General features: G+C 67.6%; 49 protein-coding genes and 1 pseudogene (1 of these 50 running past the window's edge). 19 read left to right on the plus strand and 31 right to left on the minus strand.

Features of this window, described 5'->3' with window-relative positions; translation table 11 throughout:
- Positions 1-156: 156 nt before the first annotated feature.
- The 7 genes from miaB to lnt all read left to right on the plus strand — a co-directional run bounded on the left by miaB (position 157) and on the right by lnt (position 7331).
- Positions 157-1530, plus strand: a complete 1374-nt coding sequence (miaB, locus tag DIE04_RS09475; protein ID WP_124521061.1) for a tRNA (N6-isopentenyl adenosine(37)-C2)-methylthiotransferase MiaB — start codon at positions 157-159, stop codon at positions 1528-1530.
- Positions 1531-1563: 33 nt separating this feature from the next.
- Positions 1564-2610, plus strand: a complete 1047-nt coding sequence (locus DIE04_RS09480) for a PhoH family protein (RefSeq protein ID WP_124488629.1) — start codon at positions 1564-1566, stop codon at positions 2608-2610.
- Between the two features lie 152 nt (positions 2611-2762).
- The gene (gene ybeY, locus DIE04_RS09485) at positions 2763-3548 is read left to right on the plus strand and encodes an rRNA maturation RNase YbeY (RefSeq protein WP_124521059.1); all 786 of its coding nucleotides are present in this window, start codon (positions 2763-2765) and stop codon (positions 3546-3548) included.
- A 14-nt stretch (positions 3549-3562) separates the two neighbouring features.
- Positions 3563-4195 (plus strand): gamma-glutamylcyclotransferase, encoded by a 633-nt coding sequence (locus DIE04_RS09490; protein WP_124488627.1) that lies wholly within the window; start codon positions 3563-3565, stop codon positions 4193-4195.
- 67 nt (positions 4196-4262) lie between these two features.
- Complete coding sequence (locus tag DIE04_RS29720; protein WP_185500336.1) at positions 4263-4412, plus strand: hypothetical protein; 150 nt, start codon at positions 4263-4265, stop codon at positions 4410-4412.
- A 287-nt stretch (positions 4413-4699) separates the two neighbouring features.
- Entirely contained in the window at positions 4700-5587 is an 888-nt protein-coding gene (locus tag DIE04_RS09495) for an HlyC/CorC family transporter (protein WP_044846806.1), read from the plus strand.
- Between the two features lie 52 nt (positions 5588-5639).
- Entirely contained in the window at positions 5640-7331 is a 1692-nt protein-coding gene (gene lnt / locus DIE04_RS09500; RefSeq protein ID WP_124521058.1) for an apolipoprotein N-acyltransferase, read from the plus strand.
- Between the two features lie 165 nt (positions 7332-7496).
- Here lnt and DIE04_RS09505 read toward each other — a convergent pair whose 3' ends face one another.
- Positions 7497-9134 (minus strand): tetratricopeptide repeat protein, encoded by a 1638-nt coding sequence (locus DIE04_RS09505; protein ID WP_124521057.1) that lies wholly within the window; start codon positions 9132-9134, stop codon positions 7497-7499.
- Positions 9135-9478: 344 nt separating this feature from the next.
- Between DIE04_RS09505 and glyQ the strand changes: the two genes are divergently transcribed.
- The 5 genes from glyQ to DIE04_RS09530 are packed head-to-tail and all read left to right on the plus strand — an operon-like array spanning position 9479 to position 14942.
- Positions 9479-10483 carry a glycine--tRNA ligase subunit alpha gene (glyQ, locus tag DIE04_RS09510; RefSeq protein ID WP_080294533.1) on the plus strand — a complete coding sequence of 335 codons (1005 nt, stop codon included), beginning with the start codon at positions 9479-9481 and terminating at the stop codon, positions 10481-10483.
- A 22-nt stretch (positions 10484-10505) separates the two neighbouring features.
- Positions 10506-12605, plus strand: coding sequence for a glycine--tRNA ligase subunit beta (glyS, locus tag DIE04_RS09515; RefSeq protein ID WP_124521056.1), 2100 nt, complete (start codon positions 10506-10508; stop codon positions 12603-12605).
- A gap of 10 nt (positions 12606-12615) precedes the next feature.
- Positions 12616-13179 carry a D-glycero-beta-D-manno-heptose 1,7-bisphosphate 7-phosphatase gene (gene gmhB, locus DIE04_RS09520; protein WP_124488623.1) on the plus strand — a complete coding sequence of 188 codons (564 nt, stop codon included), beginning with the start codon at positions 12616-12618 and terminating at the stop codon, positions 13177-13179.
- 43 nt (positions 13180-13222) lie between these two features.
- On the plus strand, positions 13223-13987 hold the full coding sequence (locus DIE04_RS09525) for a 1-acyl-sn-glycerol-3-phosphate acyltransferase (RefSeq protein ID WP_044846811.1): 765 nt from the start codon (positions 13223-13225) through the stop codon (positions 13985-13987).
- A 46-nt stretch (positions 13988-14033) separates the two neighbouring features.
- On the plus strand, positions 14034-14942 hold the full coding sequence (locus tag DIE04_RS09530; RefSeq protein ID WP_124488622.1) for a M48 family metallopeptidase: 909 nt from the start codon (positions 14034-14036) through the stop codon (positions 14940-14942).
- A 100-nt stretch (positions 14943-15042) separates the two neighbouring features.
- Here DIE04_RS09530 and gloA read toward each other — a convergent pair whose 3' ends face one another.
- Complete coding sequence (gloA, locus tag DIE04_RS09535; protein ID WP_044846812.1) at positions 15043-15432, minus strand: lactoylglutathione lyase; 390 nt, start codon at positions 15430-15432, stop codon at positions 15043-15045.
- Positions 15433-15816: 384 nt separating this feature from the next.
- On the opposite strand from gloA, the gene DIE04_RS09540 reads away from it, so the two are divergent.
- A complete protein-coding gene (locus tag DIE04_RS09540) occupies positions 15817-16752 on the plus strand; it encodes a DMT family transporter (protein ID WP_124521055.1) in 936 nt (311 codons plus the stop codon).
- A 116-nt stretch (positions 16753-16868) separates the two neighbouring features.
- Here the strand turns inward: DIE04_RS09540 and rsmA are convergent, their stop codons facing one another.
- The 4 genes from rsmA to DIE04_RS09560 are packed head-to-tail and all read right to left on the minus strand — an operon-like array spanning position 16869 to position 22520.
- Complete coding sequence (gene rsmA / locus DIE04_RS09545; protein ID WP_124521054.1) at positions 16869-17699, minus strand: 16S rRNA (adenine(1518)-N(6)/adenine(1519)-N(6))-dimethyltransferase RsmA; 831 nt, start codon at positions 17697-17699, stop codon at positions 16869-16871.
- 49 nt (positions 17700-17748) lie between these two features.
- Positions 17749-18738: a 4-hydroxythreonine-4-phosphate dehydrogenase PdxA gene (gene pdxA / locus DIE04_RS09550; protein WP_124521053.1), complete on the minus strand. Its 990-nt coding sequence runs from the start codon at positions 18736-18738 to the stop codon at positions 17749-17751.
- Positions 18739-18749: 11 nt separating this feature from the next.
- Positions 18750-20108, minus strand: coding sequence for a peptidylprolyl isomerase (locus DIE04_RS09555; protein WP_124488618.1), 1359 nt, complete (start codon positions 20106-20108; stop codon positions 18750-18752).
- 51 nt (positions 20109-20159) lie between these two features.
- The gene (locus DIE04_RS09560) at positions 20160-22520 is read right to left on the minus strand and encodes an LPS-assembly protein LptD (protein WP_124521052.1); all 2361 of its coding nucleotides are present in this window, start codon (positions 22518-22520) and stop codon (positions 20160-20162) included.
- 223 nt (positions 22521-22743) lie between these two features.
- Here DIE04_RS09560 and DIE04_RS09565 point away from each other — a divergent pair, with 223 nt between their 5' ends.
- Together DIE04_RS09565 and murU are read left to right on the plus strand one after the other, a co-directional pair.
- A complete protein-coding gene (locus DIE04_RS09565; protein WP_124521051.1) occupies positions 22744-23793 on the plus strand; it encodes an aminoglycoside phosphotransferase family protein in 1050 nt (349 codons plus the stop codon).
- Between the two features lie 31 nt (positions 23794-23824).
- Positions 23825-24547 (plus strand): N-acetylmuramate alpha-1-phosphate uridylyltransferase MurU, encoded by a 723-nt coding sequence (murU, locus tag DIE04_RS09570; protein WP_124488615.1) that lies wholly within the window; start codon positions 23825-23827, stop codon positions 24545-24547.
- Positions 24548-24595: 48 nt separating this feature from the next.
- Here the strand turns inward: murU and DIE04_RS09575 are convergent, their stop codons facing one another.
- On the minus strand, positions 24596-26467 hold the full coding sequence (locus DIE04_RS09575) for an ABC transporter ATP-binding protein/permease (RefSeq protein WP_124521050.1): 1872 nt from the start codon (positions 26465-26467) through the stop codon (positions 24596-24598).
- Between the two features lie 175 nt (positions 26468-26642).
- Between DIE04_RS09575 and DIE04_RS09585 the strand changes: the two genes are divergently transcribed.
- Entirely contained in the window at positions 26643-27038 is a 396-nt protein-coding gene (locus tag DIE04_RS09585; protein WP_027789162.1) for an acyl-CoA thioesterase, read from the plus strand.
- A gap of 40 nt (positions 27039-27078) precedes the next feature.
- On the opposite strand, the gene DIE04_RS09590 is transcribed toward DIE04_RS09585, so the two are convergent.
- Entirely contained in the window at positions 27079-27561 is a 483-nt protein-coding gene (locus DIE04_RS09590) for a nitrate reductase associated protein (RefSeq protein ID WP_044846821.1), read from the minus strand.
- Positions 27562-27675: 114 nt separating this feature from the next.
- Here DIE04_RS09590 and fdhD point away from each other — a divergent pair, with 114 nt between their 5' ends.
- Positions 27676-28506: a formate dehydrogenase accessory sulfurtransferase FdhD gene (fdhD, locus tag DIE04_RS09595; protein WP_124521049.1), complete on the plus strand. Its 831-nt coding sequence runs from the start codon at positions 27676-27678 to the stop codon at positions 28504-28506.
- Here fdhD and DIE04_RS09600 read toward each other — a convergent pair.
- The 23 genes from DIE04_RS09600 to DIE04_RS09710 form a co-directional block, all read right to left on the minus strand.
- Complete coding sequence (locus tag DIE04_RS09600) at positions 28491-29666, minus strand: fatty acid desaturase (protein ID WP_124521103.1); 1176 nt, start codon at positions 29664-29666, stop codon at positions 28491-28493. The two genes, fdhD and DIE04_RS09600, sit on opposite strands and share 16 nt — an antisense overlap.
- Positions 29667-29762: 96 nt before the next feature.
- Positions 29763-30095 (minus strand): cytochrome o ubiquinol oxidase subunit IV, encoded by a 333-nt coding sequence (gene cyoD, locus DIE04_RS09605; protein ID WP_124521048.1) that lies wholly within the window; start codon positions 30093-30095, stop codon positions 29763-29765.
- Complete coding sequence (cyoC, locus tag DIE04_RS09610) at positions 30096-30707, minus strand: cytochrome o ubiquinol oxidase subunit III (RefSeq protein ID WP_124521047.1); 612 nt, start codon at positions 30705-30707, stop codon at positions 30096-30098.
- Complete coding sequence (gene cyoB, locus DIE04_RS09615; protein ID WP_124488610.1) at positions 30707-32719, minus strand: cytochrome o ubiquinol oxidase subunit I; 2013 nt, start codon at positions 32717-32719, stop codon at positions 30707-30709. The genes cyoC and cyoB overlap by 1 nt, the downstream gene beginning before the upstream one ends.
- A 3-nt stretch (positions 32720-32722) precedes the next feature.
- The gene (gene cyoA / locus DIE04_RS09620; protein ID WP_044846826.1) at positions 32723-33613 is read right to left on the minus strand and encodes a ubiquinol oxidase subunit II; all 891 of its coding nucleotides are present in this window, start codon (positions 33611-33613) and stop codon (positions 32723-32725) included.
- Between the two features lie 622 nt (positions 33614-34235).
- Positions 34236-35003 carry an enoyl-CoA hydratase gene (locus tag DIE04_RS09625; RefSeq protein ID WP_044846827.1) on the minus strand — a complete coding sequence of 256 codons (768 nt, stop codon included), beginning with the start codon at positions 35001-35003 and terminating at the stop codon, positions 34236-34238.
- Between the two features lie 90 nt (positions 35004-35093).
- Positions 35094-36293, minus strand: a complete 1200-nt coding sequence (locus tag DIE04_RS09630) for an acetyl-CoA C-acyltransferase (RefSeq protein WP_044846828.1) — start codon at positions 36291-36293, stop codon at positions 35094-35096.
- Positions 36294-36318: 25 nt separating this feature from the next.
- A complete protein-coding gene (locus tag DIE04_RS09635) occupies positions 36319-38754 on the minus strand; it encodes a 3-hydroxyacyl-CoA dehydrogenase/enoyl-CoA hydratase family protein (RefSeq protein ID WP_124521044.1) in 2436 nt (811 codons plus the stop codon).
- Positions 38755-38867: 113 nt separating this feature from the next.
- Entirely contained in the window at positions 38868-40655 is a 1788-nt protein-coding gene (locus tag DIE04_RS09640; RefSeq protein WP_044846830.1) for an acyl-CoA dehydrogenase C-terminal domain-containing protein, read from the minus strand.
- Between the two features lie 57 nt (positions 40656-40712).
- On the minus strand, positions 40713-41312 hold the full coding sequence (locus DIE04_RS09645) for a TetR/AcrR family transcriptional regulator (RefSeq protein ID WP_006751498.1): 600 nt from the start codon (positions 41310-41312) through the stop codon (positions 40713-40715).
- A gap of 200 nt (positions 41313-41512) precedes the next feature.
- Entirely contained in the window at positions 41513-42787 is a 1275-nt protein-coding gene (gene clsB / locus DIE04_RS09650; protein WP_044846831.1) for a cardiolipin synthase ClsB, read from the minus strand.
- Positions 42784-43278, minus strand: coding sequence for a dihydroneopterin triphosphate diphosphatase (gene nudB, locus DIE04_RS09655; RefSeq protein ID WP_044846843.1), 495 nt, complete (start codon positions 43276-43278; stop codon positions 42784-42786). The genes clsB and nudB overlap by 4 nt, the downstream gene beginning before the upstream one ends.
- A gap of 155 nt (positions 43279-43433) precedes the next feature.
- Entirely contained in the window at positions 43434-45236 is a 1803-nt protein-coding gene (gene aspS, locus DIE04_RS09660) for an aspartate--tRNA ligase (RefSeq protein WP_044846832.1), read from the minus strand.
- 67 nt (positions 45237-45303) lie between these two features.
- Positions 45304-45954, minus strand: coding sequence for a DUF502 domain-containing protein (locus tag DIE04_RS09665; protein WP_027785397.1), 651 nt, complete (start codon positions 45952-45954; stop codon positions 45304-45306).
- Positions 45955-46015: 61 nt separating this feature from the next.
- Positions 46016-46360: an FmdB family zinc ribbon protein gene (locus tag DIE04_RS09670; RefSeq protein ID WP_124488605.1), complete on the minus strand. Its 345-nt coding sequence runs from the start codon at positions 46358-46360 to the stop codon at positions 46016-46018.
- 95 nt (positions 46361-46455) lie between these two features.
- Positions 46456-47082 carry an SAM-dependent methyltransferase gene (locus tag DIE04_RS09675; protein ID WP_124521042.1) on the minus strand — a complete coding sequence of 209 codons (627 nt, stop codon included), beginning with the start codon at positions 47080-47082 and terminating at the stop codon, positions 46456-46458.
- Between the two features lie 17 nt (positions 47083-47099).
- Positions 47100-48677, minus strand: coding sequence for a ubiquinone biosynthesis regulatory protein kinase UbiB (gene ubiB / locus DIE04_RS09680; protein WP_044846835.1), 1578 nt, complete (start codon positions 48675-48677; stop codon positions 47100-47102).
- A gap of 12 nt (positions 48678-48689) precedes the next feature.
- On the minus strand, positions 48690-49316 hold the full coding sequence (locus DIE04_RS09685) for an SCP2 domain-containing protein (RefSeq protein ID WP_044846836.1): 627 nt from the start codon (positions 49314-49316) through the stop codon (positions 48690-48692).
- A 163-nt stretch (positions 49317-49479) separates the two neighbouring features.
- Positions 49480-50514: a Tim44 domain-containing protein gene (locus DIE04_RS09690; protein ID WP_124521040.1), complete on the minus strand. Its 1035-nt coding sequence runs from the start codon at positions 50512-50514 to the stop codon at positions 49480-49482.
- Between the two features lie 41 nt (positions 50515-50555).
- Complete coding sequence (gene ubiE / locus DIE04_RS09695; protein ID WP_044846838.1) at positions 50556-51287, minus strand: bifunctional demethylmenaquinone methyltransferase/2-methoxy-6-polyprenyl-1,4-benzoquinol methylase UbiE; 732 nt, start codon at positions 51285-51287, stop codon at positions 50556-50558.
- 52 nt (positions 51288-51339) lie between these two features.
- Positions 51340-51753: a gamma-butyrobetaine hydroxylase-like domain-containing protein gene (locus tag DIE04_RS09700; RefSeq protein WP_124488601.1), complete on the minus strand. Its 414-nt coding sequence runs from the start codon at positions 51751-51753 to the stop codon at positions 51340-51342.
- The gene (locus DIE04_RS09705; protein ID WP_044846840.1) at positions 51750-52193 is read right to left on the minus strand and encodes an HIT family protein; all 444 of its coding nucleotides are present in this window, start codon (positions 52191-52193) and stop codon (positions 51750-51752) included. The genes DIE04_RS09700 and DIE04_RS09705 overlap by 4 nt, the downstream gene beginning before the upstream one ends.
- Before the next feature lie 85 nt (positions 52194-52278).
- Complete coding sequence (locus tag DIE04_RS09710) at positions 52279-56304, minus strand: DUF3683 domain-containing protein (protein ID WP_124521038.1); 4026 nt, start codon at positions 56302-56304, stop codon at positions 52279-52281.
- Between DIE04_RS09710 and DIE04_RS30370 the strand changes: the two are divergent.
- Positions 56290-56739, plus strand: a pseudogene (locus tag DIE04_RS30370) (hypothetical protein). The gene DIE04_RS09710 and the pseudogene DIE04_RS30370 overlap by 15 nt on opposite strands.
- Before the next feature lie 140 nt (positions 56740-56879).
- A protein-coding gene (gene ilvA / locus DIE04_RS09720) for a threonine ammonia-lyase, biosynthetic (RefSeq protein ID WP_044848605.1) crosses the window boundary here: on the plus strand, positions 56880-57410 show its start. 993 nt of this gene lie beyond the right edge of the window; 531 of the gene's 1524 nt are visible here — the first part of the coding sequence; it begins with the start codon at positions 56880-56882; its stop codon lies beyond the right edge, outside the window.

Here is a 57410-nt window from a genome sequence, read left to right on the forward strand (position 1 = left end):
TTCACGCGTTCACGCGTTGCGCGAGAGGCTCGCCCGACGCGCGCTGCGCGCCCCGGTCCGCCACGCGGCACCGGCACGCGCCGCTGCATCGCAGCAGCCGTCCCGATTCACCCTTGACGACGCCCCCAGGTCAACCACTGCGAACGGCGAATCCCCATGACCAAGAAAGTTTACGTAAAGACCTTCGGCTGCCAGATGAACGAGTACGACTCGGACAAGATGGTGGACGTGCTCAATGCGGCCGAAGGCCTCGAAAAGACCGATACCCCGGAAGACGCGGACATCATCCTGTTCAACACGTGCTCGGTGCGTGAGAAGGCGCAGGAAAAGGTGTTCTCCGATCTCGGCCGCGTGCGCGAGCTGAAGGAAGCGAAGCCGGGCCTGCTGATCGGCGTCGGCGGCTGCGTCGCCAGCCAGGAAGGCGCGTCGATCGTGTCGCGCGCGCCGTACGTCGACCTCGTGTTCGGCCCGCAAACCCTGCACCGCCTGCCGCAGATGATCGACGCGCGCCGTGCGAGCGGCCGCGCGCAGGTCGACATCACGTTCCCCGAGATCGAGAAGTTCGACCACCTGCCGCCCGCGCGCGTCGAGGGGCCGAGCGCGTTCGTGTCGATCATGGAAGGCTGCTCGAAGTACTGCAGCTACTGCGTCGTGCCGTACACGCGCGGCGATGAAGTGTCGCGCCCGCTCGACGACGTGCTGACCGAAGTGGCCGGCCTCGCCGACCAGGGCGTGCGCGAAGTCACGCTGCTCGGCCAGAACGTGAACGCCTACCGCGGCGCGCTGGCGGCCGGCTCGTCCGAAATCGCCGATTTCGCGACGCTGATCGAATACGTCGCCGACATCCCCGGCATCGAACGGATCCGCTACACGACGTCTCATCCGAAGGAATTCACGCAGCGCCTGATCGACACCTACGCGAAGGTGCCGAAGCTCGTGAGCCACCTGCACCTGCCGGTCCAGCACGGCTCCGACCGCATCCTGATGGCGATGAAGCGCGGCTACACGGTGCTCGAATACAAGTCGGTGATCCGCAAGCTGCGCGCGATCCGCCCGGACCTGTCGCTGTCGACCGACATGATCGTCGGCTTCCCCGGCGAGACCGAAGAGGATTTCGACAAGATGATGGCGCTCGTGCACGAGATGAGCTACGACACCAGCTTCTCGTTCATCTACAGCCCGCGCCCCGGCACGCCGGCCGCGAACCTGCACGACGACACGCCGCGCGAGGTCAAGCTCAAACGCCTGCAACATCTGCAGGCGACCATCGAGGAAAACGTCGCGCGCATCAGCCAGTCGATGGTCGGGAAGGTCGAGCGGATCCTCGTCGAGGGCCCGTCGCGCAAGGACCCGAACGAACTGTCGGGCCGCACCGAGAACAACCGGGTCGTGAATTTCCCGGCGCCGCTCGCGTCGCACCCGCGCCTGATCGGCCAGATGATCGACGTGAAGATCAACCATGCGTACCCGCACTCGCTGCGCGGCGAGCTGCTGCTCGTGAGCGACGACGCGAGCGCGGCCACCCACTGACCGACTGACGTTCCACAGGAGCCCGACGCTACTTTGAAGACCGTCCAAGCACTGGAATTCACCGCGCCGCGCGACGACAACGCGCGCCTCGCCAACCTCTGCGGCCCGCTCGACGAGAACCTGCGGCAGATCGAACAGGCGCTCGACGTCACGCTCGCGCGGCGCGGCCACCGGATCACGATCCGCGGCCGCGGCGCGAAGCTCGCGCTCGCGGCGCTCGAGAACTTCTACAACCGCGCGCGCGATCCGCTGTCGGTCGACGATATCCAGCTCGCGCTGGTCGAAGTGCGCCACACGTCCGGCAACGGCCGCCAGGACACGCTCGACGTGCGCTTTCGCGGCGATCCGGACCATCCGTTCGACGAGCCCGTCGCGCAGCTCGACGCGGAAATGCCGGACGAAGAACCCGCGCCGAAGCTCTACACGCGGCGCGCCGACCTGCGCGGCCGCACGCCCGCGCAGCGCGAATACCTGAAGCAGATCCTGCAGCACGACGTGACGTTCGGCATCGGGCCGGCCGGCACCGGCAAGACCTACCTCGCGGTCGCGTGCGCGGTCGATGCGCTCGAGCGCGACCAGGTCAAGCGGATCGTGCTGACGCGCCCGGCCGTCGAGGCCGGCGAGCGGCTCGGCTTCCTGCCGGGCGATCTCGCGCAGAAGGTCGACCCGTACCTGCGGCCGCTGTACGACGCGCTGTACGACCTGCTCGGCTTCGACAAGACCGCGAAGATGTTCGAGCGCCAGATGATCGAGATCGCGCCGCTCGCCTACATGCGCGGCCGCACGCTGAACCACGCGTTCATCATCCTCGACGAGGCGCAGAACACGACGCCCGAGCAGATGAAGATGTTCCTCACGCGGATCGGTTTCGGCTCGAAGGCCGTCGTCACCGGCGACACGAGCCAGGTCGACCTGCCGCGCGGGCACAAGAGCGGCCTCGTCGAGGCGCAGCAGGTGCTCGGCGGCGTGCGCGGCATCGCGCTCACGCGCTTCACGAGCGCCGACGTCGTGCGCCATCCGCTCGTCGCGCGCATCGTCGAGGCGTACGACGACTTCCACGCGCAGCACAAGGACGCGTAGGAAGCCGGCTGCGCCAGCGCGCCGCACCGGCCGACGGCCCGGCCCGCCCGACGGCGCGCCGGGCATTTTTTCGCCCGCGCGCGGCCGGTTCGAATTCGGGAGCGATCGGCCGTTTGGTGTATCCTCAACGCGTTCCAATCGCCGCACCCGTCATGAAATCTTCCCGTTCTCGCAAGTCCGGGCGCGACCAGTCCGCCGCGCCCGATTCCCCGCGTCTTTCGCTGTTCGATGCGAAGGGCAAGGCCCGGACCGTCAACGCGCAAGGGCTTCGAATCGACTTCCCGGACGGCCGCAGCCTGATGTTCGACCTGTCGGGCAGCTCGGGCGAGGCAGCCGTCGCGATCGTCGCGCAGCACAACGATCCGGCGATGCGCGCGAAGCTCGCGCTGCAGCCCGAGCACTACGACAGCGTGACGCTGCACGTGGGTGCCGAACCCGCGCCGCGCGACGAGGAAATCGCGGAAATGGCGGACGAGCTGCGCGAGCTGGAGCTCGACCTGTCCGTGCAGTACGGTGACGAGATCACCGCCGACATCCGCAAGACGCTGCCGAAACGCAAGCTGATCGCCGAATGGCTCGAGCCGGCGCTGTTCGCGAACGCGCAGCTCACCGTGCGCTTCGTCGGCAACGAAGAAGGCCAAACGCTGAACGCCGGCTACCGCCACAAGGACTACCCGACCAACGTGCTGACCTTCGCGTACGACCCGGCGCCCGACGGCACCGTGATCGGCGACCTCGTGCTGTGCTGCCCGGTCGTCGAGAAGGAAGCGCACGAACAGGGCAAGCCGCTCATCGCCCATTACGCGCACCTGCTGGTGCACGGCGCGCTGCACGCGCAGGGCTACGATCACGAGACGAGCGACGAGGACGCCGCCGAAATGGAAGCGCTTGAAGTCGACATCCTCGCGAAGCTGGGCTTCCCGAACCCGTACCAGTAAAAGCCGTCCGCACCATGCACCACGCCGCGATGCTGCCGCCCGCCTACCCGCCGTCGATCGGCGAGGGACGGCTGCTGACGGAAGACGAACTCGCGGCGTCGCTCGCGCACACGATGCGCGACTGGGACGGCCGGCAGGATCTCTGGCTGTTCGGCTATGGCTCGCTGATCTGGAACCCCGGGCTGCCGACCATCGCCGCCGTGCGCGGCAAGGTGCACGGCTACCATCGCGGGCTCTACCTGTGGTCGCGCGTGAACCGCGGCACGCCCGAACGTCCGGGCCTCGTGCTCGCGCTCGATCGCGGCGGCTCGTGCTCGGGCATCGCGTTCCGGCTCGCGGGCCCGACTGCGCAGCCGCATCTCGAGACGTTGTGGAAACGCGAAATGCCGATGGGGTCGTACCGGCCCGCGTGGCTGCCGTGCACGCTCGAGACCGGCGAACGCGTGAACGCGCTGGCATTCGTGATGCGCCGCGACGTGCCCACCTACACCGGCAAGCTGACCGACCCCGTCGTGAAGGAAGTGTTCAGCTGCGCGGCCGGCCGCTACGGCACGACGCTCGACTACGTGAGCCGCACCGTGGACGCGCTGCGCGCGAGCGGCATCCCCGACCGCGCGCTGGAAGGGCTGCTCGCGCGATGCCGGTGATGCCCGACCGGCCGGCTTGCGCCACACCGGCCGCCGCCCCCGTGCGTTCGAAGGAGAATCCGCGCCGATGAACCCGTCACGCAGATCGCGCGTCATGCTGGCCGCGCTGCTCGTCGCCACGAGCGTCGCACTGTCCGGCTGCGGCATGTTCGGTTGCGGCGGCGCCGCGACCAACGGCGCGGCCGCCGGCGGCTGTTCCGCCGGCATGCGCTTCTGAGGGTCCGAGCGCCCGCCCGGCGCGCCCTGCACGCGACGAAATGCCGCCGACGCCGACCGGCCGGCCGGTCGCCTCCGCTTTTTTTGCCGCCGTGCCCCGCCGCCCCTTTCTGAGATAGGATGGATACACAGGACGGCGTCGCGCCCGGCGCGGCCGTTCCCGAGCGGGGCTCGCGCGCGCCGCCTGCCCCTGGCCGGACGGCCGGTGTGACACGGCCGCGCCATGCCCTTGGTGTATCCTTGCCTACTCCGTGACCGCGCGCCCCGGCATGACCCGGGCGCACCACCATGAACGATTCGTATCCCAGTCGTAAGCTCACCGACAAACCGCAAGAAAAGCGCTCGCTGCTCGAGCGCCTGACCGACTTCATCTCGCCCGAGCCGGAATCCCGGTCCGAGCTGCTGGAAATCCTCCAGGACGCCCACGAACGCAACCTGATCGACGCCGATTCGCTGTCGATGATCGAAGGCGTGTTCCAGGTGTCCGACCTGTGCGCGCGCGACATCATGGTGCCGCGCGCGCAGATGGACGCGATCAACATCGCCGACAAGCCTGAAGACTTCATCCCGTTCGTCCTCGAGAAGGCGCACTCGCGCTACCCCGTGTACGAGGAGAACCGCGACAACGTGATCGGCGTGCTGCTCGCGAAGGACCTGCTGCGCTTCTACGCCGAAGAGGAATTCGACGTGCGCGGGATGCTGCGCCCCGCCGTGTTCATTCCCGAATCGAAGCGCCTGAACGTGCTGCTGCACGACTTCCGCGTGAACCGCAACCACCTCGCGATCGTCGTCGACGAATACGGCGGCGTCGCGGGCCTGATCACGATCGAGGACGTGCTCGAACAGATCGTCGGCGACATCGAGGACGAATACGACTTCGACGAGGAAGCCGGCAACATCATCTCGGGGCCCGACGGCCGCTTCCGCGTGCGCGCGCTCACCGAGATCGAACAGTTCAACGAGGCGTTCGGCACCGACTTCCCCGACGACGAGGTCGACACGATCGGCGGGCTGATCACCCATCATTTCGGCCGCGTGCCGCACCGCGGCGAGAAGCTGCAGCTCGGCAACCTCGTGTTCGAGATCCAGCGCGGCGATGCGCGCCAGGTCCACGTGCTGCTGGTGCGCCGCAACCCCCTCGCGAGCCGCCGCGCCGAAACCTCGCACGAGGACTGACCGTCTCGCGCCGGTCGCGTCTCCTTCAACCGCTCGCCCTCTTTTGCTTCACATGGACGATCCGATCCCGTCCCGCCCGGCTGGCGGTCTTCTCGCGCCGGCGCCCGGCCGCACGCTGCCGCGCTGGCACTATCCGGCCGCGCTGCTCGCCGGCGCGGCCAATACGCTCAGCTTCGCACCGACCCCGCACGGCGGCTGGCTGCAACTCGTCGTATTCGTCTGGTTTTTCGCGCAGCTGACGCGCACGTCGAGCTGGCGCGGCGCCGCGCTCACCGGCGGCGCGTTCGGCTTCGGCAACTTCATCAGCGGCATCTGGTGGCTCTACATCAGCATGCACGTGTACGGCGAGATGGCCGCACCGCTCGCGGGCGGCGCGCTGGTGCTGTTCTCGCTCTACCTGTCGCTGTACCCGGCGTTCTCGGCGGGGCTCTGGTCGTTCTGCGCAGGCCATGCATGGCATCGCCGCGAACCCGATCCGCGGCCGTTCTCGCCGACCTGGCACGGCGCGTTTGCGTTCGCGAGCGCCTGGGCGCTCGGCGAATGGCTGCGCGGCACCGTATTCACCGGCTTCCCGTGGCTCGCGAGCGGCTATCCGCAGGTCGACGGTCCGTTCGCGGGCTTCGCGCCGGTCGTCGGCGTGTACGGCATCGCCTGGGTGCTCGCGCTGTTCGCCGCGCTGGTCGTGCAGGCGCTCGTCGCCGCGCGCCGGGCGCCCGCATCCGAAAACAGCGCCGCCGGCAACGCGCGCGTGCGCATCGCCGCGCCGGCCGGCATCGCCGTCGCGCTCGTCGCGGCCGGCATCGCGCTGTCGCAGGCCGCGTGGACCGTGCCCGCGAACGCGCCGCTCACGGTGCGGCTGCTGCAGGGCAACGTGAAGCAGGACATCAAGTTCGAGCAGGAAGGCATCGACGCGGCGATCAAGATGTACACGCAGATGATCGTCGAGAAACCGGCCGACCTGATCGTCACGCCGGAGACCGCGATCGCGGTGATGATCCAGGAGCTGCCCGAACCGTTCGCCGTCGCGATCCGCAAGTTCAGCGACACGACCGGCTCGGCCGTGCTGTTCGGCGCGGTCGGCGCATCGGTCACGCCGGACGGCCACTACGTCGACTACACGAACAGCCTGTACGGCGTGACGCCGCACTCGCGCGACATCTATCACTACGACAAGCACCATCTCGTGCCCTTCGGCGAGTTCATCCCGTGGGGCTTCCGGTGGTTCGTCGACCTGATGAAGATGCCGCTCGGCGACTTCGCGCGCGGCGCGCCGGTGCAGAAGCCGTTCCTCGTGCACAACCAGCCGGTGATGGCCGACATCTGCTACGAGGACTTGTTCGGCGAGGAAATCGCCGCGACGATCCGCGACAATCCGCAGCCGCCCGGCGTGCTCGTCAACGTGACGAACCTCGCGTGGTTCGGCGACACGATCGCACTCGACCAGCACCTGCAGATCGCGCGGATGCGCGCGCTCGAAACGGGCCGGCCGATGCTGCGCTCGACCAATACCGGGATGACCGCCGCGATCGACGCGCGCGGCCGCGTGCTCGGCCAGCTCAAGCCGTTTACGATCGGCTCGCTCGATGTGCGGATCGAAGGCACGAGCGGCTTCACGCCGTACGTGACGAGCGGCAACAACATCGTGCTCGCGGTGTCGCTGGTGCTGCTCGCGTTCGGCTTCACGTTCGGGCCGGGCCTGCGTCGCCGCAACGGCGCGAAGGCCGGCGGAGACCGGAACGCCTGACGCATCGGGCGGCCGGCGCGCGCGGCGCGGCGCGGCCGCCGCCGTCGATGCGGCATGCGGACCGCCCCGCCCGCCGACGTTCGGCGCACGAGGCCGAGTCCGCACGACACCCCGGCAAGCCGCGCGCAGGAAGCAACGACGCGCGACGTCGCGCCGGCCAGCCGTTCAGGCCGGCCGCTGCGCGGCCGCGGCCAGGCCGCGCAGATCCCGCCCGAGCGCTTCCAGCACCGGCGCCCATGCGCCGAACGTCGGCTGCCGGTACAGCGTCGCGGTCGGATACCACGGGCTGTCGGTGCGTTCGAGCAGCCAGGGCCAGTGCGGATTCACGTCGAGCAGCACCCAGGTGCGTGCGCCGAGCGCGCCCGACAGGTGCGCGACCGATGTGCACACCGTGATCACCAGATCCAGCGCGCCGATGAACGCGGCCGTATCGTCGAAACTCTCGAGTTCGGCGGTGAAGTCCTCGATCGCGAAACCGGCCGCGCGCGCCGCGGCGACATCCGCGTCCGCGCCCGGCTGCAGCGAGTAAAACGCGACGCCGTCGACACCGCGCAACGCATCGGCATAACGCTCGAGCCCGACGCGCCGCAACGGATTGCGCTGGTGCCCCGCGCTGCCCGTCCATACGAGCCCGACCTTCAGCTGGCCGTCGCCCGCGAGCCGCGCTCGCCATGCGTCGCGCGCGCGCGGATCGGCATGCAGGTACGGCACCGCCGCGCCGAGCGTCGACGTCTCCATCCCGAGCATCAACGGCAGGCCGATCAGCGGCACTTCGTAGTCGAACGCCGGCAGCGCGTCGACGCCGCCGCCCGCGCTGAACGCATCCGCGTGCGCGCCGAGGCTGCGCCGCATCAGCGTGCCCACCTGCGGAAACGTGTTCCACGCGAGCCGGCCGCCCTCGCGGTGCACGCGCTCGGCGAGCGGCGCGACGAAGCGCGCGAACTGCAGCACGTCGCCGAGCCCCTGCTCGCCCCAGACGAGCAGCGTCTTGCCCGCGAGCGGCTCGCCCTGCCAGCGCGGGCCGGGCAGCACCGGCCGGCGGCCGCGCAGCTCGCCGGCGCCGTCCCAGCGCGCCTCGTGGCCGCGCCAGCCGGCCGCGTAGTTGCCGCGCACGAGCTGGATGATCGCGAGGTTGAAACGGAACGACGCGTCATCGGGCGCCAGCTCGCACGCGCGCGCCGCATGGCGCTCGGCGTCGTCCCAGCGTTGCGCCTCCTTCATCGCCATCGCGATGTTGTTCTGCGCGAGCGCATTGTCGGGCGCGATCTCCGCGAGCCGCGCCGCGCACGCGAGCGCGCCGTCGAGGTCCTGCGTCGCGAGCCGCGCGACGACCAGGTTGGTCCACACCTGCACGTCGTGCGGGTCGGCCGCCACGGCCGCGTCGAGCAGCGCGATTTCTTCGTTGCGGTCGCCGCCCGACAGCCGCAGCGCGATCGCCAGGTTGTTGCGCAGCGACGGCCAGCCCGGATCGAGCGCATAGGCGGCGCGGTACGACGCGACGGCGTCGGCGTGACGGCCGAGCATCTGCAGCGCATAGCCATGATTGAAACTCGCGCCGGCGCCCGGATGCACGCGCAGCGCGCATTCGGCCAGCGCGAGCGCGTCGGCGCCACGCTGCCGTGCGACGAGCGCCGCGGTAAGCTGCGCGAGCGCGGCCATGTCGACGGCGTGCAGATGGCCGGCGGCGGCGAGCCAGAGCGCATGCGCGTCGCGCTCGCCGCGCGCGTGCGCGTCGGCGGCCTGCCCGAGCAGCGCAAGCAGCGGCGGCATCAGCGGAATGAGGAGGTCGTTCGAATCGTCCATGCGGTCCGGAGTGGGCAATCGGTCGCGCGGCAGGCGTCGCGCGCGCCGCAATACGCGCATCTTAACGCCCGCGCAAAGCGGCGCGGCAGGCGGAGCGAGCAGCGCATCGCGACACCGCGCGCGAGCGCACCGCGCGCATCGACGACCCACGCACAGGCCGCGCACGGCTCGCCCGAAACACCGCCGACGCCCCCTTCGTCCGCGTTCCGGCCGCATCCGGCCGCCGATCCGGTAAAATTGCACGTTTCAGCACACTAACAAGCCGCGCCGCCGCGCGAGCCGACCCTCCGGGCCCCGCCCGGAGCGCCGCCCGCAACGGAGCGCCAGCGCCACGAAGGCTCTTCATGCTTACGTTTCAGCAAATCATCCTGACGCTGCAGTCCTACTGGGACAAGCAGGGTTGCGCCCTGCTCCAGCCCATCGACATGGAAGTCGGCGCGGGCACGTCGCACGTCCACACGTTCCTGCGCGCGGTCGGCCCGGAGCCATGGCGCGCCGCCTACGTGCAGCCGTCGCGCCGCCCGAAGGACGGCCGCTACGGCGAGAACCCGAACCGCCTGCAGCATTACTACCAGTACCAGGTCGTGCTCAAGCCGGCGCCGGAAAACATCCTCGATCTCTACCTCGGCTCGCTGGAAGCGCTCGGCTTCGACCTGAAGCAGAACGACGTGCGCTTCGTGGAAGACGACTGGGAGAACCCGACGCTCGGCGCGTGGGGCCTCGGCTGGGAAGTGTGGCTGAACGGCATGGAAGTCACGCAGTTCACGTATTTCCAGCAGGTCGGCGGCCTCGACTGCAAGCCGGTGCTCGGCGAGATCACGTACGGCCTCGAGCGCCTCGCGATGTACCTGCAGAAGGTCGAGAACGTGTACGACCTCGTGTGGACCGAATGGGAAGAGCAAGGCCCGAACGGCCCCGAGCTGCGCCGCCTGTCGTACGGCGACGTCTACCACCAGAACGAGGTCGAGCAGTCGACCTACAACTTCGAGCACGCGAACGTCGACCTGCTGTTCACGTTCTTCAACAGCTACGAAGCGGAAGCGAAGAAGATGATCGACGCGCAGCTCGCGCTGCCCGCGTACGAGCTCGTGCTGAAGGCCGGCCACACGTTCAACCTGCTCGACGCGCGCGGCGCGATCTCGGTCACGGAACGCGCGGCGTACATCGGCCGCATCCGCGCGCTGTCGCGTCTCGTCGCGCAGGCTTACTACGACTCGCGCGAGAAGCTCGGCTTCCCGATGCTCGGCAACCCGCCGGGCGTGCCGGGCCTCACCACCGACGCCCAGGACGCCGCCCAGCCGGCATGGGCGCCGCCGCTCAAGGTCGAACGCAAGATCGATCAGGACTGACGAGACGAGATTCAATCCACACATGACGCACAATCATCCCGCCCCCCTGCTCGTCGAACTGCTGACCGAAGAGCTGCCGCCGAAGGCCCTCGCACGCCTCGGCGACGCATTCGCCGAAGGCCTCGCGCAACGCCTCGCGGCGCGCGACCTCATCGAAGGCGAACTCGTGTTCGAACGCTACGCCACGCCGCGCCGCCTCGCGGTCGTCGTGCAGAACGTGCGCGCCGTCGCGCCTGAAAAGCAGGTCCGCGAAAAGGTCCTGCCGGTGTCCGTCGCGCTCGACGCGGAAGGCCGGCCGACCGCCCCGCTCGCGAAGAAGCTCGCGGCGCTCGGCCATCCGAACCTGTCGATCGCCGATCTCGAGCGCGCGCAGGACGGCAAGGCCGAAGCGTTCTTCGTCAACTACTCGGCGGCCGGCGCGACACTCGCCGACGGGCTGCAGGCCGCGCTCGACGAAACGCTCGAGAAGCTGCCGATCCCGAAGGTCATGACCTACCAGCGCCCGGACGGCTCCGACGTGAAGTTCGTGCGTCCGGTGCACCGCCTGACCGTGCTGCACGACGACCGCATCGTGCCCGTCACCGCGTTCGGCGTCGATGCCGGCGACACCACGCTCGGCCACCGCTTCCTGTCCGACGGCCTCGTCGCGATCCAGCATGCGCGCGCGTATGCCGACACGCTGCGCGACAAGGGCCGCGTGATCGCGCACTTCGCCGATCGCCGCGAAACGATCCGCACGCAGCTGAACGAGCACGCGAACGGCGACACGGTCGTGATGCCCGAGTCGCTGCTCGACGAAGTGACGTCGCTGGTCGAATGGCCGGTCGTCTATCCGTGCCGCTTCGAGGACGAATTCCTGCAGGTTCCGCAGGAATGCCTGATCCTCACGATGCAGACGAACCAGAAGTACTTCGCGCTCACCGACGTCGCCGGCAAGCTGCGCTCGCGCTTCCTGATCGTGTCGAACATCGAGACGAAGACGCCGGGCGAGATCATCGAAGGCAACGAGCGCGTCGTGCGCCCGCGCCTCGCCGACGCGAAGTTCTTCTTCGAGCAGGACAAGAAGAAGCCGCTCGCGGACCGCGTGCCGCTGCTCGCGAACGTCGTCTATCACAACAAGCTCGGCTCGGCGCTCGCACGCGTCGAGCGCCTCGAGGCGCTCGCCGGCGAGATCGCGCCCGCGATCGGTGCCGACGCCGCGCACGCGAAGCGCGCCGCGCGCCTCGCGAAGGCCGACCTGCTGACCGACATGGTCGGCGAGTTCCCGGAACTGCAGGGCACGATGGGCACGTACTACGCGCGCCACGACGGTGAGCCCGACGACGTCGCGCTCGCCTGCGCCGAGCATTACCAGCCGCGCTTCTCCGGCGACGCGCTGCCGACCACGCCGGTGTCCACCGCCGTCGCGCTGGCCGACAAGCTCGAGACGATCGTCGGCATCTGGGGCATCGGCCTCGCGCCGACCGGCGAGAAGGATCCGTTCGCGCTGCGCCGTCACGCGCTCGGCGTGCTGCGCCTGCTGCTCGAGAAACAGCTGCCGCTCGATCTCGTGTCGCTGCTGCGCACGGCCCATGCGCGCTTCGAAGGCGTGCCGGGCGTCGCCGAATCGACCGACGCGATCTTCGCGTTCTTCATCGACCGCCTGCGCGGCCTGTTGCGCGAGCGCGGCTACACGGCCGGCGAAGTCGACGCGGTGCTGAGCCTGAACCCGACGCGTGTCGACGATCTCGTCGCGCGCCTCGACGCGGTGCGCGAATTCACGCGCCTCGCGGAAGCCGAAGCGCTCGCGGCCGCGAACAAGCGGATCTCGAACATCCTGAAGAAGTCGGAAGGCGGCGCGAACGGCACGGTGCAGCCGACGCTGCTCGTCGAGGCCGCCGAGAAGGCGCTGCACGAGCAGCTCGCAGCCGTGACGCCGCACGTGCAGTCGCAGCTCGAGGCGCGTGCGTACACGGGCGCGCTGTCGGCGCTCGCCGCGCTGCGCGCGCCGGTCGACACGTTCTTCAACGACGTGATGGTCAACGCCGAGGATCCCGCGCTGCGCGCGAACCGTCTCGCGCTGCTGTCGGCGCTGCATCAGCAGATGAACTGCGTCGCCGACATCTCGAAGCTCGCCGCGTAAAGGCCGAACGATGCCGACCAGCCCCAACCGCAAGCTCGTCGTCCTCGATCGGGACGGCGTGATCAACGTCGATTCGGACGCGTTCATCAAGACGCCCGACGAGTGGATCGCGCTGCCCGGCAGCCTCGAGGCGATCGCACGACTCAACCACGCCGGCTATCGCGTGGTCGTCGCGACCAACCAGTCCGGCATCGGTCGCGGGCTGTTCGACATGGCCACGCTCAACGCGATGCATCTGAAGATGCATCGCGCGGCGGCCGCGGTCGGCGCGCGCATCGACGCGGTGTTCTTCTGCCCGCATACGTCGGAAGACCACTGCGACTGCCGCAAGCCGAAACCCGGCATGATGCAGATGATCGCCGAGCGCTTCGAGATCGATCCCGGTCACACGCCGGCCGTCGGCGATTCGCTGCGCGACCTGCAGGCCGGCGTCGCGGTCGGCTTCCGGCCGCACCTCGTGCTGACCGGCAAGGGCAAGAAGACGCTCGCCGCGGGCAACCTGCCGGACGGCACGCAGGTCCATGACGACCTGCGCGCGTTCGCACTCGACTTCCTTTCACACGAACACGAGTGATGCGGCCGCCGCGCGCATCCTCCCTACTGTCAGACCCACGCCGATGCGCTTCGTCCGCTCCCTGCTGCTGCTGATCTATTTCATCCTGTACACGGTGCCGTACGCCACCGCGTGCTTCATCGCCTTTCCGTTCATGCGCCCCGACGCGCGCTACTGGATGGCGGCCGGCTGGTGCAAGTCGACGCTGTGGGTCGTGCGCTGGCTGAACGGCATCCGCTACCGGATCGAAGGCTACGAGAACCTGCCCGACGGCCCGGCCGTGCTGCTGTCGAAGCACCAGTCCGCGTGGGAGACGCTCGCGTTTCCGGCGCTGATGCCGAAGCCGCTCTGCTACGTGTTCAAGCGCGAGCTGCTGTACGTGCCGTTCTTCGGCTGGGCGCTCGGGCTGCTGCACATGGTCAACATCAACCGCAAGGAAGGCAAGAATGCCTTCGTGTCGGTGATCCGCCAGGGCAAGAAGCGCCTGTCGGAAGGCGCGTGGATGATCATGTTCCCGGAAGGCACGCGCACGCCGGTCGGCAAGCAGGGCAAGTACAAGACGGGCGGCGCGCGCTTCGCGATCGAAACCGGCGCGCCGGTCGTGCCGATCGCGCACAATGCAGGTCGGGTGTGGCCGCGCAATTCGTTCACGAAGTTCCCGGGCGTCGTCACCGTGTCGATCGGCAAGCCGATTCCGGTCGAAGGCAAGACGCCCGACGTATTGAACTCGCAGGTCGAAGCATGGATCGAAGCGGAAATGCGCCGCATCGATCCCGATGCGTATCGCCAGCCGGGCAATGCCGGCACGCGCGATGCCGCACGCGTCTGAATCACCCGGATTGCAGCCGTTGCGTACGACGAAACGAAGCGAACTGATGAAAAAGCGTCCGCGGCCACGGCCTGCCATCGTGGCACTCGATCATCGCCAGATGGACCTGCCGCTCTTCGACGGGCCGGCAGCATCGCCGCCACCGTCGGCGCCCGCCGCGCTGCCGTCGCCGCCTGAAGCGGCTGCAGCGCCCGCAGTCCCCGCGGCGCCGCTCGATCCGGGTCCCGCACCCGATCGCTCCCGCGTCCGCACGTTCGCACTCGACAGCCGCGTGCTCGAATATCGGTTGAAGCGCTCCGCGCGCCGCACGATCGGCTTCACGATCGACGGCAGCGGGCTGTCGATCACTGCGCCGCGCTGGGTCACGCTCGCCGACATCGAAGCGGCGATCGCCGAGAAGCAGCGCTGGATCTTCGCGAAGCTCGCGGAGTGGAAAACCCGCACCGAGCAGCGCGCGCTGCCGCAGATCGACTGGCGCGACGGCGCGCAACTCCCTTATCTCGGCAAGACGATCACGATCGCGCTCGGCGCGGGCGCCGTCGCATTCGACGCCGATGCGCAACGGCTGTCGCTGCCGCTGCCCGTGCAAGCCGACATGCAGCAGATCAAGGATCGCGTGCAGGGCTGGCTGCAGGGCGAAGCGAAGCGGATCTTCGGCGAACGCCTGGCGGTCTACGCGGAACGGCTCGGCGTCACGTATTCGATGTATGCGCTGTCGTCGGCGGCGACGCGCTGGGGCAGCTGCTCGAGCGACGGCAAGATCCGGCTGAACTGGCGGCTGATCCACTTCCCGATGTCGATCGTCGACTACGTCGTCGCGCACGAGCTGTCGCACCTGCGCGAGATGAACCACAGTCCGGCCTTCTGGCAGACCGTCGAATCGATCTTCCCGGAATTCCGCGAAGCGCGGCACACGCTCAAGCATCACCCGCCCGAACTGCTGCCGGCGCTTTGACGCGATCGGCCGCACCAAAATACAAACGGGCGATGCGGATTCCTCCACATCGCCCGTTTTTCCTGCCCGCGACGCACATCGTGCGCCGCGCGCCCGGCGCTCAGTGCGCCTTCTTCTGAATGAACTCGATCTTGTAGCCGTCCGGATCCTCGACGAACGCGATCACGGTCGTGCCGTGCTTCATCGGGCCGGCTTCGCGGGTCACCTTGCCGCCTTGCGCCTTGATCTTGTCGCAGGCCGCGTAGGCATCGTCGACTTCCACCGCCAGATGGCCGAAGCCGTTGCCGAGATCGTAGGACGGCGTATCCCAGTTGTGGGTCAGCTCGAGCACGGTGCCCGCGCTTTCCGCTTCGTAGCCGACGAACGCGAGCGTGAACTTGCCTTCCGGATAATCCTCGCGACGCAGCAGCTTCATGCCGAGCAATTCGGTGTAGAACTTGATCGAGCGGTCGAGATCGCCGACTCGCAGCATCGTATGCAGCAAACGCATGTGTTGTACTCCTGTGGGGACTTTCCAGAAGCGGAAATTCTACCGGAGTCGGGTCAATCCCGCCGCCGGCGCCCCGTGCGCCACCGGCCGATACCCAAGCATCCGCACGGCGAGCGCGAAGCCCGTGCGGCGGTGGAGATCACCGCGCCCGACGGCCCCGGCAAGTCCATCGATCGGGTAACATCCTCCCACTTCGCACCAAAAACGGGCATGCCGCCCGCAGCCAGAACGCGACCACCGCCTCATTCCAGCCACACAGCCTGCCGTGAGAAATCGCCGATTCGCGCGCGCCGGACGCGCCGTCCGTCCGCCGCTGACCATGTCCTTGCCCAAGTCTCTGCTCATGCCCCAGCCTGCTTCCCGCCGCATCGGCGAGGTCCGCCGATGACCGCGCTCGCCGGCACGCCCGTGCGACGCGCGCTCGACATGCGCGCGGTCGGCGTGATGCTGCTGCTGTGCGCGATCTGGGGCCTCCAGCAGGTCGCGATCAAGAGCACCAACGCGGCGATCCCGCCGATGTTCCAGGCCGGGCTGCGCTCGGTGATCGCCGCGCTCCTGCTGTGGGGCTGGGCACGCTCGCGCGGCACGCCGCTGTTCCGCGCGGACGGCACGCTCGGCGCGGGCATCGCGGCCGGTGCGCTGTTCGCCGGCGAGTTCATCTGCGTGTTCTTCGGGCTCACGCTGACGAGCGCGTCGCACATGGCGATCTTCCTGTACACGGCACCGTGCTTCACGGCGCTCGGCCTGCACCTGTTCGCGCCGGGCGAACGGCTGCAGCGCGTCCAGTGGGCCGGCGTCGGCCTCGCGTTCGCCGGCATCGCGCTCGCGTTCGCGGACGGCTTCCTGACGCCGCGCGCGCCCGGCGCATCGGTGCTGGCCGGGCTCGCCGGCGACGCGCTCGGGATCCTCGGCGGCGCGATGTGGGCCGCGACGACGGTCGTCGTGCGTTCGACGTCGCTCGCGCGCGCCAGCGCGAGCAAGACGCTGTTCTACCAGCTCGCGGTGTCGGCCGTCGTGCTGATCGCGCTCGCCGCGCTGCTCGGCCAGACGTCGTTCGCGCGGGTCACGCCGATCGCGCTCGCGAGCCTCGCGTACCAGTCGGTGATCGTCGCGTTCGTCAGCTACCTGTCGTGGTTCTGGCTGCTGACGCGCTACAGCGCGTCGCGGCTATCGGTGTTCACGTTCCTGTCGCCGCTGTTCGGCGTCGCGTTCGGCGTGCTGCTGCTCGGCGAATCGGTCGGCTGGCGCTTCATGTCGGCGGCCGCGCTGGTGCTGACCGGGATCGCGCTCGTCAACGCGCCGCCGCGCCGGCGCGCGTAGCGCGATGCGGACGCGGTCCGGCAGCGACGAACGCCGTGCGAAAAAAAAGCTGCCCGCTCAGGGCAGCCTCGTCGATCGCGCTCGGGGCAGGCGCCAGGTGCGACGCCCGCGTGCCGCTACTCCGCGGCCTTGCGCGCCGCTGCAAGCGCCTGCGCGACGCCGACATATTCGGCCACGCTGACATCCTCCGCGCGTCGCGCGAGATCGAAGCCGAGCGCGTCGAAATCGATCGTCTCGCGGTAGTCGCCGAGCGTATTGCGCAGCATCTTGCGGCGCTGCGAGAACGCGGCGGTGACGACTTCGCCGAGCAGCACGGGATCGACGTCCGGCAGTTCGTGCGGCTCGTACGGAATCATCCGGACGATCGCCGAATCGACCTTCGGCGGCGGCTGGAACGATTCCGGCGGCACGTCGAGCATCTTCTCCATCACATAGCGGTACTGCAGCATCACCGACAGTCGCGAGAACGCCTTCGTGCCCGGCTCCGCGACCATCCGTTCGACGACTTCGTTCTGCAGCATGAAATGCTGATCGATGACCGCGTCGGCGAACGTCATCAGGTGAAACAGCAGCGGGCTGGAAATGTTGTACGGCAGGTTGCCGACGATCCGCAGCGACGGCTTGTCGCCGGGTGCCGCGAGCGAGCGGAAGTCGAACGCGAGCGCGTCGCCCGGGTGCAGCTCCAGCAGCGCGCCGAAGCGCTGCTGCAGGCGCCCGATCAGGTCGCGGTCGAGCTCGACCGCATGCAGCGGCGACTCGGGCGTCGCGAGACGCGCGATCAGCGGCTCGGTCAGCGCGCCGAGGCCGGGGCCGATCTCGACCATCCGCTGGCCGCGCGCGGGGCCGATCGTCGCGACGATCGAGTCGATCACGCCGTGATCGACGAGGAAGTTCTGCCCGAAGCGCTTGCGCGCGAAGTGGCCTTGGTGCTGTCTGCTGTTCGACATCGACTGAGAAAAACGAAAAATACGACGAATGAGGTCAGGCTCGTGCGTGTCAGGCCGCGCGGCGATGGCGCGCCATCGTGACGGCCGTGTCGAGCGCGGCGACCATGCTGCCCGGATCCGCGCGGCCCGTGCCGGCCAGATCCAGCGCCGTGCCGTGATCGACCGACGTGCGGATGATCGGCAGCCCGAGCGTGACGTTGATGCCCTCGCCGAAGGTCGCATACTTCAGCACGGGCAAGCCCTGATCGTGGAACATCGCGAGCACGCAATCGGCGCCCTCGAGATGGCGCGGCTGGAACAGCGTGTCGGCCGGATACGGGCCGCGCGCGTCGATGCCCTGCGCTTGCGCGCGTGCGAGCGCCGGCGAGATCACGTCGATCTCCTCGCGCCCGAGATAGCCGTTCTCGCCCGCGTGCGGGTTCAGCCCCGTCACGAGGATGCGCGGCGCCGCAAGACCGAAGTCGCGCCGCAGGTCGCGATCGACGATCGCCAGCGTCTCGACGAGCCCGTCGATCGTCAGCGCGGCCGACACGTCCTTCAGCGGCAGGTGCGTGGTCGCGAGCGCGACGCGCAGCGGCCGCTCGCCCGTGCCTGCCAGCATCATCACGACGCGCGGCGTGTGCGTGCGTTCCGCAAGGTATTCGGTATGGCCGGTAAACGGCACGCCGGCATCGTTGATCGTGCTCTTCTGCAGCGGTGCGGTGACGATCGCGTCGAACCGGCCCGCCACCGCGCCGTCGATCGCGGCATCGAGCAGCCCGAGCACGTAGCGGCCGTTGGCCGCGTCGAGCTTGCCCGCCTGCGCGGGCACGGCGAGCGGATGATGCTCGACCGACACCGGCCCACCGCCGGCGAGCACCGCCCGGTCGGCACCGACGGCCGCCGCGCGTGCGTCGAGCAGCGCGGCATCGCCGAGCACGGTGAAATGCGCACCGGGCCAGCGCCGCGCGGCATCCTGCAACGCCTGCACGGTCAGCTCCGGGCCGACACCCGCGGGTTCGCCGGTCGTGATCGCGATCTGCAGCGCGGATGCCGTCATGCGAAGCTCGCTCAGTTCGCCGGGCCGACGCCGCCGATCTTGTACTGCACGTACGACGAATCGCGCAGTTCACGCAGCCAGTCGGCGTACGCCTGCTCGGCCTTGCGCTGGCCGATCGCCTGGCGCGCGATATCCATCTGCTGCTGCACCGAGCCTTCCGCCTCGCGGCGCTCGACCACCTGGATCAGGTGGTAGCCGTACTCGGTGCGAATCGGCTGGCTGATCTGGCCGGCCTGCAGGTTGTTCATCGCGCGCTCGAATTCCGGCACGGTCTCGCCCGGGCTGATCCAGCCGAGATCGCCGCCCTGCGACGCCGAACCGTCCTGCGAGTAGGTGCGCGCGAACTTCTCGAAATCGCCGCCGGCCTCGACCTGCTTGCGGATGTCCTGCAGTTGCTGGCGTGCCTGGCCTTCCGACTTGCCTTCGCCGACGCGCAACAGGATGTGGCGCACGTGCGTCTGGACGATCTTCGGTGCCGCGGCGGTCGCGCCCTGGCTCTGGCGGCGGTCGACGAGACGCACGATCTCGAAGCCGTCCGGCACGCGGATCAGCGTCGGATTGACCTGGCCGGGGCGGAGCTTCGACGCGGCTTCGACGACGTCGGCCGGCAGCGCGGACGGCGCCTTGAAGCCGAGGTCGCCGCCCTTCTTCGCGTCGTTCGCTTCCGAGTTGTTCTTCGCGAGCTTCTCGAAATCGGCGCCCGACGTGGCCTGCTGCAGCAGCGCGTCGGCCTTCTTCTGCGCGGCTTCGATGTCGGCTTGCGGCGCGTTGGTCGGCGCCTTGATGAAGATGTGCTGGAAGCGCAGGTCCTGCTGCTGCGATGCGCTCGGCCCGCGCTGGCTCGCGATGTAGTTCGCGACCTCGGCATCCGACACGGTGATCTTGCCGTCGACCTCGCGCTCGCGCAGCTTCGACAGCATCAGCTCGGTGCGGGCGTCGCTCGTGAACACGCTCCAGGGCACGCCTTGCGCGACGATGCGCGCGCGGTACTGCTCGAGCGTCATCCCGTTCGCCTGCGCGAGGCGCTGCAGCGTGGACTGCACGGTGGCATCGTCGATGCGGATCCCGTCGTCCTTGGCCTTCTGCACCTGGATGCGTTCGAGCACCATCTGGTTCAGCACCTGCGCGCGCAGCTGGTCGGCCGGCGGCACGGGCGCGTTCTGCTGCTGCAGCCGGCGCGAGATCAGGCCGACGCGCTGGTCGAGTTCGCGACCCGTGATCACGTCGTTGTTGACGACCGCGACGACTTCGTCGGCAAGCTGCGCGCCATGCGAACCAAGCGCCTGCGCCGCGGCCGGCGCAGCGGCGAGCAGCGCGGCGGCGGCGGCGAGGCTGGACACGACTGCCGCGAAACGAAGGGTTTTCTTCATTGCCACTGATACTCCATTGAAATCGTGCTGACCGGTGCAGACAAGCCGGCGTTACTCGTAGTTGCTGAAGCGGGACATCGGCGGCGGCGCGGACGGCAGCGGCGTATAGCCCGGCACCCCGGCGCGGAATGCGGCCACGAGACCGTTGTCGACGCTCGACAGCCCCTTCAACGTCAGCTGCATCATGAAGCGCGTCGACGAATTCTGCTGCCCCGACGTGTTCACGCCGTTCGCGTACCGCTGGACCCCGACTCCGAGCGCCCAGCAATCCGCGTCGTATTGTAAGCCGAGCAGACCGTCGACGACCCGGTCGGCGGCCAGGTCGTAGTTGAAGCGGCCGATCGCATACAGGCGGCGCGTGAGCGGCCACTGCGCGGACACCAGGAACTGGTTGATCGGCTGGTTGTCGAGCGTCGTGTTCGCACGCGTGTAGCGGTAGCCGACGTTGATCACGCGGCGCTCGCCCGGGCTGAAACCGAAACCGATGCTCGACTTCACGAGCTGGTTGTTGTTCTGGTTGTACTGGAACGCCGTCTCCGACATGAAGCCTGAGCCGAGTTTCAGCGCGGCGCCGACGATCAGGTCGGAGTGGCGCGCCAGCACGGCGCTCTGGCCGGAGTTCAGCGTCACGCGCTGGTCGGCGAAATAGTACTGCTGCGCGACCACGAAGCGCGCGCGCTCGTCACCGGTGCGCGGATCGATGAAGCGCGACGTCAGGCCGGCCGTGATCCGGTTCGCATCGGCGATCCGGTCGTTGCCGACGAACGTGTTCGGCTGGTAGATCTCCGCGAGGCCGAAGTCCGATTCCGCGGTGTCGAACAGCGGCGCGTTCGACTGGTCGCGATACGGCGTGTACACGTAGTACAGGCGCGGCTCGAGGGTCTGGATGAAGTCCTGGCCGAACAGGCGCACCGAGCGGTCGAAGATCAGGCCCGAGTCGAAGCTCACGGTCGGGATCGACTCGGTGAAGTGCTTCGGGCTGTTCGGCGTGCTCGACGACAGGTGGTTCAGGTCGTACGACGCGAAGTGGTACTGGACCTTCGGCACGGCGAAGTAGCCGGGGCCGTACACACCGTACGCGATATACGGGTTGAAGACGATCCGGTCGCCTTCGGTCATGTCGGCGGTCGTGATGCGGAACCGCGAATAGTCGGCTTCCGCGCCGAAGTCGAAGCCGCCGACGTTGTACTTCGTGTACTTCACGTTCAACTGCGGCTCGCGGCTGTACGGCGCGATCGACGGCGGCAGCGTCTGCCAGTGCTGGTAGCGCGCGAGCACCGACCACGGGCCGTTGTTGTACGTGAGGCCGGCTTCCTGCTGGTACAGCGTCTGCGTCCCGTTGATGAACTGGTTCATCGACCCAAGGTCTTCGGGATACGTGTTGTCCGAGACCTTGTTGTAGTAGACGTAGCCGCCGAAACCGCCGCCGAAGTTCTGCTGGTGCTGCCAGTAGATCGCGTAGCGGTTGCGGTGCGCGAGCCGGTCATCCGGCAGGTAATTGGCCGTAAACGTGCCCGAATACGACGGCGACAGGTAGCGGAACGTCGCTTCGGTCTGCACGCCGCGCCGCGAGATGATGCGCGGCGTGATCGTCAGGTCGCGGTTCGGCGCGATGTTGAAGTAGTACGGCAGCGACAGCTCGAACCCGTTGTTCGAGTTCATCGAGAACGTCGGCGGCAAGAGGCCGCTGCGCCGCTCGCCCGACAGCGGGAACGTCATCCACGGGCTCGCGAAGATCGGCACGCCCTGGAAGAACAGCACGCCGTTGCGCGCGGTGCCTTCGTCGGCGCCGGTATCGAAGTCGAAGCGGCTGCCCTTGATGTACCACGCGGGGTTCGTCGCGCACTGGCACGCGGTGTAGGTGCCGTTGACGAACACCGAGCGCTCGCTGTCGAGCAGGTCGACGCGCTCCGCGCTGCCGGAGCCGCCCGTCACGTTGAAGTGGTACTTCGGCGCCGTCATGAAGCCCTGGTTCGCCTCGACCTTCAGATGCGCCTCGGGGCCCGCGAACGACGTGCCGCCGTTGACCACCTTGACCTGGCCGTACGCGTCGGCCATGTCGGTATCCTGATCGTAGTGGAGCGCGTCGGCCTTCACGACCGCGTCGCCGCGGCGCAGCTCGGCCGAGCCCTTCGCGGCGAGGTCCTGATCGGCCGTGCCGCTCGTATGGTCGGCAATCACGAAGGTGGCCGGCTTCGCGCCGTCCTTCAGCGGATGATCCTCGAGCTGCGGGGCGAGACGCAGGTCCCACGGCGAGTCGAGCGGCTGCGGCTGCGCGGCCGCGCCCGACAGCTGCGCGTGCGACACGGCCGGCACGAGGCCGGGCACGGCCAGGAGCGCGAGCGCGAGCCGCCGTTTGCGCGGCGCCCCGTCACCGGGGAAGACATTCGGGAATAGCGGTTTGGGCGGCATCTATCGTTTGGCGAATCGCCCCTTGTCAACCGCAGCTGCACGGCACATTCGCGCGCGGCGGGCCGCACCGTCGCACCGCGACTGCGGCTGAGCGCAAACCGGGGAGGCGATCGGGCGGACGGCGCGACAGGCGGCGGGCCTGCACGGCGGAAGCTGACGCGGGGCGCGTCAAAAAAGTCGTGGGGTATTATATGGCAAGACGTTCCCCCCTCCGCCGAGTTTCATGACGCCCCCATCCGCCGCATCCCAGCCCGACGCCCGCCTCGAAGCCCTGACCGCGTGGCTGCGCCCGCTCGCCGAGCGCTTCGCCCTCGACCTGACGACCCTCGCGCCCGCGTCGTCGGACGCCAGTTTCCGCCGCTATTTCCGTGTCGCGTCGGCCACGAGCCCCGGCGGCACGCTGGTCGCGGTCGACGCGCCGCCGCCCGAGAAGTGCCGCGAATTCGTCCAGGTCGCGCAGCTGCTCGCCGCGGCCGGCAACCACGTGCCGGACGTGCTGGCCCACGATTTCGACGCCGGCTTCATGCTCGTGACCGACCTCGGCCGCACGTCGTACATCTCGGTGCTCGATCCGGCCGACCCGGTCGCCGCCCGCCCGCTGATGCGCGATGCGCTCGACGCGCTGATCCGCTTCCAGCTGAGCTCGAAGCCGGACGTGCTGCCGCCGTTCGACGAGGCGTTCCTGCGCCGCGAGATGGAGCTGCTGCCCGAGTGGTTCGTCGGCCGCCATCTCGGCAAGCCGGTCACCGACGCGATGCGCGGCACGCTCGACCGTACCTTCGCGCTGCTGGTCGCGAGCGCCCATGCGCAGCCGCAGGGCTTCATGCTGCGCGATTTCATGCCGCGCAACCTGATGGTGTGCGCGCCGAACCCGGGCGTGCTCGACTTCCAGGACGCCGTGTACGGGCCGCTGACGTACGACGTCGTGTCGCTGTTGCGCGACGCGTTCATCAGCTGGGACGAGGAGTTCGAGCTCGACTGCTTCGCGTACTACTGGGAAAAGGCGAAGAAGGCCGGCCTGCCGGTCGATCCGGACTTCGGCGAGTTCTACCGCCAGCTCGAATGGATGGGGCTGCAGCGCCACATCAAGATCCTGGGGCTGTTCGCGCGCATCAACTACCGCGACGGCAAGCCGCACTACCTGAACGACCTGCCGCGCTTCCTGAATTACGCGCGCAAGGTCGCGCTGCGCTACCGCCCGCTCGTGCCGTTCGCGAAGCTGCTCGACGAACTCGAGGGTAAGGGCGCGGCCGACGTCGGCTATACGTTCTGACCGCCCTCACCGTCCTTCCCCTCAGCCGAACATGAGCACTACCCTGACCACGGCGATGATCTTCGCCGCCGGCCGCGGCGACCGGATGCGCCCGCTGACCGATACCCGCCCGAAACCGCTGCTCGAAGCCGGCGGCAAGCCGCTGATCGTCTGGCAGATCGAGGCGCTCGCGCGTGCGGGCATCGAGACGATCGTGATCAACCACGCGTGGCTCGGCGAACAGCTCGAGGCAACGCTCGGCGACGGTTCGCGCTGGGGCGTGCGGCTCGCGTACTCGGCCGAAGGCGACGCGCTGGAAACCGCCGGCGGGATCGCGCAGGCGCTGCCGCTCATCGAGCGCGATGGCCGGCCGACGGTGTTCGCGGCGGTCGCGGGCGACGTGTACTGCGCGTTCGACTACCGGACGCTCGCGCCGCGCGCCGCGCAGATGGCCGCGCTCGATGCGCCCGCGATGCATCTCGTGATGGTGCCGAACCCGCCGTTCCATCCGGACGGCGATTTCGTGCTCCGCGACGACGGCCGGCTGGCGCTCGCCGGCGCGCCGCGCGTCACGTTCGGCAGCATCGGCGTGTACGACACGCGGATGTTCCGCGACATCGTGCCCGGCACGCACCGGCCGCTCACGCCCTACTTCAAGGCGACCATCGAGGCCGGCCGCGCGAGCGGCGAATTGTATGAAGGAATCTGGGAGAACGTCGGCACGCCCGCCCAGCTCGGCGAACTCGACGCGCGGCTGCGCGCCGCCGCGGGCTGATCGTTTCGCGGCTGACCGCGCCCGGGCCACCCGGCGCGGCAGCCACGCTCACGCGGCCTCGGCCGCTTCCCCGCCCGCCGCCGCGCGCTGCTGCTGCAGCGCCCACATCTGCGCATACAGCCCGTCCGCGCGCACGAGTTCGTCGTGCGTGCCGCGCTCGACGATCCGCCCGTGGTCCATCACGAGAATCTGCTGCGCGTGCACGACCGTCGACAGCCGGTGCGCGATCACGAGCGTCGTGCGATGCCGCGCGATCTGGTCGAGCTCGTGCTGGATCGCGCGCTCCGAGCGCGAATCGAGCGCCGACGTCGCCTCGTCGAACAGCAGCACCGGCGGATCCTTCAGCAGCGTGCGCGCGATCGCGACGCGCTGCTTCTCGCCGCCCGACAGTTTCAGCCCGCGCTCGCCGACCGGCGTGTCATAGCCCTTCGGCAAGGTCTCGATGAAGTCGTGGATGTGCGCGGCGCGCGCGGCCGCGATCACTTCGTCGCGGCTCGCGGTCGGCCGGCCGTACGCGATGTTGTAGTAGATCGAGTCGTTGAACAGCACGGTGTCCTGCGGCACGATCCCGATCGACGCGCGCAGCGAGTCCTGCGTGACGTCGCGAATGTCCTGGCCGTCGATCCGGATCGCGCCGCCCGCCTGCCGGTCGAGATCGTAGAAGCGGAACAGCAGCCGCGACAGCGTCGACTTGCCGGACCCGCTGTGGCCGACCACCGCGGTCGTCGTGCCCGCGTCGATCGTAAACGTCACGTCGTGCAGGATCTGCCGCGACGCTTCGTACGAGAAGTTCACGTGCTCGAAGCGCACCTGCGCGCCGCCCACCGCAAGCGGCCTCGCGTCGGGCGCATCCGCGACTTCCTTCGCGGCCGACAGCAACCCGAACATCCGGTCCATGTCGGTGAGGCTCTGCTTCAGCTCGCGATACACGACGCCGAGAAAATTCAGCGGAATGTAGAGCTGCAGCATGAACGTGTTGATCAGCACGAGATCGCCGAGCGTCAGCTTGCCGGCCAGCACGCCCTGCGTCGCGCGCCACAGGATGAACACGAGCCCGGTGCCGATGATCGCCTGCTGGCCGAAGTTCAGCACCGACAACGAGTTCTGCGAACGGATCGCGGCCTTGCGGTAACGCTTCAGGTTCTCGTCGTAGCGCTGCGCCTCCCACTCCTCGTTGCCGAAGTACTTCACCGTCTCGTAGTTGATCAGCGAATCGATCGCCCGCGAGTTCGCGCGCGAATCGAGCTCGTTCATCGTGCGGCGAAAGTGCGTGCGCCAGTTGGTGACCTTCACGGTGAACACGATGTACGTGACCAGCGCCGCGAACGTCACGTACGCGTAATACGCCTCGTACTTGACCACGAAGAAGCCGAGCACGAGCCCGACCTCGACGAGCGTCGGCAGGATGCTGTACAGCGAATAGGAAATCAGTTGCTGGATGCCGCGCGTGCCGCGCTCGATGTCGCGCGACATGCCGCCCGTCTGGCGTTCGAGATGGAAGCGCAGCGACAGCCCGTGCAGATGCCGGAACACCTGCAGCGCGAGCTGGCGCACCGCGCTCTCGGTGACCTTCGAGAACAGGATCTCGCGCAGCTCGGTGAACAGCGACGTCGACAGCCGCACGAGCGCATAGGCGATGACCAGCAAACCGACGCCGCCCGCGAGCACGATGCCGGCCGACTGCTCCGCGCGGCCGAGCGCGGTGAGCTGCTGCACGGCGGACAGGTGATCGACGATGCGCTTCATCACGACCGGCACGCCGAGGTTCGCGACCTTCGCGCCGATCAGGCAGCCGAGCGCGAGCGCGACGCGCCATTTGTAGGTAGCGAGGTACGGCAGCAGCGACCGGATGGTCTGCCAGTCGTTGCGGGGCCCGGTCGGAGCCGGCGCGGGCTCGCCGGAAGCGGAATATCGGCGCATGGGGATCAGGATCGGCGGCGGTGCCGCACGCGTGCCGCGGCGGCCGACTCGCCCGCTTTCTCGTACAATTTGCGAACGTTGTATTGTCGCAGAAGCCGCTACGCGCCGCTGCCGGCGCCCTCGCCGGCCGGCCTGCGCGCGGCGGCGCATTTATTACAGGATGAAAGCCTCCGCCATGACCGATTCGACCCTCGAACTCCCGCAAAAGCAGCCCGCGCTGCGCGTCGTCCCGCAACCGCACGACGCGAACGTCCACGGCGACGTGTTCGGCGGCTGGATCATGTCGCAGGTCGACATCGCCGGCTCGATCCCCGCGAGCCAGCGCGCGAACGGCCGCGTCGCGACGGTCGCGGTCAATTCGTTCGTATTCAAGCAGCCGGTGTTCGTCGGCGACCTGCTGAGCTTCTACGCGACCATCATGCGCACCGGCAACACGTCGATCACGGTCGACGTCGAGGTGTACGCGCAGCGCATGCGCCTGATGGGCGAAATCGTGAAGGTCACCGAAGCGACTCTCACCTACGTCGCGACCGGCCCCGACCGCAAGCCGCGTCAGCTGCCGCCGCTGTAACGACGCATGCGCGCCGCGCGGCGGCGCCGCATCCGGCCCGTCAGTGCGTGGCCGTCAGCCCGAACTCCCGCATCGCGGGCACGAAGTCGTGATTGAGCTTCGGCTTGCGCGACAGCTTCACCAGCACGTAGCGCTGGAACGGCGCGAGCCGCTGCCACTGCGCGAGCGCGGGCGCCGGCAGCCCGGCCAGCGCGCTCTGCTGCACGAGCGCGTCCGGCACCGAGTCGGTCGCGCGCCAGCTCGGCTGCTCGTCCGGCTGAAACCACGACGGTTCGAGGTCGGCATGCGTGCGCAGCATTTCGAACAGCGCGTGATCGAAATTGGGCTCGATCGCGGTGTCGTCGTCGGCCGGAAAGCGCGCGAGCAGCTTGCGGTCCTCGAGCGGCAGCAGTTGCCACTGCTCCAGCGAAATCCGCAGACCGAAACGGTCGAGATTGAAACGCACGATCATCGGGATGTACGTGAGGTTTTCCGACGAATCGTGTTCGAAATTGAATAGCAGCGGAGCGTCGCTGAGTCCCATGGTCGTTACCTGAGTGGCGGATGCCGGCGCGGCCGGCCTGCCTGAGGTATTTTAGAACCTCTGCGCGCGAGCGGCGGACCCGATCGCCGCCGCCCCTGCCTCGAATCAACGGGAGTGCTCGTGAATCCGACCGAAACAGAAGAGCCGCGCGGCGCGATCGAGCTGTCCGTGCGCCGCACGCGCGGCGGCGCCGTCGAAACCGCGCACGACTACGTCGGCCAGGAATGGCCGGTCGCGCTGGTCTTCAACGGCATCTCGCACGCGGTGATGATGTGCACGCCGCGCGACCTCGAGGCGTTCGCGGTCGGCTTCGCGATCTCGGAAGGGATCGTCGAGCGCGGCAGCGACATCAAGGACATCGACGTGATCCTGCACGCCGACGCGCGGCTGCCGCACGCGGAGGTGCATCTGGAAGTCGTCCAGCAGGCGTTCGCCGCGCTGAAGGACCGGCGCCGCGCGCTCGCGGGGCGTACCGGCTGCGGCGTGTGCGGGATCGAAAGCATCGACCTGCTCGACCTCGCGCCCGAACGGGTACCCGACACCGGTTTTCTCACGCGCCTCGCGCCCGACGCGCTCGCGCGCGCGGCCCACGGGCTGCCGGCGCACCAGGCGCTCACTCAGCTCACCGGCGGCCTGCACGCGGCCGCGTGGTGCGACGCAACAGGCGCGATCCGGATGGCGTTCGAGGACGTCGGCCGCCACAACGCGCTCGACAAGCTGATCGGCGCGCTCGTGCTGGCGCGCGCCGACGCGACCGACGGCTTCGTGTTCCTGTCGAGCCGCGCGAGCTACGAGCTCGTGCGCAAGTCGGCGCGGGTCGGCATTCCGATGGTCGCGACGATCTCCGCGCCGTCGTCGCTCGCGATCGAGATCGCGAAGGCGGCCGGCCTGCGGCTCGTCAGCTTCTGCCGCGAAACCGGCCACGTCGATTACGGCACCGCCTGAGCGGTCGCAGCGGGCGCGTTGCCCGCGGCTTCGGGAACCGCCCCCTGCCGCGCGCCCGCCGCGGCCGGCGCGCGCACCTCGGGCGCCGCCTCGCTCGTCACGTTTCCGCGATAGTCGGTCCAGAGCTTGCGGTCGGTGTCATAGAGCTTGCAGCGGCGGGCCGTGTCGAAGTACCAGCGCCAGCCGAAGCGCTGCACGACGATCCGCCCGGGCAGCATGTCCTCCAGCTTCGCCTGCGCCGGCTTGAGCCGGTACAGCGGCACGCTCATGTCGACGTGATGCGCCGTGTGCTCCATGATGTGGTGCAGCAGGCCGCCGATACCGAACGGAAACGTCAGGTGCAGCGTGGTCGACACGAACGGTGCGGCATTGGACCATTCGGCACGGTTCGCGTGCCATGCGATGCGCGGGTCGGTATGGTGGACATACACGACGAAGCCGATCATCGAGCACCAGAACAGGAACGGCACGAGCACGCCGGTCGCGAGCAGCAGCGCGACGGATTGCTGCGTCTCGATCGCCACCCCGACGACGGCGGCGATCCACACGGCCGCGAAGCCCGTCACCAGCAGGCAGTCGCGCCGGAATACCGGCCGCGACGCACCGATATAGCCCCGGGTCGGGAAATACATCCGCAGCCACCAGATCTCGACGAGATAGTAGAGGCCCGGCGCCCATCCGCTCCGGTAGATGCGATCCAGCCACCGCCGCGCCGGCGACAGCGCGGCGAATTCCGCCGGCGTATGCGGCGCCCACACGAAATCGAAGCCCTTCAGGTTCGTATAGCCGTGATGCACGACGTTGTGCCCGACTTCCCACAGGCTGTAAGGCGTCAGCGACGGCAGGAAGGCGATGCGGCCGAGCCAGCGGTTCAGCCGGCGGTCGGGCGTCAGGCTCTGATGGCACGCATCGTGCCCGATGATGAACAGTCGCCCGGTGATGAACCCGGCGGCCATCCCGCAGGCGATCTTGCCGACCGTCGACGGAATCAGCAGCGCGCCGGCGAACGCCGCGAACAGCAACAGGTAGTCGAGCACGAGCAGCAGGATCGGGCGCACGATCTCGCGCGTGGCGAACGGCACGAGCCATGCGCGGATGACCTTGCGGTGCGGGATCGGCTCGTCGGCGCGAACCGGTGTCTGGGAATCGTTGTTGACCATGATGCAGAAAGGCATGCGATTCGCACGCCCGAAAGAAAAGGAGCCGTGCGGCACGCACGGCGCAGCGGGGACGGGACGAACCGCGCCCCGGGCCGGTTATCGCGACATCATGTTCATGCTGACGTTGTGCATCACCCACAGCGTCCCGACGATCAGGATCAGCGCGGTCAGCACCGTATAGCTGAACGCCATCACGTTCCAGCGCTGGCTGGACGACGCGTTCATGTGCAGGAAGCAGACGAGATGCACGACGATCTGCACGAATGCGAGCCCCGCGAGCGCGATGATCGCCGCCTTCGGCGCCAGCATGCCGCCCATCACGAGGCCGAACGACGCGGCCGTCAGCAGCATCGACAGCACGAAACCGACGAGGTAGCCGCCGGCCGTGCCGTGCGCGTCATCGTGGTGGATGAGTTCCGAATGGGCCATTTAGAGCACGCTCGCGAGATAGACGAAGGAGAACACGCAGATCCAGACGATGTCGAGGAAGTGCCAGAAGAGGCTCAGGCAGGTGAGGCGCCGGAAGTCGCGCTCCGTCATGCCGGGGCCGCGGGCGATCTGCACGACGAGCACGACCATCCACAACAGGCCGACCGCCACGTGCAGCCCGTGCGTGCCGACGAGCGCGAAGAACGCCGACAGGAATGCGCTGCGCTGCGGGCCCGCGCCCTGGGCGATCAGGTGCGAGAACTCGCGCAGTTCCATCGCGAGGAACGCGGCGCCCAGCACGAATGTCACCGCGAGCCACACGAACACCGCGCCGCGCCGGCGCCGCTGTGCGCCGAGCATCGCGAACCCGTACGTGATGCTCGACAGCAGCAGCGCCGCCGTCTCGAGCGCGACGCCCGGAATGTCGAACAGGTCCTTCGCGGTCGGACCGCCCGCGAACTGGTTGCCGAGTACCGCGAACGTCGCGAACAGCGACGCGAAGATCACGCAGTCGGTCATCAGGTACAGCCAGAAGCCGAACACCGAATGCGACGGCGGATGGTGGTGCGCGGCCGGATGACGGGCGGCGCCCGCGAGAGATTGATACGACATCAGTTCGTCTCCAGTTCGACTTCCGGCGCCGGCGTGCCGATCCGCACACCCGCGCGTTGTTCCTCGATCTTGCGGACGGTATCCGCCGGAATGTAATAGCCGTCGTTGTCCTGTGCGCTGTACAGCACCACCGTCGCGACGATGCCGACGAGCGCGGCGATCGCGAGCCACCAGATGTGCCAGACGAGCGCGAAGCCGAGCAGCAGGCTGAAGATGCCGACGAAGAAGCCCGCGCTCGTGTTCGACGGCATGTGGATGTCTTCGTACCTGACGTTCTTGCCGAGGCCGAGCCCGAGGCCCTTCGCCTTGCGATAAGCCAGTTCGTCGAGTTCGTGCACGTTCGGGAGCACCGCGAAGTTGTAGACGGCGGGCGGCGACGACGTCGCCCACTCGAGCGTGCGGCCGTTCCACGGGTCGCCCGTCGCGTCGCGATACTGCGGCTGGTTGCGATTGCGCCAGCCGACCCACACCGATGCGACCTGGCACAGTACGCCGATCGCGATCAGCGCGACGCCGAACGCGGCGGCGACCAGCCACGGATGCCAAGCCGGGTTGTCGTAGTGGTTCAGGCGGCGCGTCATGCCCATGAAGCCGAGCACGTACAGCGGCACGAACGACGCGTAGAAGCCGAGGAACCAGCACCAGAACGCGCGCTTGCCGAACTTCTCGTCGAGCCGGAAGCCGAACACCTTCGGGAACCAGTAGTGAACGCCCGCGAAGTAGCCGAACACGACGCCGCCGATGATCGCGTTGTGGAAGTGCGCGATCAGGAACAGGCTGTTGTGCAGCACGAAATCCGCGCCCGGAATCGCCATCATCACGCCGGTCATCCCGCCGAGCGTGAACGTGACCATGAAACCGATCGTCCACAGCACCGGCGCCGTGAATTCGATGCGGCCGCGATACATCGTGAACAGCCAGTTGAAGATCTTCACGCCGGTCGGGATCGCGATGACCATCGTCATGATCCCGAAAAACGCGTTGACGTCGGCCCCCGAGCCCATCGTGAAGAAGTGATGCAGCCACACGAGGAACGCGAGCACCATGATCACGCACGATGCATAGACCATCGTCCGGTAGCCGAACAGCGGCTTCTTCGCGAACGTCGCAATGACTTCCGAATAGATGCCGAACGCGGGCAGCACGAGGATGTATACCTCCGGATGCCCCCACGCCCAGATCAGGTTCAGGTACAGCATCGCGTTGCCGCCGGCTTCGTTGGTGAAGAAATGCATGTCGAGGTAGCGATCGAGGCCGAGCAGCGCGAGCGCGACGGTCAGGATCGGGAACGTCGCCATGATCAGCACGTTCGAGCAGAGCGCGGTCCACGTGAACACCGGCATCTTCATCAGCGTCATGCCCGGCGCGCGCATCTTGATGATCGTCACGAAGAAGTTGATCGACGTGATCAGCGTCCCGACGCCCGAGATCTGCAGCGCCCACAGGTAGTAGTCGACCCCGACGCCCGGGCTGAACTGCAGTTCCGACAGCGGCGGATACGCGAGCCAGCCCGTCTGCGCGAATTCGCCGATCACGAGCGAAACGTTCATCAGGATCGCGGCGACCGCCGTCATCCAGAAGGAGAGCGAGTTCAGGAACGGGAACGCGACGTCGCGCGCGCCGATCTGCAGCGGCACGATCAGGTTGAAGAACGCGACCAGCAGCGCCATCGCCATGAAGAAGATCATGATCACGCCGTGCGCGGTGAAGACCTGGTCATAGTGATGCGGCGGCAGGTAGCCGGGGCCGTTGTACGCGAGCGCGAGCTGCAGGCGCATCATCACGGCGTCCGCGAAGCCGCGCAGCAGCATCAGCACCGCGACGACCAGGTACATCACGCCGATCTTCTTGTGATCGACGGACGTCAGCCATTCGCTCCACAGCCATTTCCACCGGCCCGCGACCGTCAGCGCGGCGACGATGCCCAGCACGACGAGCCCCATGAAGGCGCTCGCCCCCATGATGATGGGCTGATCGAACGGGATCGCCGAAAGAGTCAGTTTTCCGAACATGCGTTACCCCTTCGTCGTGCAGGCGGCGTCCTTCGGGTCGAGGACGTGGCCGTTGTTGTATTTCGCGATGATGTTGTGGAACAGCTTCGGGTCGACCGACGAGAAATAGCGCACGGGCGCCTTCTCGCCCGGCTGCGCGACCGTGCCGTACGCGGTCATGTCGAGCCGGTCGGACGACGCCTTCACCTTCCGCACCCACGCATCGAACTGCTCGCGCGGCTCGGCGAGCGTGCGGAACTTCATGTCGGAGAAGCCGCGGCCGCTGTAGTTGGCGGACACGCCTGCGTAGTCGCCCGCCTCGTCGGCGATCAGGTGCAGGCGCGTCTGCATGCCGGCCATCGCATAGACCTGGCTGCCAAGCTGCGGGATGAAGAACGAGTTCATCACCGAGTCGGACGTGATGCGGAAATTCACCGGCGTGCCGACCGGAATCGCGAGCTGGTTCACCGACGCGATGCCGAGTTCCGGATAGATGAACAGCCACTTCCAGTCGAGCGCGACGACCTCGACATTGATCGGCTTGACCGACGATTCGATCGGCTTGTACGGGTCGAGCTCGTGCGTCGTCCGCCACGTGAGCACGCCGAGGAACAGGATGATCAGCGTCGGCACCGTCCAGATCACGACCTCGATCGCGGTCGAATGCGACCAGTTCGGCGCGTAGGCGGCGTTGCGGTTCGATGCGCGGTAGCGCCATGCGAACCACAGCGTGAGCAGGATCACCGGAATGACGACGATCAGCATCGCCCACGTCGCTGTCGCGATCAGCGATTTTTCCGCGACGCCCACCGCGCCCTTCGGATCGAGCACGTGAAGGTCGCTGCATCCGGCGAGTCCAGCCAGCAGCCCGATGACGGGTGCCGCACGCGCCCCGCCGGTGATTCGTCCGATCATTGTTCGTTCGCCTGATTGTCGTTGAGAAGAACCGCTGGCCGCACGCCGCCATCGCGCGACGCATCCGGCCGCGGCGACCTGTGCGCGAACTGTACGGAAAATTGCCGCAGTGCAACTTGACGGGGGACAAGGTTTGCCGAGGTGAGTCGGAACTGCCCGGAGGGGTGGGCGCTGGGGCTAGGCTAGGCTAGGCTAGGCTAGGCTAGGCTGGGCTGGGCTGGGCTGGGCTGGGCTGAGGCTGAGGCTGAGGCTGAGGCTGAGGCTGAGGCTGGGGCTGAGGGCTGGCGATGGCCTGCGGCAAAACGGTCACCGGACCTTCCCTCAAGCGTCGCGGATAGCAGGCACTAACGGGACGGAAAGCATGACGGCGCTGCGCCGCAACATGAGGGGCGCCGGCGCGAATTGCGAGGCTGTCTCGGCGGCGGAACTGCAGCGGATGCGGGGAACGAGGAACACCACGCGAATGCATGGCGATTCAGAATCGAGCCGACCCGCCGATTGATGCGTCGGCCACGAGGACCAAACGCACGCCACGCGACGAGCGACGAGCGGCGCACAGACGCAAGCGTTGTCGCGCCAGACGGCCAAGGCGTCCGGCGCAGCGAAGCGTCTGCGCCCCGTATCAGTCGAACTGACGGAAATCCGGCTTGCGCTTCTCGAAGAACGCCGTCATCGCCTCGCGCGCTTCCGGCGCACGCAGCATCGCGGAGAAATGGCCGGCTTCCTCGCTCATCCGCGCGGCCACGGCCACCCCGCCCGTCTCCTTCAGCAGCGCCTTCGTCACGCGCAGCGACGACGCCGGCAGTGCCGCGAGCTTCGCGGCCTGCTTCGCCGCGAATGCGTCGAGTTCGGCGGCCGGCAGCACGCGATTGACGATGCCGATGCGATGCGCTTCCAGCGCGTCGAACGCTTCTCCGAGCAGCAGCTTTTCAGCGGCGACCTGATGGCCGGCCAGCCGCGGCAGCAGCACGCTCGATGCGGCTTCCGGGCACAGCCCGAGCTGCGCGAACGGCAGCGAGAACGTCGCGGTGTCGGCCGCGTAGACGAGATCGCAGTGCAGCAGCATCGTCACGCCGACGCCGACCGCGACGCCCGGCACCGCGGCCACGATCGGCTTGGTCGCGCCGCTGATCCGCGCGAGGAACTGGAATACCGAAGCGTTTTCGTCCTTCGGCGGCGTCTTCAGGAAATCCTCGAGATCGTTCCCCGCGCTGAAGTTGCCGTCGCTGCCGCGCAGCAGGATCACGCGGATCGCCTTGTCTTCCTGCGCGTCGGCGAGCGCATCGGCCATCGTCTGGTACATCGCCGCCGTCAGCGCGTTCTTCTTCGCCGGGCGCGCGATCGTGATCGTCAGCACGCCGTCGGCGCGTTCCACTTGAATTTCGGCCACAACCGTCTCCTTTGACTTTCCTCTTCCGGAATGAAAAACGGTGCGCAAGCTCGTGGCTCGCGCACCGTGATCGCTACTGTCCCGCTCCGCTTACAGGCGTTCGATGATGCCCGCCGCACCCATGCCGGTGCCGACGCACATCGTGACCATCCCGTACTTCAGGTTGCGGCGGCGCAGGCCGTGCACGACGGTCGCCGCGCGGATCGCGCCGGTCGCGCCGAGCGGATGGCCGAGCGCGATCGCGCCGCCGACCGGGTTGACCTTCGACGGGTCGAGGCCGAGATCGCGGATCACCGCCAGCGACTGCGCGGCGAATGCCTCATTCAGCTCGATCCAGTCGAGATCGTCCTGCTTCAGGCCGGCGGCCTTCAGCGCGGCCGGAATCGCTTCCTTCGGCCCGATGCCCATGATTTCCGGCGGCACGCCGCGCACCGCGAAGCTCACGAAGCGCGCGAGCGGCGTCAGGTTGAATTCCTTCAGCACCTTCTCCGACACGACGAGCAGCGCGCCCGCGCCGTCCGACGTCTGCGAGCTGTTGCCGGCCGTGACCGAGCCCTTGTTCGCGAACACCGTGCGCAGCTTCGCGAGGCCTTCGAGCGTCGTATCCGCGCGCGGACCTTCGTCCAGCTTGATCTCGCGCGTCTTCACGTCGATTTCACCGGTCGCGAGGTTCGGGAAACGCTCGGTGATCGTGTACGCGGCGATTTCGTCGCCGAACTCGCCGGCCTGCTGCGCGGCGAGCGCCTTGCGGTGCGATTCGACCGAGAACGCGTCCTGGTCTTCGCGGCTCACCTTCCACTGCTCGGCGACGCGCTCGGCGGTCAGGCCCATCCCGTACGCAATGCCGAAATCCTCGCTGCGATCGAAGATATGCGGCGACATCGACGGCTTGTTGCCCATCATCGGCACCATGCTCATCGATTCGCAGCCGCCCGCGAAGATCGCGTCCGATTCGCCGACGCGGATGCGGTCCGCCGCCATCGCAAGCGCCGTGATGCCCGACGCGCAGAAGCGGTTGACCGTCACGCCGCCGACCGTCTGCGGCAGGCCGGCGAGCAGCGCGCCCATGCGGGCGACGTTCAGGCCCTGCTCGGCTTCCGGGATCGCGCAGCCGATGATCGCGTCCTCGATCACTTTCGTGTCGAGGCCGGGCACCTGCGCGACTGCCGACTTGATCGCGTGAACCAGCAGCTCGTCGGGGCGCGTGTTCTTGAAGACACCGCGCGGGGCCTTGCCGATCGGGGTGCGGCTGGCGGCGACGATGTATGCGTCTTGCAGTTGTTTGCTCATTTCAGACTCCTTGTCGTCTGCTCGCTCAGTTACGCACCGGCTTGCCGGTCTGCAACATGCCCATGATCCGTTCCTGCGTCTTCTGCGTGCCGAGCAGCTCGACGAACGCGCGGCGCTCGAGCGCGAGCAGCCACTCTTCGTCGACGAGGCTGCCGGCTTCGACGTCGCCGCCACACACGGCTTCGGCGATGCGGCTCGCGATCAGGTAGTCGTGGTCGCTGATGAAGCGGCCGTCACGCATGTTGACGAGCGATGCCTTGATCGTCGCGATCGCCGAGCGGCCTGCGACCGGCACCTCCTTCGCGCGCAGCGGCGCGCGGTAGCCGACGGCGGCCAGCGCACGCGCTTCCTTCTTCGCGGTGTCGAGCAGTTCGAACACGTTGAAGACGATCGTGTCGGACGGCTTCAGGTAGCCCATCGCACGCGCATCGTGCGCCGACGACGACACCTTCGCCATCGCCGCGTTCTCGAACGACTTCGTGACGAACTTCAGGATGTCGGTGGTCGCGTTCGCGGCCGTGGCCGCCTCCGCCGCGCGCAGCGCCGCTTCCTTCAAGCCGCCGCCCGCCGGCACGAGGCCGACGCCCACTTCGACGAGACCGATGTAGCTCTCGACGTGCACGACGCGCTTCGCGCTGTGCAGCATCAGCTCGCAGCCGCCGCCGAGCGCGATGCCCGATACGGCCGCGACGACCGGCACGTTCGCGTACTTCACGCGCAGCATGCCTTCCTGGAACTTCTTCACGAACGGCTCGATACCCTTCGCGCCGCCCATCATGAACGCGGGCATCGCCTCTTCGAGGTTCGCGCCGGCCGAGAACGGGCCGCCCGGCGTGCCGAGCTTCAGCGACGTCGGCTGCCAGATCACCACGCCCTTGTAATCCTTCTCCGCGAGTTCGATCGCCTGCACGAGGCCGTCGATCACGCTCGGTCCGATCGTGTTCATCTTCGACTTGAACGACACGATCACGACGTCGTCCTCGCCTGCGCGATCATCGACCCACGCGCGCACCGCGTCGGTTTCGAACAGCGTCTTGCCGTACGTCTTCGGATCTGCGCCGGCTTCGCCGACGAGCGGCGCGCGGAACACCTGCTTGCCGTAGACGGCCAGGTCCGAGCGCGGCACGAAGCGCTTCGACGCCGGTGCCCACGAGCCTTCGGCCGTGTGCACACCGCCCTGCTCGGCGACCGGGCCTTCGAGCACCCACGACGGCAGCGGCACGTTCGCGAGCGCCTTGCCGGCCGCGATGTCTTCCTGCACCCACTCGGCGACCTGCTTCCAGCCGGCGGCCTGCCAGCCTTCGAACGGGCCTTCGTTCCAGCCGAAGCCCCAGCGGATCGCGAGGTCGACGTCGCGCGCGTTGTCGGCGATCGACTCGAGATGCACGCCGATGTAGTGGAACACGTCGCGGAAGATCGACCACAGGAACTGCGCATGCGGATGGTCCGTCTCGCGCAGCAGCTTCAGGCGTTCCGCCGGCGGGCGCTTCAGGATGCGGCCGACGGTTTCGTCCGCCTTCGCGCCCGAATCCACGTAGGTGCCCGTCTTCGCGTCGAGCACCTTGATCGCCTTGCCTTCCTTCTTGTAGAAACCGCCGCCCGTCTTCTGGCCGAGCGCGCCCTGCTTCACCAGTTCGGCGAGCACGGCAGGGGTCTGGTAGACCGGGAAGAACGGATCGTCGGCGAGGTTGTCCTGCATCGTCTTGATCACGTGCGCCATCGTGTCGAGGCCGACCACGTCCGCGGTGCGGAACGTCGCCGACTTCGCGCGGCCGAGCCGGCTGCCCGTCAGGTCGTCGACCTCGTCGAAACGCAGGCCGAACTTCGCGGCCTCGGTGATCACCGCGAGGATCGAGAAGATGCCGACGCGGTTCGCGATGAAGTTCGGCGTGTCCTTCGCGCGCACGACGCCCTTGCCGACGACGCTCGTCAGGAAGGTTTCGAGCTGGTCGAGGATCTCCGGGCGCGTGTGCGCGGTCGGGATCAGCTCGACGAGGTGCATGTAGCGCGGCGGGTTGAAGAAGTGCACGCCGCAGAAGCGCGACTTCAGCTCGTCCGAGAATCCTTCGGACAGCTTGGTGATCGACAGGCCCGACGTGTTGGTCGCGAAGATCGCGTTCGGTGCGATGTGCGGCGCGACCTTCTTGTACAGGTCGTGCTTCCAGTCCATCCGCTCGGCGATCGCTTCGATCACGACGTCGCACTCGGCGAGTTTCGCGATGTCGTCCTCGTAGTTCGCGGCTTCGAGGTATTTCGCGTCGTCCTTCACGCCGAACGGCGCGGGTGACAGCTTCTTCAGGTTCTCGATCGCCTTCAGCGCGATCGCGTTTTTCGGGCCTTCCTTGGCCGGCAGGTCGAACAGCAGCACCGGCACGCGCGCGTTGACGAGGTGCGCGGCGATCTGCGCGCCCATCACGCCGGCGCCCAGCACGGCGACCTTGCGAATCAGGAAATTGCTCACGGGATGTCTCCGGATAGTGTCGTGCAGCGGGGGTTGTGAGGGCTGCACGGCGAAGTGAGTACCAGGAACCGTTGCGTTCGGGCGGTGCGCGGCGCGCACCGCCCGGACTCGCGTCAGAACAGCGATTCGTCGACTTCCATCAGCGTCTTCGAACCGGCGCGCGCGGCGCGGATCGTCGCGGCCGTTTCGGGCAGCAGACGCGCGAAATAGAAGCGGGCCGTCGCGAGCTTCGACTTGTAGAACGGGTCGCCCGACGCTTCCTTGTCGAGCGCGAGACGCGCCATGCGCGCCCAGAAGTACGAGAACACCAGGTGGCCGACGGTGCGCAGGTACGGCACGGCGGCGGCGCCGACTTCGTCCGGGTTCTGCATCGCCTTCATGCCGATTTCCATCGTCAGCTTCTGCACCTTGTCGCCGATGTCGGCGAGCGGGTTGATGAACTCGGCCATCTCCGGCTTCACGCCTTCGGCTTCCGCGAATTCGGTGACGAGCTTGCCGAACTTCTTCAGCTTCGCGCCCATGTCGCCGAGCACCTTGCGGCCCAGCAGGTCGAGCGACTGGATCGAGTTCGTGCCTTCGTAGATCATGTTGATCCGCGCGTCGCGCACGTACTGCTCCATGCCCCACTCGGAGATGAAGCCGTGGCCGCCGTAGATCTGCATCGCGTGGTTGGTCGACTCGAACGCGTTGTCGGTCAGGAACGCCTTGATGATCGGCGTGAGCAGCGCGACGAGGTCGGCCGCTTCCTTGCGCACCGCTTCGTCACCGTGCGACAGCTCCTTGTCGATCTGCAGCGCGGACCAGTACGTGAACGCGCGCGCGCCTTCCGCGTAGGCCTTCTGCGTGAGCAGCATGCGGCGCACGTCCGGGTGCACGATGATCGGATCGGCCGGCTTGTCCGGTGCCTTCGGGCCCGTCAGCGAGCGCATCTGCAGGCGTTCCTTCGCGTACGTCAGCGAGTTCTGGTACGCGACTTCCGTGAGGCCCAGGCCCTGCATGCCCACGCCCAGACGCGCGGCGTTCATCATCACGAACATCGCGTTCAAGCCCTTGTTCGGCTCGCCGACCATCCAGCCCTTCGCGTTGTCGAGGTTCATCACGCACGTCGAGTTGCCGTGGATGCCCATCTTGTGTTCGATCGAGCCGCACTTGATGCCGTTGCGCTCGCCCGGCTCGCCCGCGGCGTCCGGAATGAACTTCGGCACGATGAACAGCGAGATCCCCTTCGTGCCTTGCGGCGCGTCCGGCAGGCGCGCGAGCACGAGGTGGACGATGTTCTTCGACATGTCGTGCTCGCCGCTCGAGATGAAGATCTTCGTGCCGCTGATCGAGTACGAGCCGTCGCCGTTCGGTTCGGCCTTGGTGCGCAGGATGCCGAGGTCGGTGCCGCAGTGCGGCTCGGTCAGGCACATCGTGCCCGTCCATTCGCCCGACACGAGCTTCGGCAGATACTGTTTCTGGAGTTCCGGCGCGCCGTGCGCGTGCAGGCATTCGTACGCGCCGTGCGACAGGCCCGGATACATCGTCCATGCCTGGTTCGCCGAGTTCAGCATTTCGTAGAGCGCGTTGTTCACGAACGCGGGCAGGCCCTGGCCGCCGTAGTCCGGATCGCAGCCGAGCGCCGGCCAGCCGGCCTCGACGTACTGCCGATACGCTTCCTTGAAGCCGGTCGGGGTCTTCACGACGCCGTCGCCTTCATACGTGCAGCCTTCGCGGTCGCCGACCTGGTTCAGCGGGAACAGTACCTCGGAGCAGAACTTGCCCGCCTCCTCGAGGACCTGGTTGATCGTGTCGGCGTCGAGGTCCGCATGCCGCGGCATTTGCTTGACCTCGGCCTCGACATTCAGAAGCTCGTGCAACACGAATTGCATGTCGCGCAGCGGCGCGGCGTACTGTCCCATGACTCTCTCCAAAGGTGGGCAAACGGCTCGAGCTCCTGGCGGGCGGATCACGCGCCGCTAACGGCTCTCGCTCTGATACGAAACGATCGTCTTTTCCAGCGCGGCCCACGTGAGGCGCACGGCATCCGGCGAATGCAGGAACCGTGCGTCGTGATGCAGGCCGAGCGTGAAGCTGTACAGCTCGAAGAGCATCAGGTCCGGATCGGTATCCGCACGCAGATGGCCTTCTTCCTTCGCCTGCGAAATGGCACGCAGCATCGCGGCACGCCAGGCCGTCACGCTCGCGATCAACTGCTCGCGTACCGGGCTGTCAGGCCGGTCGTCGTACTCGACCGCACCGCTGATGTAGATGCATCCGGTCGTCACCTCCTGGATGCGCTTCTCCGTCCAGCGGGCCAGCATCGCCCGAAGGCGCGGCAAGCCTCGCGGCTCGCGCAGGCTCGGAAAGAACACCTCGTTCTCGAAACGATGGTGATACTCGCGGACGACCTCGACCTGCAGGTCCTCGCGCGATCCGAAGTGCGCGAACACACCGCTCTTGCTCATCTGCATGCGCTCGGCCAGCAGGCCGATCGTCAGCCCCTCCAGCCCGTCACGGCTGGCGAGGTCCAAAGCAGCTTCGAGTATCGCGGCACGCGTCTGTTCGCCTTTTCGCATAGCTATTTCTGTAACCGTTCGGGGGTTCGAATAAAATCGAACGGCCGTACTATTATTGAGTGCGGCCGCTCGCGAAAACAAGGAAATTATTAGAAACCGGTGTCTAACCGAGCCGCTATTTTGCGCGATTCCGGCGGGACCGGAGCGGCTTTTCCGCACGAACGTGCGGACAGATTTATGGGGCGGATGCTGAATCCGTGTCAGTCGTAACCGCCGACCGTCAGCGCCTTCATCACGAGGCGGTACGTGTTGTATGCGAGCCAGTTCAGCATACGCTCGATGCGCGGCCGTGCGGCGTACCGGGCGGCATCGATTTCGCGGCCTTCGGAGAAGGCGGCCGCGATCGCGTCGCGCAGCTGGTTCGTGACCGCATCGTAGCGCACCAGCACGACGTTCGCCTCATTGTTCAGCATCAGGCTCAGCGCGTCCAGGTTCGACGAGCCGACGGTCGCCCAGTTGTCGTCGATCACGGCCACCTTGCCGTGCAGCATCGTCTTGTCGTATTCCGCCACGCGCACGCCCGCGCGCAGCAGCGCGTGATACAGGAACGGCACGGCCGTATCGAGCGCCGCGAATTCCTTGCGGCCGATCAGGATCCGCACGTCGACGCCGCGACGTGCCGCGCCGGTCAGCGCGCGGCGCAGCTTGCGGCCCGGCATGAAGTACGGATTCGCGAGCAGGATCCGCTGGCGCGCCTGGCCAATCGCGGCGAGATACGCCTTCTCGATCGCGCGGCGGTTCACGACGTTGTCGCGCGCGACGAACGCGACGCTCGGCTCGGTCACGACCCGCAGCGCACCGGCCTTGATCCAGCGGTGGCTGCGCATCCAGCGCCGGAACATGTCCGGAAACGCCTCGCCGCCGTGCAGCCCCGCCGCGTACTGCGCGTACGGCTTGTGGCCGAACTGGATCCGGTGCCACTGCAGCTCGAACGCGGCGCGCACGTCCGACACCGCCGGCCCCGCCATCTCGACCGCGAAATCCCAGCGCGGAAACGGCAGCGTTGCGCTGCCCTGCGTGAAGTCGTCGACGATGTTGATGCCGCCGCAGAACGCGACCGCATGATCGATCACCGCGAGCTTGCGGTGCGTGCGCGAGAAGCCGAAGCGGCCGAACAGGTAGCGGTTGTAGATGCAATGCTCGACGCCGGCCTCGGCCCACGTGTCGAACAGCGGCAGGCGCGCGGTGCCGATGCCGTCGGTGATCACGCGCACGCGCACGCCGCGCTGCGCCGCGCGGATCAGCGCATCCGACACCGGCCGGCCGGCCGCATCGTCGCAGAAGATGTAGGTTTCGAGCATCACCTGCTCGCGCGCCGCATCGATCCGTTCGATCAGCGCGAGGAAGAATTCGTTGCCGGTCTCGCAGAGCCGTACCGTGTTGCCGGCCGTGAACGCGAGCCGCGACGCGGAGCCGCGCTCCTGCAGGAACATCTGCCGCAATTGCGCGAAGCGCTTGCGGGTTTCCGCATTCATGCGGACGAGCCGTGCGGTGCCCGCGCGAGCGACACGCGCACGGGCAATTGCAGGATCGCCTCGGCATTCGACGGCGAGAAGCAGCGCGCGGCCGCTTCGCGGAACGGCAGCCACGCGTAGTCGACGTGCTCGCGCGGCGACAGCGTCACGTCGACGCGATGCGGCACGCACAGGCCGAACCAGTGCTCGACGTTGCGCGTGACGCCCGGAGCATAGCGATGCAGGTATTGCGGATAGATCGCGTATTCGATCCGGTGGTGCCAGTCGACCAGCGCGGTGGCCGGCACGTCGTGCGACCCGACCGCGATGCCGGTTTCCTCGGCGACTTCGCGTGCGGCCGTGAGCGCGAGCGGCTCGTCGGGCGCGTCCTTCGACCCGGTCACCGATTGCCAGAAATCGGGCTGGTCGGCACGCTTGATCACCAGCACGTCGAGTTCGGGCGTGTAGATCACGACGAGAACGGATTCGGGGATTTTCGGCGGCTTCGTCATCTTGGTTTCATGCGGCACAGGGCCGTGCGTCCGGCCTGTGCCCGAACGTGCGGCAAGTGCTGCGACTGTACCGCAAAAAGCGAAAAAGGCGCACCAGGCGCCTTCTTCGTTGGGCGTCGTGCGCGCGTCGCCGCGCACACGATCGTTGACAAGCGTTACGCCTTCGGCTGTTCCGGCTGACGCAGACGGATGTGCAGTTCGCGCAGCTGACGCTCGTCGACCGGGCTCGGCGCCTGCGTGAGCAGATCCTGCGCACGCTGCGTCTTCGGGAACGCGATCACGTCGCGGATCGAGTCGGCACCGGCCATCATCGTGACGATGCGGTCGAGACCGAACGCGATACCGCCGTGCGGCGGCGCGCCGTACTGCAGCGCGTCGAGCAGGAAGCCGAACTTCAGTTGCGCTTCTTCCGCGCCGATCTTCAGCGCGCGAAACACCTTGCTCTGCACTTCCTCGCGGTGGATACGCACCGAGCCGCCGCCGATTTCCCAGCCGTTCAGCACCATGTCGTAGGCCTTCGCGAGGCAACGGCCCGGGTCGGTCTCGAGGTACTCGAGGTGTTCGTCCTTCGGGCTGGTGAACGGGTGGTGTGCCGCGACGTAGCGCGCGTCTTCGTCGTCGTATTCGAACATCGGGAAGTCGACGACCCACAGCGGCTTCCAGCCGGCCTGGACGAGGCCGTTCGCCTTGCCGAATTCCGAGTGGCCGATCTTCAGGCGCAGCGCGCCGAGGCTGTCGTTGACGACCTTCGCGCGGTCGGCCGCGAAGAAGATGATGTCGCCGTCTTCAGCGCCGGTGCGCTCGAGGATCGCCGCGATCGAGGCGTCGTGCAGGTTCTTGACGATCGGGCTTTGCAGGCCGTCGCGGCCCTTCGCCTTTTCGTTGACCTTGATCCACGCGAGGCCCTTCGCGCCGTAGATGCGCACGAATTCCGTGTAGCCGTCGATGTCGCCGCGCGACAGCTCGCCGCCCTTCGGCACGCGCAGCGCCGCGACACGGCCGTCCTTCGCGTTGGCCGGCGTGCTGAACACCTTGAAGTCGACGTCCTTCATCGCGTCGGTCAGCTCGGTGAATTCGAGCTGCACGCGCAGGTCCGGCTTGTCCGAACCGAAGCGCGCCATCGCTTCCGAGTACGGCATCACCGGGAATTTCGCGTCGAGTTCGACGTCGATCGTCGTCTTGAAGATGTGACGGATCATGTCTTCGAACAGGTCACGGATTTCCTGCTCGCCGAGGAACGACGTTTCGCAGTCGATCTGCGTGAATTCCGGCTGACGATCGGCGCGGAGGTCTTCGTCGCGGAAGCACTTGGTGATCTGGTAGTAACGGTCGAAGTTCGCGACCATCAGCAGCTGCTTGAACAGCTGCGGCGACTGCGGCAGCGCGAAGAACTGGCCCGCGTTCACGCGCGACGGCACGAGGTAGTCGCGCGCGCCTTCCGGCGTGCTCTTCGTCAGCATCGGCGTTTCGATGTCGATGAAGCCCTGCTCGTCGAGGTACTTGCGCGCTTCGATCGCGACACGGTAGCGCAGGCGCAGGTTGTGCTGCATCTGCGGACGGCGCAGGTCGAGCACGCGGTGCGTGAGGCGCGTCGTTTCCGACAGGTTGTCGTCGTCGAGCTGGAACGGCGGCGTGACCGACGCGTTCAGCACGATCAGCTCGTGGCACAGCACTTCGATCTTGCCGCTCTTCAGGCCGGCGTTGACCGTGCCTTCCGGACGGTTGCGCACGAGACCCTTGATCTGCACGCAGAACTCGTTGCGCACGCCTTCGGCGGTCGCGAACATTTCCGCGCGATCGGGGTCGCACACCACCTGCACGAGGCCTTCACGATCGCGCAGGTCGATGAAGATCACACCGCCGTGATCGCGGCGGCGCTGCACCCAGCCGCACAGCGACACGGTTTGGCCCAGCAGGTGTTCGGTCACGAGACCGCAGTATTCAGTACGCATCGACATGATGTTTGCTTTCGTTCGGTTTGATCAACGGGCGCCGCAACGCGCGGCCCGGGCGATGATTCTTTACTTACAGCGGCGGCTCGACGGGACGGCGGGCGGGCGCCGGAGCCGGCGCCGAAGGCGCCACGACGCCCATCGAGACGATGTACTTGAGCGCGGCATCGACCGACATGTCGAGTTCGATGACTTCGCTCTTCGGCAGCATCAGGAAGAAGCCCGACGTCGGGTTCGGCGTCGTGGGCACGTACACGCTCACGTACTCTTCCGTCAGATGGTTGACCACGTCGCCGCCGGGCGCGCCGGTCAGAAACGCGATCGTATACGAGCCGCGGCGCGGGTATTCGATCAGGAGCGCCTTGCGGAACGCATTGCCGCTGCTCGACAGCAGCGTGTCCGACACCTGCTTGACGCTCGTGTAGATCGGCCCGACGACCGGGATGTGACGCACGACCGCGTTCCACCACGTGACGAGCTTCTGGCCGATGAAGTTCTGCGTCGCCAGCCCGACGACGAAGATGAACGCGAGCGTCAGCACCGCGCCGATCCCCGGCAGATGGAAGCCGAGCATCCGCTCCGGCTGCCACGATTCGGGCAGGAGCAGCAGCGTCTGATCCATCGTACCGATGATGAGGCCGAGCACCCACAGCGTGATCGCGAGCGGGACGAGAACCAGCAGGCCGGTCAGAAACACCGTTTTCAGGGTCGTCTTTTTCATCATCTGCCGTCAATGAACCGCGCCGGAAGCGCGGGTTGGTCGCGACCCGGCCGGGCCGCGACGGTCAACTGCCGGCGGCGGGCGCTGCGGCCGGGGCCGGCGCGGCGCTCGTCGTCGTACTTTCGGAACCCGACGCAGCGGGCGCGGCTGCCGCCGCCGCCGCGGCGGCCGGCGCTGCCGTGCCCGTGTCGCCGGACGCCGTCGCCGGCGCGCTGGTGCCGCCCGAGCCACCGCGGAAATCGGTGACATACCAGCCGGAGCCCTTCAGCTGGAAGCCGGCGGCGGTAACCTGCTTGCGAAAAGCATCCTTCCCGCATTCGGGGCACTGCGACAGCGGCGCGTCGCTCATCTTCTGGAGCACGTCCTTCGCGAAACCGCACGCTTCGCATCGATAGGCGTAGATCGGCATGATATTTTTCCCGCAGAAACTGGAAACGGCTTGCAAAACCTTGAATTATATCCGAAACCCCGGCGCACTCCGGCAACGGCCGCGACGCGCGGGCTTCAGCGACGGCGCCATGTGAGCCAGCGCTCGTTTCCGTCGAACACGGCCAGCGAATCGGTCACCGGCAGATCATCGATCAGCTCGAAGTGCGGCGCGAGCAGCGCATCGAGTTCGGCCCGCTCGATGCCGAACGGCGGCCCCTTCGGTTTCTTCGTCACGAAGAAATACCCGGCCAGCAGCGCACCGGCGGGCAGCAGTTCGGCCATCCGCGTCGCGTAACGGGCGCGCAGGCTCGGCGGCAGCGCGCACAGGAACGCGCGCTCGTACACCCACTGCACGTCGAACGGCGGCCGGTACGTGAAGAAATCGGCCTGCTCGACGACGTCCGCGTGCGCGCCGAGCTGCGCCTTCGCGGCCGCCACCGCCTGCGCGGCGAAATCGATCGCGCGCACGGGCCAACCGGCCTGCGCGAGCCAGCCGGCCTCCTGCGCACTGCCGCAGCCGGGGATCAGCACCGCGCACGGCGCGCGCCGCTGCGCAAACGCGCGAAACCCGTCCGGCACGCCGCCGAATTCCCACGGTGTCACGCCGCGTGCGAAACGCTCGTCCCAGAACGCGGCATTGCCGGGGTCGCGCGTCGCGAAATCGGCGGCGCTCGGCGCGGACGGTTGTTTCGGTTCGGACATCGCTCCGTCCCCTGCGGTCACGCGCCGTACGCGAGCGCGAGCAGCACGCGCGCGACGAGCGCCCCGACGCCGACGGCAAGACCGAAGATCAGCAATGCCTGCATCAGCCGGTTGGTCCGTTTCTGCTCGATGAGGATCTGGCGCATCAGGTCCTCGCTCGCCGCGCGCGGCGCATCGTGGCGCGCCGCCATCGCGTGGTGGATCAGCCGCGGCAGTTGCGGCAGCGTCTTGCTCCACTGGGGCGCCTCGACCTTGAAGCGCTCGTACCAGCCGCGCAGGCCGATCTGCTCGGTCATCCAGCGCTCGAGATACGGCTTCGCGGTCTTCCACAGGTCGAGTTCGGGATCGAGCGAACGGCCGAGCCCTTCGACGTTCAGCATCGTCTTCTGCAGCAGCACGAGCTGCGGCTGGATCTCGACGTTGAAGCGGCGCGACGTCGAGAACAGGCGCATCAGCACCTGGCCGAGCGAGATGTCCTTCAGCGCGCGGTCGAAATACGGCTCGCACACCGCGCGGATCGCGCTCTCGAGTTCCTCGACGCGCGTCTCGGGCGGCACCCAGCCCGATTCGAGGTGCAGCGTCGCGACGCGGTGGTAATCGCGCTTGAAGAACGCGAGGAAGTTCTGCGCGAGGTAGTTCTTGTCGAAATCCGACAACGCGCCGACGATCCCGAAATCGAGCGCGATATAGCGGCCGAACGTGTTCGGATCGAGGCTCACCTGGATGTTGCCCGGGTGCATGTCCGCGTGAAAGAAACCGTCGCGGAACACCTGCGTGAAGAAGATCTCGACGCCTTCGCGCGCGAGCTTCTTGATGTCGACGCCGGCCGCGCGCAGCGTCTCGACCTGGCTGATCGGCACGCCGGTCATGCGCTCCATCACGAGCACCTGCGACGTCGAGAAATCCCAGAACATCTCGGGCACGAGCAGCAAGTCGAGGCCCGCGAAGTTGCGGCGCAGCTGGCTGCCGTTCGCGGCCTCGCGCATCAGGTCGAGCTCGTCGTGCAGGTACTTGTCGAATTCGGCGACGACTTCGCGCGGCTTCAGGCGCCGGCCATCGGCCCACATGCGCTCCGTCCACGTCGCGATGTCGCGCATCAGCGCGAGGTCGGAATCGATCACCGGCAGCATGTTCGGGCGCAGCACCTTGACCGCGACGGCCTTGCCCGCGTGCACGCCCTGCTTCAGCTTCGCGAAATGCACCTGCGCGATCGACGCGCTCGCGACCGGCTCGCGCTCGAATTCGTCGAACAGCTCGTCGACCGGCGCGCCGAGCGACTTCTCGATGATCGCGATCGCCACCGCGGAATCGAACGGCGGCACCTGGTCCTGCAGCTTCGCGAGTTCGTTCGCGAAATCGACCGACAGCAGGTCGCGGCGCGTCGACAGCACCTGGCCGAACTTCACGAAGATCGGGCCGAGGCTTTCGAGCGCGTGACGCAGCCGTACGGCGGGCGGATCGGAAAAGCGGCGGCCGATCGTCGTGATCCGCAGCAGCAGCTTCACGCGCCGGTCGTCGATCCGGGACAGCATCACTTCGTCGAGGCCAAAGCGGATGACGGTGTAGACAATCTTGATGAAACGGAAAATGCGCATGCCCTGCGGCCCTCAGTGCGCGCCGCGCGGGCCGGAGCCCGTGCGCGCGCCGATTTTTTGTTCGAGTCGCTCGACCCGCTTTTCGACCCGCGCGAGCGCATCGCGCGCCCGCGCCAGTTCGGCGTCGAAGCCGCCGAGCACCGTGCGTCGGACGACTTGCGGGTTCTCGTCGAGCAAGTACTCGGCGACGGAATCGAGCACGTTGCGGCCGGTGCGGCGCGCGCGCGCGCCGGCGTCGCGCACGACCGTCGCGATCCGGTACGCCGCCGCGTCGCCGACCAGCTTCGCGAGATCTTCCTCAGGTTCCCAGCGCAGGTGCTCGGCCAGCTTCGCGATCTGGGTCGCGAACTCGGCGTCGCCCTCGATCTTCACGTGCTTCATCACGGCCGCCTGGCCGCCCTGCAGGAATGCGGCGACCGTGTCGCCCGCGAGCGCGATCGACACGTCGACGTGTTGCGCATCATGCGCTTCCACCGCGGACAGGTAGCCGTCGGGCTGCACGAGCAGCGTGAGCGTGACGGGCGGCACGTCGAGCCGGGCGGTCTTGCCCGCGTAGGGGATCAGGCGATCGCGCGCCCACGATTCGCGCGCGAGCAGGTGATTGACAGCAGCAGCAAAAGGCTTGGCGGCAAAGGTCATCGGGCTGGGAAAGAAAAAACCCGCGCAGGCCGGGCGCCCACGCGGGTTTCTATTGTAACGTCGGATCGTCGGCAGCCCGCGGCCAACCGCACACCCGGGCGGCAAGCGGTCGCAGTGCGGCGGCCGTCGCCCGGGCAGCCGGCAAGCCGGCCGCCGGTCACGCTCAGTGCGCGTTGATCTGCTGGATACCCGCGAGCAGCCAGCCCTGGCCGCCCGACTTCGACAGGTTCCACACCTCGTCGAACGGCGCCGCCGACGCATTCGCCGATTCGCGGATCAGCCCGTGGAAGCGCACGCTCGCCGACTGCTCGATGCCGCGATCCTCGATCGCGACCAGTTCCGCGTCGAGCTGCACGACATCGGTCTGGTTCGCCTCGTTGCCGCGCGAATCGAGGTCGATCTTGATCTCGGCGAACATTTCCGGCGTCGTGAACTCGCGGATGTCGGCCAGGTTGCCCTGGTCCCACGCCGCCTGCAGGCGCACGAAGTAGACCTTCGCGCTGCGCAGGAACGCTTCGGTGTCGAAGCCGGCCGGCACCTGCAGCGGTGCGGCCGCCATCGCGCCCGCCGCGCCCGCGGCCGCTGCGCCGCCGCCGAACACGCCCTGCGCTTCGTTCGCATAGCTGCTGCCGCTGCCGGCATAGTTGCTGCCGGTGCTGCCTTGCTGGAACGACGGGCTCTGCGAGTAGCCGCCCGACGACGAGGCCGAGCCGCCCACCGAGTACGCCGGTTCCTGCGGGCGGCGACGGTTCATGAACTTGCGGATCAGCCAGATGCCGACCATCGCCAGCAGCGCGATCACGATGACGTTCGCCATCATGCTCGCGAACGCGCCGCCGAGGCCGAAGTGCGACAGCAGTGCCGCGATGCCGAGGCCGGCCGCGAGACCTGCGATCGGCCCGAGCCAGCGCGAGCGGTTCGGCTGCGCGGCCGGTGCCGGTGCGGCCGGGTTCGCGCGCTGCGCCTGCGCCGGCGCGGCCTGCTGCATCGGCTGCTGCGCGGGCGGCGTGGCCTGGCGCTGCGTGACGGTGGAACTCTGGCGGCCGATGCTGCGCCCGCCGCCCATACGTCTGGCTTCGGCGTCGAGCGATGCGAACGTGCCGGCCGTGAGCAGGCCGACCATCAGCAGCGTGCCGACCCGTCGAGCCCACGGCTTCGACGGCTTGCTACGGTTGAACAACGAACGCGATTCGGACATCAGCTTCTCCAGATGTAAGGCGAATGTATGGGAAGAACCCCTTAGTACTTGGTTCCTAGGTGTAAAGCTACCACGCCACCTGACAAATTGTAATATTTGACGGCGTCGAGGCCCGCTTGTTCCATCATCGTCTTCAGCGTGTCCTGATCGGGGTGCATCCGGATAGATTCAGCAAGATACCGATAACTTTCAGCATCTTTCGCGAACTTGTCGCCAAGCCACGGTAATACTTTGAAAGAATACAGATCGTACGCTTTTTTCAGCGGATCCCAGACTTTCGAGAATTCCAGCACCATCACGCGGCCGCCCGGCTTCGCGACGCGGCGCATCTCGGCCAGCGCCGCATCCTTGTGCGTCATGTTGCGCAGCCCGAACGCGACCGTGACCACATCGAAGTAGTTGTCCGGAAAGGGGATTTTCTCGGCGTCGCACAGCAGCGACGGCGTCACGATGCCCTTGTCGAGCAGCCGGTCGCGGCCCACGCGCAGCATCGATTCGTTGATGTCGGTGTGCCAGACCTCGCCGGTCGGCCCGGCCGCCTTCGCGAACGCCTTGGTCAGGTCGCCGGTGCCGGCCGCGATATCGAGCACCTTGAAGCCGGGGCGCACGTTCGCCTGCGCGATCGTGAACGCCTTCCACGCGCGGTGCATGCCGGCCGACATCAGGTCGTTCATCAGATCGTAGTTGCTCGCGACCGAATGGAACACGCCCGCCACTTTCTTCGCTTTTTCGGTTTCCTCGACGCTTTCGAAGCCGAAGTGGGTTTTGCTCATCGCGTTGATCCTCAGTAAATGGCAAGACGGCGCCGAGCGGGCGCCGTCGATTTCAGTGGCAGTGGCCGTGCGGCGCGGGGGCCGCCGGCATCGGCGCGTCGCGCTCGACGCCCGCCGCCTGCAGTTTGTCGAAATAGTCGCGCCACAGCGCGTCCTGCTGCGTCGCCAGTTCGTACAGCAGATCCCACGAGTAGATGCCGGTCGAATGACCGTCGGAGAACGTCGGCTGCAGCGCGTAGTTGCCCACGCCCTCGAGCGCGGTGATCGTCACCTCGCGCTTGCCGGTCTGCAGCGTCTCCTGGCCCGGCCCGTGGCCGCGCACCTCGGCCGACGGCGAATAGACGCGCATCAGCTCGAACGGAATCCGGTAATTTTCGCCGTTCGGGTACTGCAATTCGAGCACGCGCGACACCGCGTGCACGACGACGCCGGACGGAATCGGCGTCGTGGAAGTCAAACCGCTCATGGCTGCCTCGAATCGGTCATGCGTTGAATTTCCTCGCGCACCGCATTGTGCAGCAGCGAGGCCTGCGCCGCGCGCGTGCGCAGCAGCGCCTCGGACACGCTGCGCTGGCGCGGCGCCCAGACGGGCTGCGGAAAATGGGCGTCGTTGGAGAAGCGCGGGATCACGTGCCAGTGCACGTGCGGCACCATGTTGCCGAGGCTCGCGAGATTCACCTTGTTCGGCTGCATCACGCGGCGCACGGCGCGCTCCACCGCATACACCACGCGCATCAGATGTGCCCGCTCGGGCTCGCCGAGATCGGAAAACTCGGCCACGTGCGTGCCCCAGATCACCCGGCAGAAGCCAGGGTAATCGTGCTCGCCCGTCGCGAGCACGACGCGCAGCGCATCGTCCTGCCAGAGCACCTCGCCGCCGTCTTCACGGCAAAACACGCATTCCATCGTCGCTCCCATGTGGACGGGCGCCGGCGCATCTGCGCCGGCGCCCGCTCATTCCTGGCCCGCCCGGGCGGTCGTCATGCCCGCATTAGACCAGCACGCGCTCGATCCCGCCATTGTTCGCGTGTGCGACATAGTCGGCCATCCAGTTCTCGCCGAGCACCTGGCGCGCGATCTCGACCACGATGTAGTCGGCCTCGAGGTTCGCATCCTCGTTGTAGCGCGACAGGCCCTGCAGGCACGACGGGCAGCTCGTCAGGATCTTCACGTCCGGGCCGTTCGCGCTCGCGGCGGCCGGCGCCGGCGCGTTGCCGGCCACGACCGGGATGCTGCGCAGCTTCGCGGCGCCCTTGCGGATTTCCTCTTCCTTGCGGAAGCGGACCTGGGTGGAGATGTCCGGACGCGTGACCGCCAGCGTGCCCGATTCACCGCAGCAGCGCTCGTTCTTCTCGATCTTGTAGCCGTCCTTCTCCGCGCCCATCAGCTCGTTGACGAGCTTCACCGGGTCCATCGTCTTGATCGGCGTGTGGCACGGGTCGTGATACATGTAGCGCGTGCCCGTCACGCCGTCGAGCTTCATCCCCTTCTCGAGCAGGAACTCGTGGATGTCGATGATCCGGCAGCCCGGGAAGATCTTGTCGAATTCGTAGCCTGCGAGCTGGTCGTAGCAGGTGCCGCACGACACGACCACCGTCTTGATGTCGAGGTAGTTCAGCGTGTTCGCGACCCGGTGGAACAGCACGCGGTTGTCGGTGACGATCTTCTCGGCCTTGTCGTACTGGCCCGAGCCGCGCTGCGGATAACCGCAGCACAGGTAGCCCGGCGGCAGCACGGTCTGCACGCCCGCTTCCCACAGCATCGCCTGCGTCGCGAGGCCGACCTGCGAGAACAGGCGCTCGGAGCCGCAGCCCGGGAAGTAGAACACCGCTTCCGAATCGACGGTCGTCGACTTCGGGTTGCGGATGATCGGCACGATCTTGTTGTCCTCGATGTCGAGCAGCGCGCGCGCCGTCTTCTTCGGCAGGTTGCCCGGCATCTTCTTGTTGACGAAGTGGATCACCTGCTCGACCACGGGCGGCTTGCCGACCGTCGCCGGCGGGTGCTGCGTCTGCTTCGTCACGACCTTCTTCAGCATGTCGTTCGCGAAGCGCTGCACCTTGTAGCCGACGCCCATCATCACGCCGCGCGCGGCGTTGATCGTCTGCGGATTGGTCGCGTTCAGGAAGAACATGCCCGCCGCATTGCCGGCGTTGAACTTCTTCTTGCCCATCTTGCGCAACAGGTTGCGCATGTTCATCGTGACGTCGCCGAAGTCGATCTTCACCGGGCACGGCGTCGCGCACTTGTGGCACACCGTGCAGTGGTCGGCCACGTCGTTGAACTCGTCCCAGTGCTTGATCGACACGCCGCGGCGCGTCTGCTCCTCGTACAGGAACGCCTCGACCAGCAGCGAGGTCGCGAGGATCTTGTTGCGCGGGCTGTACAGCAGGTTCGCGCGCGGCACGTGGGTCGCGCACACCGGCTTGCACTTGCCGCAGCGCAGGCAGTCCTTCACCGAATCGGCGATCGCGCCGATGTCGGACTGCTGCATGATCAGCGACTCGTAGCCCATCAGCCCGAAGCTGGGCGTGTACGCGTTGCGCAGGTCGGCGCCGTCGAGCAGCTTGCCCTTGTTGAAGCGGCCGTTCGGGTCGACGCGCTGCTTGTACGCGCGGAATTCGGCGATCTCGTCGTCGGTCAGGAACTCGAGCTTCGTGATGCCGATCCCGTGTTCGCCGGAGATCACGCCGTCGAGCGAACGTGCGAGCGTCATGATGCGTGCGACCGCCGCGTGCGCGTCCTGCAGCATCTCGTAGTTGTCGGAGTTGACCGGGATATTGGTGTGGACGTTGCCGTCGCCCGCGTGCATGTGCAGCGCGACGAACACGCGACCGCGCAGCACCTGCTTGTGGATCGCCTGCGCTTCGTCGAGGATCTGCTTGAACGCGCCGCCGTTGAAGATCGCGCGCAGTTCCGCGCGAATCTCCTGCTTCCACGAGATGCGGACCGTGCGGTCCTGCGTGACGTGGAACACGGTCGCGCCCGGCTGCTCGTCCGCGCGATCGGCAAACTTCTCGGCAAGCGCCTCGTAGCCGAGCTGCACCAGGTAGTGCTGCGCCTCGCGCAACGGCTGGTCGAGCCGGTCGCGCACGAATTCCCAGCGCGCACGCACGCGCTTGAGCAACTCCAGCGCCTGCTGCACGCGATCCTCGAGCAGTTCGGCGCTCGGGATCTCGTTCGCGTCGTCGGTCTTGCCGAGCGGCAGGTTGCCGGCGCGGAAGAACGCTTCGAGCGCATCGACCAGCTGCAGCTTGTTCTTCAGCGACAGCTCGATGTTGATCCGCTCGATGCCGTCGGTGTACTCACCCATCCGGTTCAGCGGAATCACGACGTCTTCGTTGATCTTGAACGCGTTGGTGTGCTTCGCGATCGCGGCCGTGCGGCTGCGGTCGAGCCAGAAGCGCTTGCGCGCCTCCGCGCTGATCGCGACGAAGCCTTCGCCGCTCTTGCCGTTCGCCATCCGGATCACTTCGGACGTCGCGTGCGCGACCGCGTCGGCGTCATCGCCGACGATGTCGCCGATCAGCACCATCTTGGGGAATGCGTTGCGCTTGCTCTTGGTCGCATAGCCGACCGCGCGCAGGTAGCGCTCGTCGAGGTGCTCGAGGCCCGCGAGGATCGCGCCGCCCTGCTTCGACGTCTCGAACAGGTAGTCCTTGATCTCGACGATGCTCGGGATCGCCTCGCGCGCCTGGCCGAAGAATTCGAGACAGACGGTGCGCGTGTGCGCGGGCATCTTGTGCAGCACCCAGCGCGCGGACGTGATCAGCCCGTCGCAGCCTTCCTTCTGCACGCCCGGCAGGCCGGCGAGGAACTTGTCGGTCACGTCCTTGCCGAGGCCTTCCTTGCGGAACCGGCGGCCTTCGATCTCGAGCATCTCGGTCTTCAGCAGTTTCTCGCCCGGCGCATACGCGCCGTCGAACCACTTCAGCTCGAACCGCGCGACCGCGATGTCGTGGATCTTGCCCTGGTTGTGCTCGTGGCGCGTGACTTCGAGCCAGTTGCCGTCCGGGTCGACCATCCGCCACCAGGCCAGGTTGTCGAGCGCGGTGCCCCACAGCACGGCCTTCTTGCCGCCGGCGTTCATCGCGACGTTGCCGCCGATGCACGATGCGTCGAGCGAGGTCGGGTCGACCGCGAACACGTAGCCGGCCGCCTCCGCCGCTTCCGTCACGCGGCGCGTGACGACGCCCGCGCCGGAGAAGATCGTCGGCACCTTGTGCGCGACGCCCGGCAGTTCGGTGAGTTCGACCGCGCCGAGCTGTTCGAGCTTCTCGGTGTTGATTACCGCGGAGAACGGCGTGAGCGGCACCGCGCCGCCCGTGTAGCCGGTGCCGCCGCCACGCGGGATCACGGTCAGGCCAAGCTCGAAGCAGGCCTTGATCAGGCCCGCGATCTCGGCTTCGGTATCGGGGGTCAGCACGACGAACGGGTATTCGACGCGCCAGTCGGTCGCGTCGGTCACGTGCGACACGCGCGACAGCCCGTCGAAACGGATGTTGTCCTTCTGCGTGCAGCGGCCGAGCGCCTTGGTCGCGCGGCGGCGCAGGTCGGCCATCTTGTCGAATTCGTCGGCGAACTCGTCGACCGCGCGCTGCGCGGCGGCCTCGAGCATCTCGACGCGCTCGGCGCGTTCACGGCCCGCGTCGTCGTGGTGCGCGCTCAGGTCGGCGCGGCGGCGCTTGCCGATCTCGGTCAGGCGGTGGTTCAGCGCCTCGATCAGCAGCGCGCGGCGCTTCGGGTTGTCGAGCAGGTCGTCCTGCAGGTACGGGTTGCGGCGCACGACCCAGATATCGCCGAGCACCTCATACAGCATCCGTGCCGAGCGGCCCGTGCGGCGTTCGGCGCGCAGTTCGTCGAGCACCGACCACGCCTCCGCGCCGAGCAGGCGGATCACGATCTCGCGGTCGGAGAAGGACGTGTAGTTGTAGGGAATCTCGCGCAGACGGGGCGCGGGGTCGGCGGCGACGGCGGCGGCCGCGCCATGCGGATCGAAAACTTGTGGTGCGTTCATGTTCGGACGACTCGGAGGGCCGATACACCGTGCAGGGGCGTCGGCAAGCGCGTGGGCGCAATCTTGGGGAAATCTGTTCTGTTGCCAGGCGTGCGACTAACTCGCATGGGGCCGGAACGGGACTGAACTCACCGTTCCCGACGGGTGGGGCCTGGCGGCACTCGGAGCCATCAGCACGATCGCGCGCGGCGCGCATGCCGCTCCGCCGCGGGGCTGGCTGCGCGCCGCGTCGGCTTCAACGGGGCGATCCGAGGGTGCCTCTGCATCTTCCGATCCTTGATTCAAAACGGAATTCTAACCCATGATCGGGCCACGCGTGACACGCCGGACAGGTCGTGGGGCTATCGCCGCAAGCCGCGCCGGGCTTGGCTCGGCACGTTTTCGCGCCGGAATTCGCCGTCCGTCCGGTCGGTAACCATGCGGTTAAACCGGTAAAAGGGGACGCCTCATGCGGCCAACACGCCCGCCGGCGCGGTTCCGCGACCGTGCGCCCGGCATGCCGCTTGCGTGCGGACCGACCCTTGGCGCTATCATTGATCTTTTACCGTCTGCTTCCGCACTGCACGCGAGCGCCCATGGCATCCCACGATTACCTGAAGAAAATCCTCACCGCGCGCGTCTACGACGTCGCGCTCGAGACGGAACTCGAACCCGCCCGCAACCTGTCGGCCCGGCTGCACAACCCTGTTTACCTGAAGCGCGAGGACAACCAGCCGGTGTTCTCGTTCAAGCTGCGCGGCGCGTACAACAAGATGGCGCACATTCCGGCCGACGCGCTCGCGCGCGGCGTGATCACGGCATCGGCCGGCAATCATGCGCAGGGCGTCGCGTTCTCGGCGGCCCGGATGGGCGTGAAGGCCGTGATCGTCGTGCCGGTCACGACGCCGCAGGTGAAAGTCGATGCGGTACGCGCGCACGGCGGCCCGAGCGTCGAGGTGATCCAGGCGGGCGAGTCGTACAGCGATGCATACGCGCACGCGGTCAAGGTGCAGGCGGAGCGCGACCTCACGTTCGTCCACCCGTTCGACGATCCGTACGTGATCGCCGGCCAGGGCACGATCGCGATGGAAATCCTGCGTCAGCACCAGGGTCCGATTCACGCGATC

Origin of the sequence: Burkholderia sp. Bp8994 (genome assembly GCF_003853805.1) — a bacterium.
Lineage (GTDB): Bacteria > Pseudomonadota > Gammaproteobacteria > Burkholderiales > Burkholderiaceae > Burkholderia.

What these genes read in the sequence shown, in the direction of transcription:
- lnt (WP_124521058.1), top strand. Translation starts at nt 5,640, where the DNA reads ATGGACGATCCGATCCCGTCCCGCCCGGCTGGCGGTCTTCTCGCGCCG.
- cyoD (WP_124521048.1), bottom strand. Translation starts at nt 30,095, where the DNA reads ATGGCCCATTCGGAACTCATCCACCACGATGACGCGCACGGCACGGCC.
- clsB (WP_044846831.1), bottom strand. Translation starts at nt 42,787, where the DNA reads ATGAATGCGGAAACCCGCAAGCGCTTCGCGCAATTGCGGCAGATGTTC.
- DIE04_RS09590 (WP_044846821.1), bottom strand. Translation starts at nt 27,561, where the DNA reads ATGGGACTCAGCGACGCTCCGCTGCTATTCAATTTCGAACACGATTCG.
- nudB (WP_044846843.1), bottom strand. Translation starts at nt 43,278, where the DNA reads ATGACGAAGCCGCCGAAAATCCCCGAATCCGTTCTCGTCGTGATCTAC.
- DIE04_RS09495 (WP_044846806.1), top strand. Translation starts at nt 4,700, where the DNA reads ATGAACGATTCGTATCCCAGTCGTAAGCTCACCGACAAACCGCAAGAA.
- rsmA (WP_124521054.1), bottom strand. Translation starts at nt 17,699, where the DNA reads ATGTCGAACAGCAGACAGCACCAAGGCCACTTCGCGCGCAAGCGCTTC.
- DIE04_RS09690 (WP_124521040.1), bottom strand. Translation starts at nt 50,514, where the DNA reads ATGTCCGAATCGCGTTCGTTGTTCAACCGTAGCAAGCCGTCGAAGCCG.
- miaB (WP_124521061.1), top strand. Translation starts at nt 157, where the DNA reads ATGACCAAGAAAGTTTACGTAAAGACCTTCGGCTGCCAGATGAACGAG.
- DIE04_RS09490 (WP_124488627.1), top strand. Translation starts at nt 3,563, where the DNA reads ATGCACCACGCCGCGATGCTGCCGCCCGCCTACCCGCCGTCGATCGGC.
- glyS (WP_124521056.1), top strand. Translation starts at nt 10,506, where the DNA reads ATGACGCACAATCATCCCGCCCCCCTGCTCGTCGAACTGCTGACCGAA.
- DIE04_RS09525 (WP_044846811.1), top strand. Translation starts at nt 13,223, where the DNA reads ATGCGCTTCGTCCGCTCCCTGCTGCTGCTGATCTATTTCATCCTGTAC.
- DIE04_RS09645 (WP_006751498.1), bottom strand. Translation starts at nt 41,312, where the DNA reads ATGCGAAAAGGCGAACAGACGCGTGCCGCGATACTCGAAGCTGCTTTG.
- DIE04_RS09555 (WP_124488618.1), bottom strand. Translation starts at nt 20,108, where the DNA reads ATGAAGAAAACCCTTCGTTTCGCGGCAGTCGTGTCCAGCCTCGCCGCC.
- pdxA (WP_124521053.1), bottom strand. Translation starts at nt 18,738, where the DNA reads ATGACGGCATCCGCGCTGCAGATCGCGATCACGACCGGCGAACCCGCG.
- ubiE (WP_044846838.1), bottom strand. Translation starts at nt 51,287, where the DNA reads ATGAGCAAAACCCACTTCGGCTTCGAAAGCGTCGAGGAAACCGAAAAA.
- DIE04_RS09675 (WP_124521042.1), bottom strand. Translation starts at nt 47,082, where the DNA reads ATGTCCGAACCGAAACAACCGTCCGCGCCGAGCGCCGCCGATTTCGCG.
- cyoA (WP_044846826.1), bottom strand. Translation starts at nt 33,613, where the DNA reads ATGATCGGACGAATCACCGGCGGGGCGCGTGCGGCACCCGTCATCGGG.
- DIE04_RS09585 (WP_027789162.1), top strand. Translation starts at nt 26,643, where the DNA reads ATGACCGATTCGACCCTCGAACTCCCGCAAAAGCAGCCCGCGCTGCGC.
- cyoC (WP_124521047.1), bottom strand. Translation starts at nt 30,707, where the DNA reads ATGTCGTATCAATCTCTCGCGGGCGCCGCCCGTCATCCGGCCGCGCAC.
- DIE04_RS09540 (WP_124521055.1), top strand. Translation starts at nt 15,817, where the DNA reads ATGACCGCGCTCGCCGGCACGCCCGTGCGACGCGCGCTCGACATGCGC.
- gloA (WP_044846812.1), bottom strand. Translation starts at nt 15,432, where the DNA reads ATGCGTTTGCTGCATACGATGCTGCGAGTCGGCGATCTCGACCGCTCG.
- DIE04_RS09685 (WP_044846836.1), bottom strand. Translation starts at nt 49,316, where the DNA reads ATGACCTTTGCCGCCAAGCCTTTTGCTGCTGCTGTCAATCACCTGCTC.
- DIE04_RS09505 (WP_124521057.1), bottom strand. Translation starts at nt 9,134, where the DNA reads ATGGACGATTCGAACGACCTCCTCATTCCGCTGATGCCGCCGCTGCTT.
- DIE04_RS09600 (WP_124521103.1), bottom strand. Translation starts at nt 29,666, where the DNA reads ATGGTCAACAACGATTCCCAGACACCGGTTCGCGCCGACGAGCCGATC.
- aspS (WP_044846832.1), bottom strand. Translation starts at nt 45,236, where the DNA reads ATGTCGATGCGTACTGAATACTGCGGTCTCGTGACCGAACACCTGCTG.
- DIE04_RS09575 (WP_124521050.1), bottom strand. Translation starts at nt 26,467, where the DNA reads ATGCGCCGATATTCCGCTTCCGGCGAGCCCGCGCCGGCTCCGACCGGG.
- DIE04_RS09670 (WP_124488605.1), bottom strand. Translation starts at nt 46,360, where the DNA reads ATGCCGATCTACGCCTATCGATGCGAAGCGTGCGGTTTCGCGAAGGAC.
- ybeY (WP_124521059.1), top strand. Translation starts at nt 2,763, where the DNA reads ATGAAATCTTCCCGTTCTCGCAAGTCCGGGCGCGACCAGTCCGCCGCG.
- murU (WP_124488615.1), top strand. Translation starts at nt 23,825, where the DNA reads ATGAGCACTACCCTGACCACGGCGATGATCTTCGCCGCCGGCCGCGGC.
- cyoB (WP_124488610.1), bottom strand. Translation starts at nt 32,719, where the DNA reads ATGTTCGGAAAACTGACTCTTTCGGCGATCCCGTTCGATCAGCCCATC.
- ubiB (WP_044846835.1), bottom strand. Translation starts at nt 48,677, where the DNA reads ATGCGCATTTTCCGTTTCATCAAGATTGTCTACACCGTCATCCGCTTT.
- DIE04_RS09705 (WP_044846840.1), bottom strand. Translation starts at nt 52,193, where the DNA reads ATGGAATGCGTGTTTTGCCGTGAAGACGGCGGCGAGGTGCTCTGGCAG.
- DIE04_RS09530 (WP_124488622.1), top strand. Translation starts at nt 14,034, where the DNA reads ATGAAAAAGCGTCCGCGGCCACGGCCTGCCATCGTGGCACTCGATCAT.
- DIE04_RS09665 (WP_027785397.1), bottom strand. Translation starts at nt 45,954, where the DNA reads ATGATGAAAAAGACGACCCTGAAAACGGTGTTTCTGACCGGCCTGCTG.
- DIE04_RS09700 (WP_124488601.1), bottom strand. Translation starts at nt 51,753, where the DNA reads ATGAGCGGTTTGACTTCCACGACGCCGATTCCGTCCGGCGTCGTCGTG.
- DIE04_RS29720 (WP_185500336.1), top strand. Translation starts at nt 4,263, where the DNA reads ATGAACCCGTCACGCAGATCGCGCGTCATGCTGGCCGCGCTGCTCGTC.
- DIE04_RS09565 (WP_124521051.1), top strand. Translation starts at nt 22,744, where the DNA reads ATGACGCCCCCATCCGCCGCATCCCAGCCCGACGCCCGCCTCGAAGCC.
- DIE04_RS09710 (WP_124521038.1), bottom strand. Translation starts at nt 56,304, where the DNA reads ATGAACGCACCACAAGTTTTCGATCCGCATGGCGCGGCCGCCGCCGTC.
- DIE04_RS09630 (WP_044846828.1), bottom strand. Translation starts at nt 36,293, where the DNA reads ATGAGCAAACAACTGCAAGACGCATACATCGTCGCCGCCAGCCGCACC.
- gmhB (WP_124488623.1), top strand. Translation starts at nt 12,616, where the DNA reads ATGCCGACCAGCCCCAACCGCAAGCTCGTCGTCCTCGATCGGGACGGC.
- DIE04_RS09560 (WP_124521052.1), bottom strand. Translation starts at nt 22,520, where the DNA reads ATGCCGCCCAAACCGCTATTCCCGAATGTCTTCCCCGGTGACGGGGCG.
- DIE04_RS09640 (WP_044846830.1), bottom strand. Translation starts at nt 40,655, where the DNA reads ATGGGACAGTACGCCGCGCCGCTGCGCGACATGCAATTCGTGTTGCAC.
- glyQ (WP_080294533.1), top strand. Translation starts at nt 9,479, where the DNA reads ATGCTTACGTTTCAGCAAATCATCCTGACGCTGCAGTCCTACTGGGAC.